This window comes from Rugamonas violacea (assembly GCF_016461825.1).
In the GTDB taxonomy this organism is placed as follows: domain Bacteria; phylum Pseudomonadota; class Gammaproteobacteria; order Burkholderiales; family Burkholderiaceae_D; genus Rugamonas.
Window position 1 is genome coordinate 1 of the sequence record NZ_JAEMNU010000147.1, and the last position, 48,233, is coordinate 48,233.

General features: G+C 67.5%; 37 protein-coding genes and 1 pseudogene. 11 read left to right on the forward strand and 27 right to left on the reverse strand.

Going from position 1 to position 48,233, the window contains the following annotated elements:
* A pseudogene (locus H7U20_RS27405) lies at positions 1 to 633 on the reverse strand (hypothetical protein); the annotation flags it as partial.
* 385 nt (positions 634 to 1,018) lie between these two features.
* A complete protein-coding gene (locus H7U20_RS27410; protein WP_199762307.1) occupies positions 1,019 to 2,383 on the reverse strand; it encodes a sigma-54 dependent transcriptional regulator in 1,365 nt (454 codons plus the stop codon).
* A 241-nt stretch (positions 2,384 to 2,624) separates the two neighbouring features.
* Between H7U20_RS27410 and H7U20_RS27415 the strand changes: the two genes are divergently transcribed.
* A complete protein-coding gene (locus tag H7U20_RS27415; RefSeq protein ID WP_199762308.1) occupies positions 2,625 to 3,245 on the forward strand; it encodes a 1-acyl-sn-glycerol-3-phosphate acyltransferase in 621 nt (206 codons plus the stop codon).
* A 24-nt stretch (positions 3,246 to 3,269) separates the two neighbouring features.
* Here H7U20_RS27415 and H7U20_RS27420 read toward each other — a convergent pair whose 3' ends face one another.
* From H7U20_RS27420 to H7U20_RS27455, 8 genes are all read right to left on the reverse strand, one after another.
* Positions 3,270 to 3,824: a HupE/UreJ family protein gene (locus tag H7U20_RS27420; protein WP_199762309.1), complete on the reverse strand. Its 555-nt coding sequence runs from the start codon at positions 3,822 to 3,824 to the stop codon at positions 3,270 to 3,272.
* A complete protein-coding gene (ureG, locus tag H7U20_RS27425) occupies positions 3,821 to 4,468 on the reverse strand; it encodes an urease accessory protein UreG (protein WP_199762310.1) in 648 nt (215 codons plus the stop codon). The genes H7U20_RS27420 and ureG overlap by 4 nt, the downstream gene beginning before the upstream one ends.
* 41 nt (positions 4,469 to 4,509) lie before the next feature.
* Positions 4,510 to 5,190, reverse strand: a complete 681-nt coding sequence (locus H7U20_RS27430) for an urease accessory protein UreF (protein ID WP_199762342.1) — start codon at positions 5,188 to 5,190, stop codon at positions 4,510 to 4,512.
* The gene (gene ureE, locus H7U20_RS27435) at positions 5,190 to 5,705 is read right to left on the reverse strand and encodes an urease accessory protein UreE (protein ID WP_199762311.1); all 516 of its coding nucleotides are present in this window, start codon (positions 5,703 to 5,705) and stop codon (positions 5,190 to 5,192) included. The genes H7U20_RS27430 and ureE overlap by 1 nt, the downstream gene beginning before the upstream one ends.
* A gap of 29 nt (positions 5,706 to 5,734) precedes the next feature.
* On the reverse strand, positions 5,735 to 7,435 hold the full coding sequence (gene ureC, locus H7U20_RS27440; protein ID WP_199762312.1) for an urease subunit alpha: 1,701 nt from the start codon (positions 7,433 to 7,435) through the stop codon (positions 5,735 to 5,737).
* 1 nt (position 7,436) lies between these two features.
* Positions 7,437 to 7,763 carry an urease subunit beta gene (locus H7U20_RS27445; RefSeq protein ID WP_199762313.1) on the reverse strand — a complete coding sequence of 109 codons (327 nt, stop codon included), beginning with the start codon at positions 7,761 to 7,763 and terminating at the stop codon, positions 7,437 to 7,439.
* Between the two features lie 143 nt (positions 7,764 to 7,906).
* Positions 7,907 to 8,209: an urease subunit gamma gene (locus tag H7U20_RS27450; RefSeq protein ID WP_199762314.1), complete on the reverse strand. Its 303-nt coding sequence runs from the start codon at positions 8,207 to 8,209 to the stop codon at positions 7,907 to 7,909.
* A gap of 12 nt (positions 8,210 to 8,221) precedes the next feature.
* Positions 8,222 to 9,082: an urease accessory protein UreD gene (locus tag H7U20_RS27455; RefSeq protein ID WP_199762315.1), complete on the reverse strand. Its 861-nt coding sequence runs from the start codon at positions 9,080 to 9,082 to the stop codon at positions 8,222 to 8,224.
* 279 nt (positions 9,083 to 9,361) lie between these two features.
* Between H7U20_RS27455 and H7U20_RS27460 the strand changes: the two genes are divergently transcribed.
* From H7U20_RS27460 to H7U20_RS27475, 4 genes are all read left to right on the forward strand, one after another.
* The gene (locus H7U20_RS27460) at positions 9,362 to 10,504 is read left to right on the forward strand and encodes a Kelch repeat-containing protein (protein WP_199762316.1); all 1,143 of its coding nucleotides are present in this window, start codon (positions 9,362 to 9,364) and stop codon (positions 10,502 to 10,504) included.
* A 93-nt stretch (positions 10,505 to 10,597) separates the two neighbouring features.
* Positions 10,598 to 11,044: a Fur family transcriptional regulator gene (locus tag H7U20_RS27465; RefSeq protein ID WP_199762317.1), complete on the forward strand. Its 447-nt coding sequence runs from the start codon at positions 10,598 to 10,600 to the stop codon at positions 11,042 to 11,044.
* A gap of 241 nt (positions 11,045 to 11,285) precedes the next feature.
* On the forward strand, positions 11,286 to 12,530 hold the full coding sequence (locus tag H7U20_RS27470; protein WP_199762318.1) for a GTP-binding protein: 1,245 nt from the start codon (positions 11,286 to 11,288) through the stop codon (positions 12,528 to 12,530).
* A gap of 112 nt (positions 12,531 to 12,642) precedes the next feature.
* Positions 12,643 to 13,596 (forward strand): N-acetylmuramoyl-L-alanine amidase-like domain-containing protein, encoded by a 954-nt coding sequence (locus tag H7U20_RS27475; protein ID WP_199762319.1) that lies wholly within the window; start codon positions 12,643 to 12,645, stop codon positions 13,594 to 13,596.
* A gap of 4 nt (positions 13,597 to 13,600) precedes the next feature.
* On the opposite strand, the gene H7U20_RS27480 is transcribed toward H7U20_RS27475, so the two are convergent.
* From H7U20_RS27480 to H7U20_RS27510, 7 genes are all read right to left on the reverse strand, one after another.
* Positions 13,601 to 14,488: a dienelactone hydrolase family protein gene (locus H7U20_RS27480; RefSeq protein ID WP_199762320.1), complete on the reverse strand. Its 888-nt coding sequence runs from the start codon at positions 14,486 to 14,488 to the stop codon at positions 13,601 to 13,603.
* A gap of 177 nt (positions 14,489 to 14,665) precedes the next feature.
* Positions 14,666 to 15,661, reverse strand: a complete 996-nt coding sequence (locus tag H7U20_RS27485) for a L,D-transpeptidase family protein (RefSeq protein WP_233411137.1) — start codon at positions 15,659 to 15,661, stop codon at positions 14,666 to 14,668.
* Between the two features lie 612 nt (positions 15,662 to 16,273).
* Positions 16,274 to 17,578, reverse strand: a complete 1,305-nt coding sequence (locus H7U20_RS27490; protein WP_199762321.1) for a DUF945 family protein — start codon at positions 17,576 to 17,578, stop codon at positions 16,274 to 16,276.
* A gap of 439 nt (positions 17,579 to 18,017) precedes the next feature.
* Positions 18,018 to 19,658 carry a DUF945 family protein gene (locus H7U20_RS27495; protein WP_199762322.1) on the reverse strand — a complete coding sequence of 547 codons (1,641 nt, stop codon included), beginning with the start codon at positions 19,656 to 19,658 and terminating at the stop codon, positions 18,018 to 18,020.
* 135 nt (positions 19,659 to 19,793) lie between these two features.
* Positions 19,794 to 21,569 (reverse strand): DUF885 domain-containing protein, encoded by a 1,776-nt coding sequence (locus tag H7U20_RS27500; RefSeq protein WP_199762323.1) that lies wholly within the window; start codon positions 21,567 to 21,569, stop codon positions 19,794 to 19,796.
* Positions 21,570 to 21,630: 61 nt separating this feature from the next.
* Entirely contained in the window at positions 21,631 to 23,841 is a 2,211-nt protein-coding gene (locus tag H7U20_RS27505) for a two-component system response regulator (RefSeq protein WP_199762324.1), read from the reverse strand.
* 102 nt (positions 23,842 to 23,943) lie between these two features.
* The gene (locus tag H7U20_RS27510; protein ID WP_199762325.1) at positions 23,944 to 26,550 is read right to left on the reverse strand and encodes an ATP-binding protein; all 2,607 of its coding nucleotides are present in this window, start codon (positions 26,548 to 26,550) and stop codon (positions 23,944 to 23,946) included.
* Between the two features lie 190 nt (positions 26,551 to 26,740).
* On the opposite strand from H7U20_RS27510, the gene H7U20_RS27515 reads away from it, so the two are divergent.
* Positions 26,741 to 27,379, forward strand: coding sequence for a CHRD domain-containing protein (locus tag H7U20_RS27515; protein ID WP_199762326.1), 639 nt, complete (start codon positions 26,741 to 26,743; stop codon positions 27,377 to 27,379).
* A 133-nt stretch (positions 27,380 to 27,512) separates the two neighbouring features.
* Here the strand turns inward: H7U20_RS27515 and H7U20_RS27520 are convergent, their stop codons facing one another.
* Complete coding sequence (locus tag H7U20_RS27520) at positions 27,513 to 29,174, reverse strand: SulP family inorganic anion transporter (RefSeq protein WP_199762327.1); 1,662 nt, start codon at positions 29,172 to 29,174, stop codon at positions 27,513 to 27,515.
* A 273-nt stretch (positions 29,175 to 29,447) separates the two neighbouring features.
* Positions 29,448 to 30,926 carry a GGDEF domain-containing protein gene (locus H7U20_RS27525; protein ID WP_199762328.1) on the reverse strand — a complete coding sequence of 493 codons (1,479 nt, stop codon included), beginning with the start codon at positions 30,924 to 30,926 and terminating at the stop codon, positions 29,448 to 29,450.
* A 189-nt stretch (positions 30,927 to 31,115) separates the two neighbouring features.
* Between H7U20_RS27525 and H7U20_RS27530 the strand changes: the two genes are divergently transcribed.
* Together H7U20_RS27530 and ku are read left to right on the forward strand one after the other, a co-directional pair.
* Complete coding sequence (locus tag H7U20_RS27530) at positions 31,116 to 32,093, forward strand: SDR family oxidoreductase (protein ID WP_199762329.1); 978 nt, start codon at positions 31,116 to 31,118, stop codon at positions 32,091 to 32,093.
* A gap of 14 nt (positions 32,094 to 32,107) precedes the next feature.
* A complete protein-coding gene (gene ku, locus H7U20_RS27535; protein WP_199762330.1) occupies positions 32,108 to 33,112 on the forward strand; it encodes a non-homologous end joining protein Ku in 1,005 nt (334 codons plus the stop codon).
* Between the two features lie 174 nt (positions 33,113 to 33,286).
* On the opposite strand, the gene ligD is transcribed toward ku, so the two are convergent.
* From ligD to H7U20_RS27570, 7 genes are all read right to left on the reverse strand, one after another.
* Positions 33,287 to 35,887 carry a DNA ligase D gene (gene ligD / locus H7U20_RS27540; protein ID WP_199762331.1) on the reverse strand — a complete coding sequence of 867 codons (2,601 nt, stop codon included), beginning with the start codon at positions 35,885 to 35,887 and terminating at the stop codon, positions 33,287 to 33,289.
* A gap of 76 nt (positions 35,888 to 35,963) precedes the next feature.
* The gene (locus H7U20_RS27545; protein ID WP_199762332.1) at positions 35,964 to 36,932 is read right to left on the reverse strand and encodes a PEP-CTERM sorting domain-containing protein; all 969 of its coding nucleotides are present in this window, start codon (positions 36,930 to 36,932) and stop codon (positions 35,964 to 35,966) included.
* A 184-nt stretch (positions 36,933 to 37,116) separates the two neighbouring features.
* On the reverse strand, positions 37,117 to 38,601 hold the full coding sequence (locus tag H7U20_RS27550; RefSeq protein ID WP_199762333.1) for an efflux transporter outer membrane subunit: 1,485 nt from the start codon (positions 38,599 to 38,601) through the stop codon (positions 37,117 to 37,119).
* A 1-nt stretch (position 38,602) separates the two neighbouring features.
* Positions 38,603 to 41,785: an efflux RND transporter permease subunit gene (locus H7U20_RS27555; RefSeq protein WP_199762334.1), complete on the reverse strand. Its 3,183-nt coding sequence runs from the start codon at positions 41,783 to 41,785 to the stop codon at positions 38,603 to 38,605.
* A 6-nt stretch (positions 41,786 to 41,791) separates the two neighbouring features.
* Entirely contained in the window at positions 41,792 to 43,054 is a 1,263-nt protein-coding gene (locus tag H7U20_RS27560; RefSeq protein ID WP_199762335.1) for an efflux RND transporter periplasmic adaptor subunit, read from the reverse strand.
* A 163-nt stretch (positions 43,055 to 43,217) separates the two neighbouring features.
* Positions 43,218 to 44,084 (reverse strand): alpha/beta hydrolase, encoded by an 867-nt coding sequence (locus H7U20_RS27565; protein WP_199762336.1) that lies wholly within the window; start codon positions 44,082 to 44,084, stop codon positions 43,218 to 43,220.
* Positions 44,084 to 44,308: a hypothetical protein gene (locus tag H7U20_RS27570; RefSeq protein WP_199762337.1), complete on the reverse strand. Its 225-nt coding sequence runs from the start codon at positions 44,306 to 44,308 to the stop codon at positions 44,084 to 44,086. Before H7U20_RS27570 ends, H7U20_RS27565 begins: the two co-directional genes overlap by 1 nt.
* Positions 44,309 to 44,466: 158 nt before the next feature.
* On the opposite strand from H7U20_RS27570, the gene H7U20_RS27575 reads away from it, so the two are divergent.
* Positions 44,467 to 45,417: a LysR family transcriptional regulator gene (locus tag H7U20_RS27575; RefSeq protein WP_199762338.1), complete on the forward strand. Its 951-nt coding sequence runs from the start codon at positions 44,467 to 44,469 to the stop codon at positions 45,415 to 45,417.
* The gene (locus H7U20_RS27580; protein WP_199762339.1) at positions 45,414 to 46,400 is read left to right on the forward strand and encodes a D-2-hydroxyacid dehydrogenase; all 987 of its coding nucleotides are present in this window, start codon (positions 45,414 to 45,416) and stop codon (positions 46,398 to 46,400) included. Before H7U20_RS27575 ends, H7U20_RS27580 begins: the two co-directional genes overlap by 4 nt.
* Before the next feature lie 369 nt (positions 46,401 to 46,769).
* Here the strand turns inward: H7U20_RS27580 and H7U20_RS27585 are convergent, their stop codons facing one another.
* Positions 46,770 to 47,249 carry a hypothetical protein gene (locus H7U20_RS27585; RefSeq protein ID WP_199762340.1) on the reverse strand — a complete coding sequence of 160 codons (480 nt, stop codon included), beginning with the start codon at positions 47,247 to 47,249 and terminating at the stop codon, positions 46,770 to 46,772.
* Between the two features lie 380 nt (positions 47,250 to 47,629).
* On the opposite strand from H7U20_RS27585, the gene H7U20_RS27590 reads away from it, so the two are divergent.
* On the forward strand, positions 47,630 to 48,178 hold the full coding sequence (locus H7U20_RS27590) for a YfbM family protein (RefSeq protein WP_199762341.1): 549 nt from the start codon (positions 47,630 to 47,632) through the stop codon (positions 48,176 to 48,178).
* Positions 48,179 to 48,233: the final 55 nt, after the last annotated feature.

Consider the following 48,233-nt stretch of genomic DNA (forward strand, 5'->3'; position numbering starts at 1 on the left):
GGCGATGCCGCTGCTGGCACCGGTGGCCGCGCCGCCGCTGCCGCCGTTGCCGCCGGTCGAGCCGCCAACCGTGGGCGCGCCGTTGCTGGCGCTGCCGTTGGTGGCGGTGCCACCCATGCCGCCGCCGGCGCCGGCGCCACCGCTGGCGCCCGCCCCGGCGCCGCCGCTGGCGCTAGTGTTGCCGCCGGTGCCGGCACCGCCGCTGCCGGCCGCCGCCGCGCCGCCGGTCAGGTTGCCGCTGTTGCTGGCGTTGTTGCCGATGTCATGCACGGTGTTGCCGCTGACGGTGCCCGTCAGCGAACTGGTCGCCGTCGCCGTCGATGTGTTGAAGGAATTGGCGATGCTCGATGTCGCCGTGGCGCCATTGTTGGCGCCCGCCGCACCCTGGGCACTGGCGGCGGCGTCGCCGCTGCTGTTGTTGTTATTGTTCTTGTTGCTGCTGTCGTTGTTGCGGTTGCTGCTGTTGTCGTTGTTACGGTTGGTGCTGCTGTCCTGCAACGAAAGGGAATTATCGCTGGCATGCGCGCCCATGCCCGACTGCGTCGTGGCGGTGGTCGGGGGCGTCGTGGTCTGCGCATAGGCGCCGGCACTGAACGCCAAGGCGATCGCCGTGGCTAACAAAGTTCTTTTCATAGCTGCTCCTGCTTGCGTGGGTTAAACAAAGAAATGGCTTGCGCCGGGGGGCCGAACTCCCGACCCACGCCTCCTCCGCAAAGTTGATGCCACCGTCCACAACAGAGCGCTAAGCCATTGATACTCAACGATATATCCGCGCCGGCGCGGGCCGCCACGGACGCCGGCCGGGCCGCGTCGACGCCTTTCGTCACGCTCCTGTGACACGCCGGCCGCTTGCGCCGCGCGCCGCAACCGCCGCCGCGCGCCGCGCCGCCCCCGCCAACGCCCGTGCCCGCCCCGCCGGCCGGCGCCGAATTCCACACACGCAAGCTGTCACTGAAATGAGATCGGCCGCGGGCAAGACCAAGCAAAGCCAGGCAAAGCCAGGCAAGCGCCGCCGCGCTCAGGACTGGCCGACGCGCGACGGCGCCACCATGCCGTGCTTGGCCAGCAGGCGATACAGCGTCATGCGCGAAATGCCCAGGTCGCGCGCCGCCACGGTGATGTTGCGCCCGGCGCGCAACAGGCTGGCGTCGATGGCGTCGCGCTCGGCGCGGATGCGGGCCTGGTCCAGCGCCGCGTTGTCGGCCGGCGCGCCGGCGCCGGCGTTGTCGAGGCCGAGGTCGCGCGGCGCGATCAAGCGGCCGTCGGCCATCACCATCGCCCGCCGCACCCGGTTGATCAGCTCGCGCACATTGCCCGGCCAGTCGTGCGCGCGGATCGCCTGCAGCGCCTTGGCGCTGAAGCCCTTGAGGCGCGGCGCCCGCTCGGCGGCGTAGGTGTGGAAGAAATGCTCGGCCAGCGCCTCCAGGTCGTCGCGCCGCTGGCGCAACGCCGGCACGTCCAGCGCCAGCACGTTGAGCCGGTAATACAAGTCCTCGCGAAAACTGCCGCGCTCGACCGCCCGTTGCAGGTTGACGTGGGAGGCGGCGATCACCCGCACGTCGACGCTGATGCTTTGCGTCGAGCCGAGCCGGTAGATGGTCTTCTCCTGTAGAAAGCGCAGCAGATTGGCCTGCAGCTCCAGCGGCAGGTCGCCTATTTCGTCGAGAAAGACCGAGCCGCCGGCCGCCGCCTCGATCAGGCCGCGCTTGTCGCGCGCCGCGCCGGTGAAGGCGCCGCGCTGGTGGCCGAACAGCTCGGACTGGATCAAGCCGGCCGGCATGGCGCCGCAGTTGATCGGCACGAAGGGACCGTCGGCGCGCGCCGACTGGGCGTGCACCGCCTGCGCCACCAGCTCCTTGCCGCTGCCGCTCTCGCCCCAAATCAGCACCGGCGCGCTGGCGCCCGCCACCTTGGCGATCTGCCGCCGCAGCGTGGCCACCGCCTCGCTGCGGCCGGTCAGCGGGCTGGCGCGCAAGGCCGCCGGCAGCGCCGCGCAGGCGGCCTCGACCCGCAGGCTGGCCAGGCCGTGGGCGTGCCCCAGCGTGTGGCGCAGGCGGGCGACGTCGAGCGGCCGGGTGTGGAAGTCGGCGCAGTGCTCGAACACCAGTTGCCGCCAGGCGGGCGTTTGCAAGGTCGACGCGTCGAGCACGGCGATCCAGTGTTGCCGCCAATGTTCGCGCAGAAACTGTTCGAGCTCGCCGTCGACCTGGCGCTGCGGCCCGACCAGCAGCAATCCCAAGGCATAGGGATGCGAGCGCAGCAGGCGACGCGCCTCCACCAAGCCGGCCGCCCTGCCCACCTCCCACCCCTCGACCACCGCCCCACCTTCCTCCCAAAAATTGTCACCACCCAAGGCCACGCACATTATTGTTCTTGCTGTCATGCAGATCCCGATCACGTTAGCCGCCGTACAGGCACAGGCGGCACAAATGCCATGAGCTGTTTGACAAGAAACACGCGAAATGGTTCCGTCCGCCGGCGCCGGCGCCGGCGGCGGCAGGTAAAGCTTGCTGGGTCTGGTAGCGCAATATAGAATGCCTGCGCGGAATTTTTTGACGAGGTAAATGCCGGCCTGTCAATCGTGACAATAAAACAATATCAAAGACCACAGGACTGGGGAAGCCATGAGCAAATACCAATTAAGAGCGCAAGACTTGCCGACCTGGGGCCAGCGCGCCGCGCTGCGCGTGCTGGGCCTGTTCGGCTGGCGCCTGCTGTACCGGCCCATGCCCGGTCCGCGCGGCATCTGCGTGATCTACCCGCACACCTCGAACTGGGACTTCATGATCGGCCTGTTCGGCAAGTTCGCGCTCAAGCTGCCCTTCCGCTGGCTGGCCAAGGACTCGCTGTTCAAGACCCCGCTGGGCGGCTGGTTCCGCAAGATGGGCGGCGAGCCGGTCGAACGCGGCACGCCGAGCGGCACCATCCGCACCCAGGCGGCGCGCATGAACGCGGCCGACTGGTACTGGGTCGGCATCACCCCCGAAGGCACGCGCGGCTACCGGCCGAACTGGAAGAGCGGCTTCTACCACCTGGCACTGGAGGCCAAGGTGCCGCTGGTGCTGGTGTATATCGACTACCCGAACAAGACGCTGGGACTGGTCGACCACGTCCATCTGACGGGCGACCAGGAGACCGACCTGGCCGCCATCCGCGCCGGCTTCGACGGCCACCTCGGCCTGTATCCGGCGAAGGCGGCGCCGATCATCCTGTCCGAGCGGCGCAGCGACGAGCGGCCCTCCTGAGCATGCCGCCGCGCGCCGACTAAGCTACACGTTCGCCACCAGCAGCAAGCCCAGGGCGGCGATCAGCGCGCCGGACAGCTTGGTCAGGCGCGCCGGGCCGACCCGGCCCAGCGCCCGCCCCGCCAGGATCAGCAGCGCGCTGGCCGCCAGCAGTCCCATCGCGGCCGCCGCCTGCGGCAGCTCGCGGCCGTGGGCGTTGCCATGCAAGAAGGCGAACAGCCCCACCAAGGCCGCGCCGGCCGCCGCCGGCAGCCGCACCGCCACCGCGATCAAGCCGCCCAGCAAGGCCACCGTCAAGGCGATGCCCAGTTCCAGGCCGGGAATCGCCAGCCCCGCCACCCCGCTCAACACGCCCAGCAGCATCGTGCCGAGGAAGATCGGCGGCAGCGCCTGCGCGTTCGGCTGGCGCACGCTCCAGATGCCCACCGCCAGCATCGCCAGCAGATGGTCGGCGCCGCTGAACGGATGGGCGAAACCGTCGACGAAGCCATGGCCGTGCGGCGCCGCCCCGGAATGGGCCAGCGCCGGCAGACAAAGCAGCGCCAGCGCGCCGGTCAACAGGATTTTTCGGTGTTTCATGCGGCCTCCTCGGCGTGCTGCGCGACCTGCTCCAGCAGGCCCTGTTCGCGGATGAATTCGATCACGCCGGCGACCCCGTCGCCGCTGCGCAGGTTGGTGAAGATGAAGGGGCGCTCGCCGCGCATGCGCTTGGCGTCGCGCGCCATGACGTCCAGGTTGGCGCCCACATACGGCGCCAGGTCGGTCTTGTTGATGATCAGCAGATCGGAGCGGGTGATGCCCGGCCCGCCCTTGCGCGGGATCTTCTCGCCGCCGGCCACGTCGATCACGTAGATGGTCAAATCGGACAGCTCCGGGCTGAAGGTGGCGGCCAGGTTGTCGCCGCCCGACTCGATCAGGATCAGGTCCAGACTCGGGAAGTCGGCCTGCATGCGGGCGATCGCCTCCAGGTTGATCGAGGCGTCCTCGCGGATCGCGGTGTGCGGACAGCCGCCCGTCTCGACGCCCATCAGCCGCTCGGCCGGCAAGGCGTCGGCGCGCAGCAGGATCTCCATGTCCTCCTTGGTGTAGATGTCGTTGGTGATCACCGCCATGTCGTACTGCCCGCGCATGCCCTTGCAGAGCATTTCACACAGCGCCGTCTTGCCGGAGCCGACCGGACCGCCGATGCCGACGCGCAGCGGGTTGGAAGTGGGGATAGTCATGGTGTTCTCGCAGTCTTCAAAAGTTGGAATCGAATGTGGACCTAGGACCGATACAAACGGCTGTATTGCACCTCGTGCTGCATCGACAACAGCGACAGACCCGGCGCCCAGCTGGACAGGTCGTCGTCGGCGACGTTCCGCGCGTAACGCGCCGCCGCCTCCAACTCGGGCCGCAGCGACAACAGCAAACGCTGCCCCGCCACCTGCCCCAGCGGCACCGACTTGACGCACACCAGCACCTGGTTCTCGGCCCAGGCGAACAGCATCGCCAGCAACGCCGCCTCGTGCGGGATGGCCAGCGCGTCGACCGCGCAGGCGAAGGCGGCCGGCAGCGACACCTCGGCCTCGCGCTGCAGCAGCGCCAGCGCCGCCGCGTCCACCACGCCCAGTTCGGCGATCAGGCGGCTCAGCGAAAAGCCCATCTGTATCGTCTCGGCGCGCAATTCGGCGCTGTCGCGCGAGGCGATGAAGCGCTCGCTCCACTCGGCCACGGCGGCGCCGTCGCGCGCCGCGAAGGCGCGCATCAGGCGCCAGCACAGCGGCGCCTCCCACTGCGCCACCACCTCGTGCAGATGGCGCACGATCCAGCGCCGCGCGCCGTCGGCGTCGCCGACCATGCCGTTCTCCAGCGCCGTCTCAAGTCCCTGCGAATAGCTGTAGGCGCCAATCGGCAAGGCCGGACTGGCCAACTGCAGCAGGTTCAGCAGCGCGGCGGCCTGCATCACGCCGCGTCGCCGGGACGGTGGATGCGCTGGCGCAGCGGGATCGGCGCCAGCGGATGGTGGCCGTCATGGTCGCCGTGGTGGCCGTGGCCGCCGCCGTAAGCGCCGGACTCCGGCTCGAAGGCGGCCGCCTCCTCCTCGACGCGCGCGCCCAGACCGAGCAGCATCTCCCTCAGCACCGCGTCGGCGCGGATGCGCAGGAAGCCGTCGCCCACCTGCGCCTGCGTGTGCCGGTTCCCCAGGTGGAAGGCGCAGCGCAGCAGCGTGTGCGGGTCGGCGCAACTGACCTTGTAGGTCGGTTCGGCCGCCGCCACCACCTGGACCACGACGCGTTTGTCCTCGCCGGCCAGCAGGTCGCCGTCGCGCAGCACCGTGCCGCGCACGGTGAACACCGCCACCTCCTCGCCGGTGGAAAGGGTGGCGCGTAGGCGGCACTTCTCGCGCAGCTCGTAGGGCAGTACCAGTTGGGCGGCGATGCTCTGCGCCTGCTCGATTTTGCTATGTAGGGTCAGCATGGTTTTCCTTGTGGTTGGGGTGGTCCGCGTCAGAACAGGAAGTAGCGCTGCGCCATCGGCAGCACGGCGGCCGCCTCGCAGACCAGCAGCTCGCCGTCGGCGCGCACCTCGTAGGTTTCAGGATCGACCTCCATCGTCGGCGTGGCACCGTTGTGGATCATGTCGCTCTTGCGCAGCGCGCGCATGTTCCGGGCCACGATCAGCGTCTTGTTCAGTTTCAGCTGCTCGCCGATGCCGCCGTCGTAGGCCGCCTGCGAAACGAAGGTGAAGGACTTTTTCAGCCCCCCGCCGAAGGCGCCGAACATCATCCGGTAGTGCACCGGCTGCGGCGTCGGGATCGAGGCGTTCGGGTCGCCCATCTGCGCCGCCGCGATCATCCCGCCCTTCAAGATCATCGACGGCTTGACGCCGAAAAAGGCCGGTTTCCACAGCACGATGTCGGCGATCTTGCCGACCTCCAGCGAGCCCACCGCATGGCCGATGCCGTGCGTGATGGCCGGGTTGATGGTGTACTTGGCGATGTAGCGCTTGACGCGGAAGTTGTCGTTGCGCACGCCGTCCGGCGCCAAGGCGCCGCGCTGCACCTTCATCTTGTGCGCGGTCTGCCAGGTGCGCATGACGACCTCGCCGACCCGGCCCATGGCTTGCGAATCGGACGACATCATCGAGATCGCGCCCAGGTCGTGCAGGATGTCCTCGGCGGCGATGGTCTCGCGGCGGATGCGCGACTCGGCGAAGGCCACGTCCTCGGCGATGGCCGAATCGAGGTGGTGGCAGACCATCAGCATGTCCAGGTGCTCGTCGAGCGTGTTGACGGTGAACGGCCGGGTCGGATTGGTCGACGACGGCAGTACATTGGCCTGGCCGACGGCGGCAATGATGTCCGGCGCGTGGCCGCCGCCCGCCCCCTCGGTGTGGAAGGTGTGGATGGTGCGGTCCTTGAAGGCGGCCAGCGTGTGCTCCAAAAAGCCGCCCTCGTTGAGCGTGTCGCTGTGGATCGCCACCTGCACGTCCATCCGTTCGGCCACCGACAGGCAGTTGTCGATGGCGGCCGGCGTGCTGCCCCAGTCCTCGTGCAGCTTGAGGCCGATGGCGCCGGCGCGCACCTGCTCCTCCAGCGGCGCCGGCAGGCTGACGTTGCCCTTGCCGAGAAAACCCAGGTTCATCGGGAAGGCGTCGGCCGCGCCCAGCATCGCGTGCAGATGCCACGGCCCCGGCGTGCAGGTGGTGGCCGAGGTGCCGGCCGCCGGCCCGGTGCCGCCGCCTATCATCGTCGTCACGCCGCTCATCAAGGCCTCCTCGATCTGCTGCGGGCAGATGAAGTGGATGTGCGTGTCGACCCCGCCGGCGGTGACGATCAACCCCTCGCCGGCGATGATCTCGGTGGCCGCGCCTATCGACATGGTGACGTTCGGTTGGATGTCCGGATTGCCGGCCTTGCCGATCGCCGCGATCAGGCCGTTCTTCAGGCCGATGTCGGCCTTGACGATGCCCCAATGGTCGACGATCACGGCGTTGGTGATCACCGTGTCCATCACCTCGGCGTGCACGCGCTGCGACTGGCCCATGCCATCGCGGATCACCTTGCCGCCGCCGAACTTGACCTCCTCGCCATAGGTGGCGAAGTCGCGCTCGATCTCGATGAACAATTCGGTGTCGGCCAGGCGGATGCGGTCGCCCGTGGTCGGGCCGAACATCTCGGCATAGGCGGAGCGGGCGATGGTTGCCATCTCAGTCCTTGGCTGGCGTCGCCCACAACGCGCCCATGACGGCGCCGTTGAAGCCGAAGATCTTCTGCTCGCCGGCCACCTTGACCAGCTCCACCGTGCGTTTCTGGCCCGGCTCGAAACGCACGGCGGTGCCGGCCGCGATGTTGAGCCGCATGCCATAGGCGCGCCAACGCTCGAAGGTCAGCGCCGGATTGACCTCGAAAAAATGGAAGTGCGAGCCGACCTGGATCGGCCGGTCGCCACGGTTCTCCACCGTGACGCTGCCGACCTCGCGGCCCGTGTTCAGGCCGATTTCGCCTTCTTCAAGAATGAATTCACCTGGGATCATGCTGGGCTCCGTATAAACAATGTTTGCTGCTAGTGCCGTTAAATTGAGAAGACCCACCAGCCGGAATCTGGGGTCAGACCCCCTGGCGGGTCTGACCCCGGCTCTTCGCCTTGGGGTGATTTTTACAGCCGCCGACACTCGCCTCAAGGAATGGGATGGTGGACGGTCACCAGCTTGCTGCCGTCCGGGAAGGTGGCCTCGACCTGGATGTCCGGGATCATCTCGGCGATGCCGTCCATGACATCGGCGCGGCTGAGGATCTTGGCGCCGGCCGACATCAACTCGGCCACCGTCTTGCCGTCGCGCGCGCCCTCCATGATGGCCGCGCTGATCAGCGCCACCGCCTCCGGATAATTCAGCTTCAGCCCGCGCGCCAGCCGGCGCTCGGCCAGCAAGCCGGCGGTGAAGATCAACAGCTTGTCTTTTTCTCTGGGTGTCAGGTCCATGGGGCGTCCAATTCAGGTGTGCCAGATGCGCGGCACCACGGCCACGCGCTCCAGCAGATGCGGGCGCAAACGGCGCCACACGGCGAGCATGATGTGGCGCGCCAGTTCGCTGTCGTCGCCCAGATGGCGCGCCACCAGCACGCCCTTGGCCTGGCTGACGCCGACGTTGACGGCGCCGGCGAGGGCGCCAAGGTCGTCGCGCAGCTCGCCCAGCAGCGCGGCGGGCAGCGGCTTGCCGGCGGCGATCAGGGTGGCGCACACCGACGCGCCCCGCATGCCCAGCGGACTATCCAGCCGGCCGCCCAGCAGCACGCCCTGCTCCCACCAGATCAATTTCCCGCCGCGGCGGATCTGGCTGCGCTGGCTGATCCGGCCGGCGCCGAACGCCTCGCCGGACGCGCGCCGTCCCATGCACAGGATCTCGCCGCCGATGTAGCTGGCGTCGGCCGCCAGCGCGACGTGCTGCTCCAACGCGACGTCGGCGTGGTCGAAGAAGATGGTTTCCTGCGGCAGCCATTCGAGCGACGCGGCGGCGCCGACAAGCAGCCGCACATCCTGCCGCGAGCGCTTGCCGTTGGCCTTGTACCACTTGGCCGCGCCCGGGGTGGTGAGCAGCGCGTGCGCCTGGGCGCCGACCTCGGCGCGGATCGCCAGCTGGTCGCCGCCGACCACGCCGCCGGGCGGATGGACCACGATGGCGTGGCACACCGCGCCGCCCTCCGGATACAGCGCCTTCTGCACACGCAGCGGGCCCAGATGGCGATTGTCGACCAGCCGCGTGGTGCCGCCATCGTCGGCGAAACGCAGCGCGAGGCTGGCCCGCCAAGCGCCGGGGCTGGCGGGATGTTCTTGGCTGGACAGGCAATCGGGCATGGTGGCTTTGCAATGGATAACGCTAAGCACCAGCACGAGCAAGTTGCGTGCCAGTCGTGGCGTTGAATTCATTGCTCGCCTTTCAAGGGATTTGCACCAATCCGAGTTGCACGCACTGAAATGGTGCAAATTCGGCCACCCGCCTATGGAACATGATCCTTAATACGGCACAAGGAAAGCGCTCGGCGGGGGGCTAGCATGAAAAACAATGCGCCAGCAATCCAAGGGCAGATTGAATCCTCAGCCAACCGCTAGAACACACCAGAAATGGAGCTGAACATGAAACCCGCCCACCTCCCGCTGATCGCCGCCTTCGCCCTGCCCGGCGCCTTCGCCGACAACAGCGACTGCCGCCAATCCTGGATGCCGACCGACGCCCCCGCCTTCTGCCCCTTCGACACCGAGCCGCCGCTGCCCGAGCCGCGCACCTACCTCGCCGTGGCGAAGGCCGGCAAACAAATCTACGTCGCCGGCGGCTACCAGTTCAACGGCGCCAGCGGACTGGTGACCTACTACGACAGCGTGCGCCGCTCCACCATCGACGCCAACGGCCGCCTGGGGGCGTGGAGCGCCGAACCGTCGTTCCAGAACGCGCGCGCCGGCAGCGCCCTCACCCGCGCCGGCAACTGCCTGTTCCTGGCCGGCGGCAGCTCGTCGACGCCGACCTCGCTCACCTATTACGACGACGTGCAGTACGCCCGCATCCAGAACGACGGCCACCTGTCCGCCTGGACCTCCAACGCCGGCCATTTGACAATCCCGCGCTCCAATCTCAGCCTGGTGGCCATCAACACCGAGCAAGGCAGCTTCCTCTACGCGGTCGCCGGCGTGACGCAGATCGGCACCGACACCGTCCACCTCGACACCGTCGAAATGGCCAAGCTGAACAACAACTGCCAGCTCGGCCCCTGGCAGATCGCCAACTTCCACCTCAAGGGCGGCCGCAGCAGCCCGCAGGCGCTGGCCGTGCACAAGAACATCGTGGTGCTCGGCGGCTGGGGCGATCTCGACCTGTACGACGTCTACAACGACATCCAGGTCGCCATGCCGCGCCCCGACGGCACGCTCAACCCTTGGCAAAGCGCGCCGGCCCGGCTCACCTCCGGCCTGTACGGCCACGCCACGGTGTTCGCGCCGTCGCCGTCGATGCCGAGCTCCTCGCTGATCTTCACCGTCGGCGGCCAGCCCGGCACCGGCGCCTACGCCAACTGGATCAACTTCAGCTACGTCCACCGCAACGAAGGCCTGCCGGACGCGCTGGGCCGCTGGCGCATCACGCCCACCGGCAAGCTGCCCAACGGCCGCGCCGGCCTGGTCGCGGTGGAGGAAGACGGCCGCCTGTACGTCATCGGCGGCAACGACGCGGCGGGCCAGTACTACCGCGACGCCATCTCCGCGCGCTTCGACGCCGGCAAACCCTGAGCCGCGCAAACGCAAGCAACTTGCGTTGACACTGGTCGAGCAGGCCGCCGTGGTAACATGGCGGTGCTTTCCACCCGATTCAACCGAGACACTATGCAGCCCACCATCGCCAGCCAGCCCTCCATCGCCAGCCATGCAGAAGAACAGATCCGCGCCACCGGCGCCCGCGTCACTCGGCAGCGCGTCATCGTGTTGTCCTTCCTGCTGGGCCGGGGCGGCTCGCTGACCCATCACGAGATCCTTGAGCAACTCGCCGAAGCGGCGCTCGACCCGGTGACCTTGTACCGCGTGCTGGAATGGCTGACCGAAAACGAGCTGGTGCACCGCATCGCCGGCGCCGACCAGGTCTGGCGCTTCAGCGCCGGCGCCGGCCACCACGCGCACGAACACGCCCACTTCCAATGCACCAAATGCGACGTGGTGACCTGCTTCACCGACGTGCCGCTGCCGCGCAAAATCAAGCTGCCGGCCGGTTTCCAGACGCAGGAAGTCGACTTCCTCATCAAGGGCACTTGCCCGAACTGCGCCAAGCCGGGCTAAACCCCGCGCGCGCTCCCCGCCCGTCGCCCGCCGCCTGTCCCCCTAGCCGCGATCGCGGCCGCCAGCGCCGCGCCACAGGCGCCTCACTGCCGCCTCACACCACCCCACAGCCGCCCCACAGCCGCCCGTCGAGCAAACATTCTTAATGCAACCGTATTGCGTTAACTATCGAGCGACGTTATGATGCAACTCTATTGCATTAACAACGCGCTTTGCCGCGCATCCACCTGTGAGCCCCAGCATGTCCAAACCCGATCACCGCCTGCCCGTCACCGTCCTTTCCGGCTTCCTTGGCGCCGGCAAGACCACCCTGCTCAACCACGTGCTGGCCAACCGCGAAGGCCTGCGCGTGGCCGTCATCGTCAACGACATGAGCGAGGTCAACATCGACGCCTCGCTGCTGCGCAAGGGCAGTGAGAACGCCGGCGCCGCCCTCTCGCGCACCGAGGAGAAGATGGTCGAGATGAGCAACGGCTGCATCTGCTGCACCCTGCGCGAGGATCTGCTGCAGGAGGTGCGCAAGCTGGCGGCGGAGCAGCGCTTCGACTATCTGCTGATCGAATCGACCGGCATCGGCGAACCGATGCCGGTGGCCGCCACCTTCGACTTCGCCGACGAACACGGCGACTCGCTCAACGACATCGCCCGCATCGACACCATGGTGACCGTGGTCGACGCGCTCAACCTGCTCAAGGACTACCACGGCGTCGACTTCCTGGCGCAACGCGGCGTCAGCGCCGGCGAAGGCGACGAGCGCAGCCTGGCCGCCCTGCTGTGCGAGCAGATCGAGTTCGCCGATGTCGTCGTGGTCAGCAAGGCCGACCTGGTGACGCCGGCCCAGCTGGCCGACGTGACGGCCGTCATCCGCGCGCTCAACCCGACGGCGGAACTGCTCCACGCCGAACGCGGCCAGGTGGCGCTGCAGAAAATCCTCGGCACCGGAAAATTCGACCTGGAGAAGGCCAGCGCCATGGCCGGCTGGGCGCGCGAGCTGGCCGGCGTCCACACGCCGGAAAGCGAGGAATACGGCATCGCCAACTTCGTGCTGCGCAGCCGCCTGCCGCTGCACCCGCAGCGCTTCGACGGCTTCCTCGACCAGCCCTTCCCCGGCCTGATCCGCGCCAAGGGCTACGTCTGGCTGGCCAGCCGGCCCGACTGGGCGGTGGCCTATTCGCGCGCCGGCAAGGTCGCCTCGGCCGAGCCGGTCGGCCACTGGTGGGCCGCCAGCGACCAGCGCAACTGGCCGGCCGAAGGCCACGCCGACCGCCGCGAGATCGAGGCGATCTGGCAGGAGCCGTACGGCGACCGCCTCAACGAACTGGTGTTCATCGGCCAGCAGATGGACCGCGCCGCCATCGAGCGCGCCTTCCACGCCTGCCTGCTGACCGAGCGCGAACTGGCCGCCGGCCCGGTCGCCTGGGCGAACCTGGCCGATCCCTTCCCGCAATGGGAGAGCGAGGACGCCGACGCGGCCGAAGTCAGCTAAGCGCCGCGCAACGCGGCGGCGCCGGCAGCGCGACGCCGGCCCGCGCGGCCTTGCCGCAATTCTTCCCACCTCGGCCGCGTCGCTTGTTGTACAGTCTTAGACTTTTGAATTGATGAAATTCCTACCCAAGATCACATCATTCGCGCTGGCGGCCCTGCTGGCCGCCGGCGTCGCCGCGCAGCCGACGACGACGACGACAACGACGACGACAACGACGACGCCGCCGCCAACACCGCCCGCGCCGCAGAAAAAACTGTTCCAGATGACGCCGACCGAAGCCGGCGCCTACATCGCCCTCATGCAGCAGTCCGAGCCCGACCTACGCAAGCGCATCGCCGCCATCGGCCGGCGCAACATCGGCCAGCCCTACGCCTTGAACCTGCTGGGCGAGTTCCCGTATCAAATCCATGACGCCCTGCCCATGTTCAGCCTGGTGCAAAGCGACTGCGTGGTGTTCGTCGAACACACTTATGCGATGGCGCTGTCGCGCAACTGGGAGGAATTTTTCTGGATGTTGCAGCGCATCCGCTACAAGGACGGCGTGGTCGGCGTCGCCAGCCGCAACCACTACACCGAGCAGGACTGGAACCCGAACAACGCCTGGCTGCTCACCGACGTCTCGCGCGAACTGGCCGGCGACTTCGCCGCCAGCTATCAACTGACGGTGGACCGCCAGCGCTTCCTGCGCACGCAGCACCACACCGACAGCAACCTGCCGGTGCAGCTCAGCACCGAATACTACGTGCCCAAGGAGCGCATCGATGGCGTGCTCGCCCGGCTCGAACCGGGCGACATGGTCAACGTCGTCTCGCTGCGCGACGGCGCCTACCTCACCACCCACGTCGGCCTGGTCGTCACCACGGCCGACGGCAAGCGCATGTTCCTCAACTCGGCCGAACCGCAGGTGCGCGAGGAGAGCTTCGAGCAGTTCGCCGCCCGCGCCGCCGAGCGCGAACAACAGAACGCGCGCCTGGGCAGGAATGGGCGCACGCTGGCCGGCTTCAAATTCCTCCGCCTGAACGACACCATCGTCGTCCCGCCCGCCCTGCCCCAGCCGCGCCCCTGAGGCCTCAGCCCAGCTTGGCGTGGAAGAAGTCCACCGTGCGCTGCCAGGCCAGCTTGGCGGCGGCGGCGTCGAAGCGCGGCGTGGTGTCGTTGTTGAAACCGTGCTCGACACCCGGATAGACGAAGTACTGGTAGGCCGCGCCGGCCTCCTTCAAGGCCTTCTCGTAGGCCGGCCAGCCGGCGCGGATGCGCTCGTCGTTGCCGGCGTCGTGGATCAGCAGCGGCGCCTTGATGCGCGCCGCGTCGGCCGCCGCCGGCTGGGCGCCATAGAACGGCACCGCCGCCGCCAGCCCCGGCAGCTGCGTGGCCAGATAGTTGGCGATGCCGCCGCCGTAGCAGAAACCGACCACGCCGACCTTGCCGTTGCCCTCGGGCAGCTTCTCCAGCAACTGCGCGGCGGCGACGAAATCGCCGCGCGTCTTGTTGTTGTCGAGCTTGCCGAACAGCGCGCGCGCCTTGTCCTCGTCGCCCGGATAGCCGCCCAACGGGAACAGCGCGTCCGGCGCGAAGGCGATGAAGCCGTCCAGCGCCAGCCGGCGCGCGATGTCCTCGATGTGCGGGTTGAGGCCGCGATTCTCGTGCGCCACCAGCACCAGCGGCAGCTTGCCCTTGGCCTTGGCCGGCTCGACCAGATAGCCGCGCGCCGTGCCGTTGCCCTGCGGCGAGGGATACTCGATGAAGCGCGCCTTGATGCGGCTGTCGGCCGCGTCGACGATGGGCGCGGCGAAGCTCGGGCTGAGCGCGCCGAGCAGGCCGGCCGCCGTCGCCCCACCCACCGCGTACTGCCCCGCCGAGGCGAGGAAACCGCGCCGCGACAGGCCGCCGTGCACATATTGGTCGAACAGTTTCAATACTTCGGGATCGAAATCGGCGGCGGTCTGGCGTGGGGGCATAAGGAAATCCTTTCGTCAATTGATCGATGAAACAGTGCGGCGCGTCCGCCAGTGTAGCGCAGCGCGGGCGCGCGCAAACAGCGCGACGATGGATTCTTTTCGCATATTCAAACGCGTTTCGGCGCAAGCAAAACAGCGCGGCGCGCCGCCCGGCGACACCTGCCGGGCGCGCCGCCCCTACTCCTGCAGCAACACCACCACTCCGGCGCTGATCGATTTGGCCACCGCCAGCGCGTCCCAGTTGGTCAGGCGGATGCAGCCATGCGACTGCGTCTTGCCGATATTGGCCGGCTCCGGCGTGCCGTGGATGCCGTAGTGGCGCTTGCTCAGCTCGATCCACACCGCGCCCACCGGATTGTTCGGTCCGGCCTCGATCTTGGCGGCCAGGTCGCCCGGCTTGGCGTCCCAGAACAGCTTGGGGTTGTACTGGTAGACCGGCCGCGTGGCCACCGCCCTCACCTGCCACTGGCCGAAAGGCAGCGGGTCGTGCGAGCTGCCGGTGCTGGCGGGGAACTGGGCGAACGGCGTGCCGCTGGCGTCGAGCAGGGTCAGCGTGCCCTCGACGCTGTCGACCAGAATCTTGGCCGCCTTCGGCAAGGGGCTCGACGCCACGTTGGGCACGAGGATTTCCTCGCCGACCCGGCTCAGCGTCTTGCCGGGATTCAGCCGCCGCAGCAGGGTCGGACTGCAATGGAAGCGCTCGCCCAGCGCCTCCAACAAGCTGGCGTAGCCGAGCGCGCTGAGCTTGCTCTTGCCCGCCATGCTGGCCGGCACCGGCACATACGGCCCGGCGATGTCCTGCGCGCTCAGCACGTAACTGGCCAAAATCGGCGCCTGGTCGGCCGCCAGCAGCGCCCAGGTGGCGGCGTCGACCACGCCGCTCAACGGCAATTGCCGGAGCTTCTGGAAGCCGATGATGGCCTGGCGCAGATTGCTGCCGAAAGCGCCGTCGATCTCGCCCGAGGCGTAGTGGGCACGGTCGAGCAGCACCTGGGCGCGCAGCACGTGGGCGCCCTTGGCCTTGGGCACGACGGGGGCGGACAGCTGGGCGGCGCTCAGGCCGTTCAACGTCAGCGGGGAATTGTCCGCCGCAGCGGGGGACGGGGCGGCCAGAACCTGGCCGGACCAAACGGCGGCGAACGCCAAGCCGCCTAACAGTGAAAAGGAATTCAAACAAATGCTCAAGTTGGTTTCGGGGGCAGAAACTGCAAGCGCATTCTAGCCCTTGGCACAGCAAACAGCGGGTTTTAATCGTGCGCGGGGGAAATGGTGTTGCAGCGCCGCCAAAACGCGCCGGCTGGCCGCTGGCCAGTCAAACCGTTCCTGGCTGAGTCGCGTCAATACCGTTGAAATTGAAAATCTTCACCATGCCATGCGGGAAGCGGGCGACAATCTCCAGCTCGCCGCCCAATCCGCCCTTTCTTTCTCAGCAACTGCAAATGCTCGTCATACAAACGATCCGCAATCGGCACGTTCGCGCCCGTCGTTCCCGCGCAGGCGGGAACCCATGCCCCGCATGAGTTCCCCCCATGCCCCGCATGAGTTCCCCCCATGCACCGCATGAGTTCCCCCACGCACCGCAGTCTATCTAGCGTGGCATGGATTCCCGCCTACGCGGGAACGACGAATTAGTGCTGATTCGACGTTCCATTAAGTATGCCGTCAAGGGAATATGCCATCAAGTACAAGCGCCCTATCTCGCATCGGCCGATACCGCGCCTGCACTTGCGGCGCGATGCGTTGCAGGAGGCCGCTCAGGCCAGCTTCAACTGCGGCTCAGTCCACCTAGCCGCTGAAGACGGCCAGCGACAAGGGCTTGCCGTTGGCGGTCAACTTGCCGCCCTTGAACTGGATCGCCATGCGCAGCTCCTTGCGGTCGACGCGGGCGAGTCCGCCGTCGACCAGCTTGCCGATGAGCTTGGCGGCGACCCCGTCGCTGCTGGCGCGCAGCTTGCTCTCGTCCATGTCGGCGCTGAAATGCGGGCGCGCCATGAAATAGGCCAGATCCTTCGTCAAATCGACCGGCACCCGCAGGTCGATCTCGGCGACCATTTTTTGCAGCAACACGCCCGGCGTTGCCACGTCCTCCTCGCGCAGTTGATCGAAGCTGACGCGCCCCTTCAGCGTCGCCTTGTTGCCGTTGTAGCGCGCGCTCAACTCGTCGACGATGAACACCACGCCCTGCGTCAGCGTGGTCTTGAGCAGGCGCTCCCACAAGGGTTGCATCAGGCCGGCCCGCTCGGCGGCCGACAGCTTGTCGAACAGCAGCGAGTGCAGGCCACGGCGGAAATCGCCCAGCGCCGCCGTGTTCACATTGAGGATGCGTAGTTTGAGATTGACATCCCGCACCGGCGGCGGCCCCGGCTTGACCACGACGGCCTGCGCCGCGAGCTGGTAGCGCAACTCGGTGACGGCGCCGCGCTGGCGCAGCTCCGAACGCAATTCCAGCCCCTGAATGGTGCCGCTATGGCCCTGCTCGGCCGCGCTGGCGGCGGCCGAGCCGCCCTCGACCTTGCCGGCGGCGGACTCGGCCGACGTGAGCGGCGCGTCCAGGCCGCCGAACATCAGCGTGCCGACGCGGTAGCGCTCGCTGCCGTACCAAAGCCCGCCGGGCGCACGGGTCTGCTTGCTGTCGTAGGACATGTTGACGCCGCTCACGGAGCTGCCCTCGTTCAGCACCGAGAACAATTTCCATTGTCCGCTGCCGCGCTGCCGGGTCTCAGCCTTGTTGCGCAGCAGTTCCACATTCAAGGCCGACCAGCTGTAATTGCTGCCGCTCGGCGACAGGTAGCCACGGCCGGGGAAACCGAAACGGAAACGGGTCTGGCCCTTGCCGGCGGCAACGCCGCTGAATTCGAAGGGATGCTGATTGTCGAACACCGCCTGCAGCTTGCCACGGGTGGCGGCGCCGTGCTCGAACTGCCGATAGTTCGCCGCCGCCTTGGCCAGCGTGTCGTCCGGCCCCGCCAGACCGCGCCATTCGTCGGCGACCAGGGCCACGGTGTCGAGCAACTCTTGATGGTCGAAGCGGCTGCGTTGAGAAGGCGCAGAGGCCGCCGCCGGGATCGGCGCCAGCACCAGCGACGGCATTGTGGCCGGTGTTGCGGCTGGTGTTATGGCTGGTGTTGCGGCTGGTGTTATGGCCGGTGCTGTGGCCGACGTTGTAGCCGGCGCTGCGGTCGGCGTCGACGTCGAAATTGGAGCCGGCGCGGCGGCTGGCGTGACGGTGCCCGCGCCGACGGCCTGGGCGCTCAGCAGGGTTGCGGCGGCGGCCGCGAATAGAAGGGAGTTGTTCAAGGCGATTTCCGATGTGTAATCAATGGACTGGTCCGGGAGGGACCCTCTGCCGGCCTTGCCGGCGGCAGCGGATTGTAGCCAGTTATTAACGCAAAGAAATACACACTTTGTCACACTGGACGAAATCACCAGATCATCCGGGCCGGCAGCGCGGCCCGGATGATCTGCACTGCAGCTTGCTTATCGCCGACTGCTCAACGTCGACTGCTCAGCGCTGACCGCCAAGCGCCGCCTACTGGGCGCGTTCGACCGACACGCCCGGCGGCAGCGCCGGATAGCTGCGGCGGAAGTTGTGCGTCATCGGCGAGCCGATCGCCTTACCGGCCTTGTTGGCCGGCGTCCACTGGCAAGCCTTGACGCCGGCGATGGCCGCCGCGTCGAAGTCGGCCACGCCACTGCCCTGCACCACGACGATCTTGCCGGCGCGACCATCGGCGCCGATGTCGTATTGCAGCGTCAGGTTTTTGGCGGCCGCCTCGGCCGGGAATTCAGGCCAATGGCACTTGCCGGGCAACTCGCTGGCCGGCGTGATCGGACCGTCCATCAGGGCGTCCAGCAGCGGCAGCGTGATCGGCTTGCCGTTGACCACCAGCTTGCCGTCCTTGAAGACGACGACCGACCGCAGCTCACCCTTTTCGATGCGGGCATAGCCCTCGCCGACCAGCTTGCCGATGACCACGTTGGCGATGTTCTTGGCGGCGTCGCTCACCTCGGCTTCAAAGCTCGGCTCGGCGCTGCGCGTCGCCAGCTGCTTGCGGGCGAGCTGGGCGGAGACGTCGTTGAGCAGCGCCAGCGGCAGGCGGACCTCGGCGCGCGCCACCAGCTTCTTCAGCAGGCGGATCGGTGCATCGAAGTCGGCGTCGACCACCTGTTTGAAGGTGAAACTACCCTTGAGGGCGAACTTGTTGCCCTTGTAGCCGGCGCTCAGGTCGTCGATCTCCAGCGTGGCGCCCTGCTTGATCAACGTCTTGCCGAAGCGTTTCATCACTTCCAGCATGGCCAGTTGCTTCTCGGTGGCCGGCAACTTGCGCTTGTTCAGCTCTTTGAGCTCGCGGTTGAACTCGGCCAGCGAGGCCGTGTTCATGTTCAGCACGCGGGTGGCCATGTTGATGCGGTCGATCTGCTGCTCGGCGACGCTGAGCGACTCGATGCCAAAACGGTAGGCCATATTGCTGACCTTGCCGCGCTGCACCATGTCAAAATCAAAATCGATGCCGCGCATCCAGAACGGGCCGACGTTGGCGCCGCCGGCGCCAGCCATGCTGTCGAACATCACACCGCCAACGCGGCCATGCTGCTTGCCGTACCACAGGTCGCCGGGACCGCGGGTCAGCGTGCCGGCATAGCTCATGTCGCGCACCGTCACCGTCAGCTCCTGGCCGACGGCGATCAGCGACGACCATTCGCCGGCGACGCTGCGTTTCTTGTCGCCCTTGTCGCGCACCGCGCTGATGTTCAGGGTGCTCCACTCGACATTGCTGCCGCCCGGCGACTGGTAGGTGTGGGCCGGCAGCGTCATGACGGTGCGGTCGCCGCCCTTCGGCAGCGGCGTGTTGCTCAGCTCGAAGGGATGCTCGCTACCGAACACGGCCAGCAGCTTCTTCTTGGTCGCCGGCGTGAACTCGAAGCGCCGGTAGCGCTCGGCCGCCTTGGCCATGTCGTCGTCGGCGCCGAATTCGGCCTGCAACTCCATGCCGGCGGCCGTCATGGCGTCGATGAATTCGGATTGCGGCGGAGTCGCCGGCGCCGGCGGCGCCGCCGTGGCGGCAGTGGCGGCCGGCGCGGCCGGCGCGGTGACTGGAGCGGCGCCGACGGCGGAATAACTGGCCAGCGCGGCGCTCAGGGCGCCCGCCAACAGGAATGATTTTTTCAAAAAAATGCCCTTCGAATGGAAAAGTAGAAGCTGCCGCCGGTAAAGCGGCGGCAGCGGATTCTAGCTACTTATTCAGGGGAAGAAATACGCGCATTGTCACATCCGCGTTAAATACAGCCCATCTAGAGCGCCGACTCAGTCCTGCTTGGGATACGGACTCTTGCCGCCCTCGGCGATGAAGGTGTCGATGCGCGCCTCCAGCACCGGCAACGGCACCGAACCCAGTTGCAGCACGGTGTCGTGGAAGTGGCGGATGTCGAACTTGGCGCCCAGCGCCGCCTCGGCCTTGCGGCGCGCCTTGAAGATGGCCATCTCGCCCAGGTAGTAGGACAGCGCCTGGCCCGGCCAGGAGATGTAGCGGTCCACTTCCGTCTCGATCTCGTGCTCGGACAGCGCCGTGTTGTCGTGCAAATAGGCCTGCGCCTGGGCCCGCGTCCAACCCTTGGCGTGGATGCCGGTGTCGACCACCAGGCGCGAGGCGCGCCAGGCCTGGTAGCTGAGCATGCCGAAGGTTTCATACGGCGTCTCGTAGATCCCCATCTCGCTGCCCAGCCGCTCCGAATACAGCGCCCAGCCCTCGCCGTAGGCCGAGATGTAGGCGCGGCGGAACAGCGGCCGGCCCTTCTGCTCCAGCGCCACCGGCATCTGGAAGGCGTGGCCGGGGGCCGACTCGTGCAAGGTCAGCGCCGGCAGGCTGTACAAGGCGCGCGCCGGCAGGTTGTAGGTGTTGACCAGGTAGACGCCCGGCCCGCCCCGGCCCGAGGTGTAGAACGGCGCCAGGTCGGCCGGCACCGGCGTGATGGCGAAGCGGCGCCGTGGCAGATAGCCGAAGTACTGCTCGGCCTTGGCGTCGAACTTCTTGGCGATGTGGGCGGCGCGCATCATCAGCTCCTCCGGCGTGCGCGCGTAGAAGCGCGGGTCGGTGCGCAGGAACTGCAGGAAGGCCGGCAGCTCGCCGTCGAAGCCGGTCTGGCGGATGGTGTCCTGCATCTCGGCGCGGATCTTGGCCATCTCGTCGAGGCCGATCTGGTGGATCTGCTCGGCGCTCAGCGCCGTGGTGGTGTACTCGACGATCTTGGCCTGGTAGTAGGCCTTGCCGTCGGGCAGGGTCTCGGCGGCCAGCGCCTCCTTCGCCTGCGGCACGTACTCCTCGCGCATGAAGCGCAGCAGCGCGCCATAGGCCGGCAGCACCGACTCGCCGATCGCCTTGACGGCGGCGGCGCGCAGCGCCTCCTGCTCGGCCGCCGGAATGGTCGCCGGCATCTGCTTGAACGGCGTGTAGAACACCGTCTCCTGCGCCGTCTTGGCCTCCGTCACCGAGGTGATCGAGGCGTCGCGCCCGGTCAGCGTCACCTTCGGCGGCGTGAAGCCGCGCTTCAGGCCGGCGCGCATATTCGCCGTCTCCTCGCCGAAGTAGCGCGGCACGTCGGCCAACTGCTTGATGTAATCGCGGTACTCGGCGGCCTTGCTGAAGTGCTTGCGCGCCTCGTCGGCCATGTTCGACCAGAAGGCCGAGTCGGCGTTGAGCGGCTTCTCGAACTCGCGGAAGCGTTGGTCGGCGACGAACACGGCGATCTGCGCGCGGTAGACGGCGTAGTTGACGCGCTCGGCGGCCGACAGGCTGGCCGGCTTGATGCCGTCGAGCCGCTTCAACACGCCCTGCCAGTAGACCAGGCGGGCCTGCTGGGTGGCCGGGTCGACGTGCGGCAGGTCGGGCCGGATGCCGTTGTCGTCGTCCTCCTCGTCCTCAAGGTGCTGGCTCAGCCGCCATTTCCATTCCTGCGTGTAGATCGCCTTGAACTGGGCGTCGGCCCGGCCGGCGCCCTGGGTGGTGGCGGCCGACCGCGCCGGGGCGCTGGCGGCGAACAACATGCATGCGCCGGCAAGGGCGACGGCTAACTTCTTTTCCATAGTTCTCCTGTGGGTGACAACGAACGACGACGGCGGGCGCTGCGGTGGCACGCGCCGCCGTCTACGGGGCGAGCAGGTTGCGCGGTTGGCGCAGCAGCGCGGTGAAGGCCGGCGCGGCGAGCGGGCGGCTGAAGTAATAGCCCTGCATCTCGTCGCAGCCGCGCTCGGCCAGGAAGTCGACCTGCGCGCGCGTCTCGACGCCCTCGGCGATCACGCGCAGGTTCAGGTTGTGCGCCAGCGAGATCACCGACAGCGCGATGGCGGCGTCGTTGGCGTTGGTGGTGACGTCGTCGACGAAGGACTTGTCGATCTTCAGCACATCGATCGGGAAGCGCTTCAGGTAGCCCAGGCTGGAGTAGCCGGTGCCGAAGTCGTCCAGCGAGATCGACACGCCGATGTCCTTGAGCCGCTTGAGCGCGGCCACCGCCTTGTCCGGGTCGCCCATCACCGTGCCTTCGGTGATCTCCAGGCCCAGGTTGGCCGGCGCGATGCCGAAGTGGCGCAGCGTGGCCTCGACGAAGGCCACCGTGTTGTCGTGGCCGAACTGGCCGGCCGACAGGTTGACGGCCACCTTGATGTCGCCCAGGCCCTCGTCGTGCCACAGCTTGATCTGCGCGCAGACGCTCTCCAGCACCCACTCGCCGATGGCGTTGACCATGCCGTACTCCTCGGCCAGCGGGATGAAGCGGTTGGGCGGCACCTTGCCCAGCACCGCGTTGTCCCAGCGCAGCAGCGCCTCGGCGCCCAGCATGACGCCGGTGCGCAGGCACATCTGCGGCTGGTAGTGCACCTCGAATTCGTCGCGCGCGATGGCGCCGCGCAGCTGCGCCTGGATCGCCAGCTTGTCGCGGATCTCGGCGTCCATCCGCTCGGTGAAGAAGGCGTAGTTGTCGCGCCCGGTCTCCTTGGCGCGGAACAGCGCCGTGTCGGCGTTGCGCACCAACTCGTCGAGGTCGACCCCGTCGCTCGGGCTGACGGCGATGCCGATGCTCGACGTCAGCGCGATCTGCTGGCCGTCGATGGCCAGCTCGGTGCGCAGGCCGGCCAGCACCCGCTGCGCCAGCGCCAGGGTGCGGCCCAGCTGGACGTCGTCCTGCAGGATGATCTGGAACTCGTCGCCGCCCTGGCGGGTGACGGTGTCGCCCTCGCCCACCGTCTGGCTGAGGAAGCGCGCCACCACCTGCAGCGCGCGGTCGCCGACCTGCGGGCCGAAGGAGTCGTTGATGCTCTTGAAGCGGTCCAGGTCGAGGCACATCACCGCCACGCACTGGCCCTCGCGGCGCGCCGCCGCCATGGTGTGCTCGAAGCGCTGGCGCGCCAGCAGGCGGTTGGGCAGGCCGGTCAGGGCGTCGTGGTTGGAGAGGAAATCGATCAGGTGCTGCTCGGCCTTGCGCTCGGTGATGTCCATGAACACGGCGACGTAGTTGACCACCGCGCCGGCGGCGTCCTTGACGCAGGAGACGCTGAGCAGGCCGGGGTAGGTGTCGCCGTTCTTGCGCCGCGCCAGGATCTCGCCCGACCAGTGCGCCGTGCTCCACAGCGCCTGCTGCAGCAGTTGCAGCGCCGCCGCGTTCTGTTCGCCGGCGTGCAACTGACGCACGCTCTGCCCCACCACCTCGGCCGCGCTGTAGCCGGAGATGCGGGTGAAGGCCGGGTTGCTGGCGGCGATGACGCCGGCCGTGTCGGTGATGACGATGGCATCCTGGGTCGCCTCGAACACCTGGCTGGCCAGGCGCAGGAACTCCTCGTTGGCGCGACGCCGCTCGACCTCCTGCGCCAGCGAGGCGGCCAGCTCGGCCAGCTCGGCGGTGCGCTCGGCGACGCGCTGTTCGAGCAGCTCGCGCTCGGCCGCCAGCGCCTTCTGCGCCCGGCCCAGGCGCACGTGGGCGTCGGTGCGGGCCAGGATCTCCTCGGTCTGGAAAGGCTTGGGGATGAAGTCGACGGCACCCAGCGCGAAGCCGCGCACCTTGTCGTCGGTGTCGTGCTGGGCCGACAGGAAGATCACCGGCACCTGGCGCAGCTCGGCCGAGTCGGACTCCTTGAGGCGGCGGCACACCTCGAAGCCGTCGATGCCGGGCATGCGGATGTCGAGCAGGATCAGCTCGGGCGGGCGCGATTGCGCCGTCCACAGCGCCAGCTCGCCGTTCGGCGCCTGCCGCACGTAGTAGCCCACCTCGGTCAGCAGATCGCTCAACAGCTTGAGCGAGGCCGGCGTGTCCTCGACGATCAGCACTTCGCCCTTGGTGTGTTGTTCCGACAAATCCCGATGCATGTAGCGCTCTTTCTGCCTAAATTCGATTCAAACTGCCGATTTCAATCCCGCTTAGCCGCATATCATATACCCAGCCGCGCCCGGCGGCCCGCCCTCAAGCGCTCAAGCGCTCAGCCGCGCGGCCGGCGCCGGCCCGGCGTCCTCCAGCAACGCGCACAACTGCGGGTACTGGTGCAGCCGCACCATGTGCTCGATGCGGCCGACCAGCCCGGCCAGCTCCGGCGGCAGCGGTTCGAGCAGCAGCGCGACGCGGGCCAGGTTCAGCTCCTGCACGGCGCCGCGCAGGCTGGCGCGCAGGGCCGCCGGCAGCGGCTCCAGGTCGGCGCGCGACAGCGGCCCGCCGGGCAGCGCGACGGCGTGGCTGGGGCGGCGCAGGAAATGCAGGCCGAGCTGCTGTTCCAGCAGCAGGTACAAGGCCTCCTGCTCGACCGGCTTGCGCATGAAATCGTCGGCGCCGGCCTGCAACGCCTCCTCGCGCTCCTCGGCGAAGGCCGAGGCGGTCAGCATGACGATGCGCGGCTGGACGATGGCCTGGTTGGCGCGCACCCGCCGGGTCGCCGCCAGGCCGTCCAGCTCGGGCATGCGCCAATCCATGAACACCAACTCGGGCTGCCATTGCTCGATCTGGGCCAGCGCCTGCAGGCCGTCGGCGGCGCTGCGCAGCTCGAAGCCGAGCGGGCCGAGCAGGCTGGTCAACAGGGCGCAGCCGTCGGCGTTGTCGTCGACCACCAGGATGCGCCGGCCGCGCTGCTCCGGCACCAACGCCGCCACCTCGCTGCCCGCTTCGAGCGGCAGGCTGCTGGCCACCTCGACCGGAATGGAAAACTGGAAGCAGGCGCCGCAGCCGAGCGTGGACTGCACCGTCAACTGGCCGCCCATCAGCGCGACGAACTCGCGCGAGATGGTCAGGCCCAGGCCGGTGCCCTCGCGCGCGCCGCCGCTGCCGGCCTGGATGAAGGGGTCGAAGATGCGCTGCTGGTCCTCGGCGGCGATGCCGGGACCGGTGTCGAGCACGGCGCAACTGAGCTCGCAATGGGCGCCGCGCTTGGCGCCGCGCACCCGCAGCGTGACGCTGCCCCGCTCGGTGAACTTGACCGCGTTCGACATCAGGTTGAGCAGCACCTGGCGCAGCTTGGTGCCGTCGACGCGGGCGCCGGCCGGCATGCCGGCGCAGTCGAGCACCAGCTCGACGCCGCTCTGGCCGGCGCGCATGCTGACCATGTCCATCACCTCCTGCATCATCTCGGCCAGGCTGACCACCTCGGTCTGCAGCACGGCGCGCCCGGCCTCGACCTTGGACAGTTCGAGGATGTCGTTGATCAGCGTCAGCAGGTGGTGGCCCGAGCGGTGGATGATGGCCAGGTTGCGCTTCTCGTCGGGCAGCATGTTCTTCGAGTCGGCCATCAGGCGCGAAAAGCCGATCACCGAATTGAGCGGGGTGCGCAGCTCATGGCTCATATTCGCCAGGAAGATGCTCTTGGCCTGGTTGGCCGCCTGCGCCTGCAGCACCGCCACCGACAGCGCCGCGGTGCGCTCGGCCACCAGTTCCTCGAGGTGGATGCGGTGGCGCCGCAGCTCCTGCTCGGCCACCTTGTGCGCGGTGATGTCGTAGTTGACGCCGACCATGCGCACCGGCCGCCCCTCGCCGTCGCGGAAGGTCATCGCGTCGGCCTTGATGAAGTGGACGCTGGCGTCGTCCCAGATGATGCGGAACTCGATGTCGAACTCGCCGTCGCCGGCCAGCGCCTGCTCCAGCTGGGCGCGCGAGGGAATCATGTCGTCCGGGTGGACCATCTGCACGAACACCTCGAACGGCTTGTCGACCCGCTGGCCCTCGCGGCCGTAGAGGCGGTACATCTGCTCGTCCCACACCACCTCGCCGCTGAGGATGTTCCAGTCCCAGATGCCGATCGCCGCCGCGCTGCTGGCGATCTGCAGCCGCTCCTCGCTGGCGTGCATGGCGACGTAGCGGCTGTCGAGCAGCGCCACCATCTCGTGGATCGAGGCGTTCAAGGTCTTCAGCTCGCCGAAGAACCAGTCGCGCGGCGGCGGCGCGCCCGGGTTCAGGCCGACCTTGACGTTGGCGGCGTAGCGGCCGATGGTGGTCAGCGGCTTGAGGATCAACTGCCACAGCAGCAGGTACAGGCTGAGCACCAGTGTCAGGTCGAGCACCAGGATCATGCCGCCGATGGCGTACAGGCGCTGGCGCAGCTGCTCGAGCAGCACCGCCGGCGAGGCGTAGACGCTGATGCTGCCGATGTTCTGGCCGCCGGCGTTGATCGGCCGCGTCTCGACCAGCAGCTCGTCGCCGGCCGGCAGGGTCTCGGTGGCCAGCAGCTGGCCGGCGGGGTTGCGGGCCAGGATATAGGGATGCTTGCTGGAGGTCGGCTGCACCACGCTGGCGTGCAGGTCGCGGTTGCTCAAGCCGCTCTTCATGATGGTGACGATCTGCGTCTCGTCGAAGTTCCAGGCCGGCAGCGCCACCGCCACGGCCAGCTCGTCGGCGCTGGTCGACAGCGTCTTGTGCAGCTGCTGCCAGCGCTGCGCCTTCTCCAGATCGTAGAAATACAGGGCGAACGTGGTCAGCACCACCGTCACCACGGCGGTCAAGGCGACGCTGACGAACAGCGCGATGGAAATGCGGCCGGAACGGCTAGCGGGCGGGTTCAATATGGTGGGCCGTTTCAGGTGGGTTGCCGGATGATCCATGTTCTTGCCCAAATCATAGGTTCTATTGCCGGGCAAGTCCAATTAATTGTTGCCCGGGAGGATTATCCGGCGACAACCCTGTCGGCGCCCTTGACAAACGGCGGCCAGCGCCGCCCGCCGCCCGGGCTTGGCGGCGCTGGCGCGCTTTTCGCTTGCGGCAGGCTCAGCCACAACCCACCAGGAGACCGCCATGAACCGCCCCGCCCACCCCGCCCGCCCGTTCCGCCCACTCGGAGCCGGCCTCGCCCTGGCCTGCGCCGCCTTGCTGTGCGCCGCGCCGGCCGGCGCCAACCTGCTGACCTATAGCGCCGTGCTGGCCGGCGCCAACGAAGTGCCGGCCAACGCCTCGCCGGGCAGCGGCAATGTGCTGCTGGTGATCGACGACCTGACCGACAACATGTACCTCGAAGTGAGCTTCGCCGGCCTGCTGGGGACCACCGGCGCCGCCCACATCCACTGCTGCACGGCGGCCCCGCTGGCCGGCAACGCCGGCGTCGCCACGCCGCTGCCCAGCTTCCCCGGCTTCCCCGGCGGCGTCACGCTGGGCAGCTACGCCGCCGATTTCGACCTCGACCTGGCGCACAACTACAACCCGGCCTTCGTCACCGCCCAGGGCGGCGTCGGCAACGCCCGCCACGCCCTGCTGGCCGGCTTGGCCGACCACAGCGCCTACTTCAACATCCACACCAGCCTGTTCCCGGCCGGCGAGATCCGCGGCTTCCTCGTGCCGCAACAGATCCCCGAACCGGGCGTGCCGGCCCTGTTCGGCATCGGCCTGGCCGCGCTGGGCTGGAGCCGGCGGCGCGCCGTCACCGCCGCAAGCGGCTAAACGGCGCGCACGGTGGAAAAAAACACCGATTCAGTCGAGAAACCCACAGGCGCAATCTGGGGTCAGACCCGCGGGGTCTGACCCCGGCTCTGCGCCGTTGGGTGGTTTTGATGGCCGCTCGTCAGCCGAGCAATCACTCCGCCACCAAGCGCTGCAACTCGTCGCAAGCCATCGCCGTGCTGAGGAACAGCCGGCCGTTCAGCCGCGCCAGCAGCTCGCTGTGGCGCAGCCGGTCCAGCACCGGCCCCTTCACCTCGGCCAGATGCAGGCCGATGCCGCGCCGCTTCAAATTCTCGTTCAGCTCGCCCAGCGCGAACAGCGCCGTGGTGTCGATCGAGCTGACCGCCGACATCACCAACACCAAATGGCGCGCGCCGGGATGGCCGCGCAACTCCTCCTCGACCCGCTCGCTGACCGCCTCGGCGTTGCCGAAGAACAGGTTGGCGTCGACCCGCAGCACCAGCAGCCCGGGCTGGGTCTCGGCCGGATAGCGCTCGATGTTGCGGAAGTGCTCGCTGCCGGCGATGCGGCCCAGCACCGCGATGTGCGGCCGGCTGGCGCGCCAGATCAAGGTGCCCATCGACAGCGCCACGCCGATCACCACGCCGGCCTCGACGCCCAGCGCCAGCACGCCGACGCCGCTGGCCAGCCAGGCGGCGGCGTCGCCGCGGTCGTAACGCCAGGCCAGGCGCAGGGTGTCGAATTCCAGCATGCCGAGCACGGCGACGATGATGGTGGCCGCCAGCGTCGGCAGCGGCAACAGCGCCAGCCAGCCGGTCGGCGCCACCAGCGCGCCGGCCAGCAGCAGCGAGGTGAGCACGCTGGCCAGCGGCGTGTTGGCGCCGGCGGCGAAGTTGACGGCCGAGCGCGAGATGCTGCCGGTGACGGGGAAGCCGCCGCTCAGCGCGCTGGCGACGTTGGCCGCGCCCAGGCCGACCAGCTCGTGGTTGCTGAGCAGCTTTTCGTTGCGCTTGAGCGCCAGCGTCTGCGCCGCCGACATGCTCATCAGGAAAACGATGAAGCCGATCAGCAGGCCGGGCTGCAACAACGGCTTCCAGTGCGCCGACGAGATCGCCAGATTCAAGCCCGGCAGGCCGGCCGGCACGCCGCCGGTCAGGCGCACGCCGCGCGCCGGCAGGTCGGACCAGGCCATCAGCGCGGTGGCGGCCAGCACCACCAGCATCGGCGCCAGCCGCGCGGCGATCTCGGCGGCCGTCGCCGGCATGCCGCAGCGGCGCAGCAGCGCCGCCATGTAACGCTTGGCCAGCACCAGCGCCAGCAGCGAGGCGCCGCCCAGCAGCGCGCTGGGCAGGTGGACTTGCGGATGCGGCCAAGCATGCAGCACGTCGGCGCCGAGCAGCGCGTGCAACTGGCCGAGGGCGATGACGATGGCCGAGCCGAAGGTGAAGCCGCTCATCACCGGACGCGAAAAGAAGTTGGCCAGGAAGCCCATGCGCAGCGCGCCGCACAGCAGCAGCACGGCGCCGGCCACCAGCGCCAGCTGGGCCGCCAGCACCGTGTACAGGCCGGAGCCGGCCGCCGCCAGCGGCGCGATCACCGCCGCCGTCATCAAGGAGACGATGGCCATCGGCCCGACCGACTGCGTCATGCTGCTGCCGAACAGCGCGTAGACCAGCGGCGGCAGGATGCTGGCGTAGATGCCGGCCACCGGCGGCAGGCCGGCGACGATGGCGTAGGCCATGCCCTGCGGGATCATCATCATCGCCACCACCACGCCGGCGCTGATGTCGCCGGGCAGCTGGGCGCGCCGGTATTGCCTTAACCATTGCAACATTTTGAATCCATGACGCTAAAAATACCGCCAGCCTACGCCATCGGAGCGAACTGGTCTAGACATGACGATGTTGCGCCGCGGGGCGGTCCCGGGCAAGGCCCAAGTCGATGTGGGGGGCGCGCTGGCTTGGAGCGCGATGCCTCGCGTGGCGGCGTGCTAAACCCCGAGGCGACACCTGGGGTCAGACCCGGCGGGTCTGACCCCGGCTCTTTGCCGCTGGGCTTGGCCAGCGTCACCGGCGCCTTGACGACACCAACCGACGCCGGTGCGCCGCTAGGGCATCGCCAGCTCGACGCAGTTGCGGCCGGAGCGCTTGGCGCGGTGCAGCGCGGCGTCGAGCCGCTCCAGCACGGCGCTGACGCCCTCCTCCGGCGCCACCTGCGCCACCGCCAGGCTGATGGTGACGGTGTCGCAGCCGGGCAGCTCGGTGTCGGCGATGGTGGCGCGCAGCTTCTCGGCCAGCTTCAGCGCGTCGACCGCGCTGGTGTGGGTGGCGACGATCATGAACTCCTCGCCGCGCATGCGCGCCAGGGTGTCCGAGGTGCGCAGCCGGGCCGAGACGGTGCCGGCCACCACGCGCAGCGCCTGGTCGCCGATCGGATAACCGTACAGGTCGTTGACGGAGCGGAAGTTGTCGATGTCGAAGGAGATCGCCGCCAGCGACAGGCCGTAGCGGCGGGCGCGGCGGATCTCGCCGTCGAGGATCTCCTCGCCCTTGCGCCGGTTGGCCGCGCCGGTCAGCGCGTCGACCGTGCTCATCTGCGTCAACTTGCCGGCCAGCGCGTCGTTCTGATGCTTCAGCTCGCTCATGCCCAGCGCGAAGCTGACGAACTGCGCCAGGCTGGCGAAGCAGGCGAACTGCTCGCGCGAAAACTGCAGGTGGCGGTCGAACATGAAGCTGATGGCGCCCAGCACCGGGCCGCCGGGCTCGTTGCGCAGCGGCAACGCCAACACCATCTGCACATCGCGGTCGTGCAGGCTGAGCGCCAGTTCCGGGTCGCCGGCCTTCTCCGGCGCGTCCAGCAGCACCATCTCGCCCGTCGCCACGGCCAGCAGCGGCGGGAAGATCTCGCGCAGCGGCGACTGCAGCAGGCGGTCGCGCCGCTCCATCAGGCGGCCGATGTCGAGGTGGTTGCGCGACTCCTGCGCCATCAGTTGCAGGTCGCCGCGCTCCTTCATGTGCAGCAGCGCCGTGTGGCGCACCCCGGGGAAGCTGCACAGCGCCAGGCAGACCTGCGAGGCCATGACGCCGATCTCGTCGACGCTGCCCAGCGCGCGTTGCAGGCTGCGCTGGATGGTCAACAGGTCGCGCAGCTCCTTCTCCTTGTCGAGCAGCACCTGCTGGGCCGAGGCGACGACGTCGAGCGGCGCCGCCAGCGCCTGGCGCACCGCCTGCTGCGTCTCGGCGGCCAGCACCGGCGTGATGCGGTACTGCAGCGGACCGCAGGCCATCAGCTCTGGCAGCCAGGAGCTGCTCACGTAGGGGCACAGCACCAGGGTCGGCGCGCCGTTGCGGCCACGGATCAGCGTGCCCACGGCGGCCAGCTCGAGCGGCCCCTCGAAGCCGCTCAGATCGACCACCATCAGGTCGATCTTCTGCCGCCCCAGGGCGGCCACGGCCGTGTCGACGGTGTCGGCCAGCAGCAGGCGCGAGAACATCTCGCCGCAGTCCGACTGGAACGCCGTGCGGCGCTCGCCGGCCAGGTTGAGGAACAAGCCAACGTAGTCGCGTCGGCTATCGGGATCGACCATGTCTCATCTCCGGCAATTAGCATTTTTGTTAGCATAGCATTGCCGCTAGTGTGCCATAAAGTTCATAGCTGGCAATTATTTTTGTGTTGCCCGCCGCCCCCTTGCGTGCCTGCGCTTTGTGTGCGTGCGCGCACCGTCACGCCACAGCGCCAAGCCGATACTTTCGCTCTTCTGGACCAGGAGACTGTGATGGCGAATTCGACACAACAAGCGAACGAGACGGCGGGCAACCTGCAGCGCGCCGTCCAGCGGGAGCAGGACCAGCGCGACCAACAGAAACAACATGCGCGGCCAGGCGGCCAGGACGAACCGGACGGCGCACCCGGCGCCGGCCAGACCGCCCAGCACCTCGACAAGCCCGGCCTGGAGGCGGACCTGCGGCAGCGGCCACAATTTCTCGCGCTGAACTACCACGGCAGCGGCAAACTGCTGGGCAAGACCGCCCTGATCACCGGCGGCGACTCGGGCATCGGCCGCGCCGTCGCCGTGCTGTACGCCCGCGAGGGCGCCGACGTCGCCATCGTCTACCTCAACGAGCACGAGGACGCCGAGGAGACCAAACGCTACGTCGAGGCCGAGGGCCAGAGCTGCCTGCTGCTGCCCGGCGACGTCTGCGACCCGGCGTTCTGCCGCCAGGCGGTCGAGCAGACGGTGGCCAGCTTCGGCCGGCTCGACATCCTGGTCAACAACGCCGCCTTCCAGGAGCACGCCGACTCGATCGCCGAGCTGTCCGAGGAGCGCTTCGACCTGACCATGAAAACCAATGTCTACGGCTACTTCCACATGGCCAAGGCCGCCCTGCCGCATATGCAGCGCGGCGCCGCCATCATCAACACCGGCTCGGTCACCGGGCTGCGCGGCTCGCGCCACCTGCTCGACTACGCCACCACCAAGGGCGCCATCCACGCGCTGACCATGTCGCTGGCCGCCAACCTGCTCGACCAGGGCATCCGCGTCAACGCCATCGCGCCCGGCCCCGTGTGGACCCCGCTCAACCCGGCCGACCAGTCGGCCGAGCAGCTCGCCCACTTCGGCCAGGACACCGACATGGGCCGGCCGGCCCAGCCGGAGGAGCTGTCGCCGGCCTACGTCTTCCTCGCCTCGGCGGTGTGCTCCGGCTACATCACCGGCGTGGTGCTGCCGATCACCGGCAGCGTCGGCGACTAGGCCGGGGCCGCAGCATGGCGCGGGCCTTGTGGAAGGGGGCGATCAGCTTCGGCCTGGTGTACATCCCGGTCGAGCTGCACGCCGCCGTGCAGGAACACGAGCTGGACCTGACCATGCTCGACCGGCGCGACTTCTCGCCGGTCGGCTACAAGCGCTACAACAAGGGCAGCGGCGCCGACGTCAGCTGGGACAACATCGTCAAGGGCTACGAGTACCAGGACGGCGACTACGTCGTGCTGAGCGACGAGGATCTGCGCCGGGCCAACGTCAAGGCCACCCAGACCATCGACATCCTGGCCTTCGTCGACGCCGCCGAGGTGGCGCTGACCTACTACGTCCAGCCCTACTACCTGGCGCCGGCGCGCGGCGGCGAGAAGGTCTACGCGCTGCTGCGCGAGGCGCTGCGGCGGACCGGCAAGCTGGCCGTCGCCACGGTGGTCATCCGCAGCAAGCAGCACCTGTGCGCGCTGCTGTGCCAGGACGACGGCCTGGTGCTCAACACGCTGCGCTACGCCAACGAGATCCGCCCGGGCGACGAGCTGAAGCTGCCGCCGGCCAGCCTGAAGGCGGCCGGCATCAGCGACAAGGAGCTGAAGATGGCGCTGTCGCTGGTCGAGGGCATGAGCGAACCATGGCGGCCGGAGCAGTATCACGACAGCTACCGCGATGACGTCATGGCGCTGGTCGACAAGAAGATCAAGGCCGGCCAGACCAAGACCATCACCAGCGCCGAGCCGGAGCGCAAGGCCGCCAGCGGCGGCAACGTGGTCGACCTGGTGGCGCTGCTGCAGAAAAGCCTGGGCGGCAAGCCGGCCAAGGGGCGCCCGGCGGCCAAGGCCGACGCCCCGGCGAAGGCCGCCAAGGCGAGCGGCGACGACGCGGCGAGCGGCGCCAAGAAGCCGGCCAAGCCGCGCGCCCGCCGCGCCGGCGGCGGCGGCAGCGCCCGCGACAGCAACAGCGACGCCGATTCCGACAGCCACAGCGCCCGCCGCCAAGCCAGCCGCAGCAAATCCGCCTGATCGCGCCGATGCGGCGGCGCCCGGCGCCCGACGCGGGAATATGCGGCAGACGCCAAGCGCCAAGCCCTCACTACGTCGAGTCCAGCGATCGCACCCAGCGCACCACCTCGCTTTTTACCTCGCTTTTTACCTCGCTTTCTACCCGGTTTTATACCCGGCTTGCTACTCGGCTTGCTACTCGGCGTCCTGCCCGGCCGGCGGCGTAAAACCGAGCCGCCGCATCGCCTGGGCCAGCCCGCGTGCGCCCTTGGCATAGCCGTCCCAGGGCGCGTTGCCGACGTCGAGCCGCTGATGGACCGTGGCCACCGTCCAGTGATCGCCGCCGTCGACCCGCGCCAGCTCGTCCCAGTCCAGCGGCACCGAGATCGGCAAGCCCGGCCGCGCCCGCGCCGACCAGGCGCACACCGTGGTCGAGCCGCGCCCGTTGCGCAAATAATCGATATAGATCTTGCCGACCCGGTTGGACGGCCCGCTCTTGAGCACGAAGCGCTGCGGTATCGTCGCCGCCATGTGCGCCACCACGGCCTGTGAGAACGCCTTCACCGTATCCCAGTCGTAGTGCGGGCGGATTGGCAGCACCAGATGCAGGCCCTTGCCGCCGCTGGTTTTGAGCCAGGGTTCCAGCCCCAGCTCCTGCAAGAAGGCCCGCGTCAACAGCGCCGCCTCGCGCACCTGCGGCCACGTCACGCCCTTGCCGGGATCGAGGTCGAAGACGATGCGGTTGGGCTTGTCGTAGGACGTGGCGTAGGCGTTCTGGGTGTGGAACTCGACCGCGTTCCACTGCGCCGCCGCCAGCAGGCCGGCGACATCGGCCACCGCCAGCATCGGCGGATGCTCGGGATCGAGCCGCCGGTCGAGCTGGCGCACGCCGACCAGTCGCTGGTTGTCGGCGTGCTTTTGGAAGAACAGCTCGCCGCCGACGCCGGACGGCGCCCGCACCAGCGACAGCGGCCGTCCCTTCAAATGCGCCAGCATCAACTCGCCGACCAACGCGTAGTAGCGCACCAGGCCGATCTTGCTGGTGCCGCTGGCCTGGTCGATCACGCGTTCCGGATTGCTCACCTTCAGAGTGGCCGGTAGTTTTCCCGCCGCCACCGGCATGCTGGATGTGCGCTGCATAACGTCCTCCTTGCTGTCTTTGTGTGGTCGCTTGTCGTCGGCCAGCCGCGCCGGCACTTCGCGCACCACCCCGGCGGCCGGCAGGTCGGCGCGCAGCCCCTGGAACACGGCGTGGCGCAGCGCGCCGGCGCTGGTCCAGGCAGCAAAACTGACCTCGGCCACCAGTTCCGGCCGGACCCAGTGCGCGCGCCGCTCGATCTGCTGGCCGGGAGCGAAGGGACAGTCGGCCGCCGCCAGCGCCAGCAAGCGCCGCTTCACACTGTCGAGCAGCTCGGCGTCGAAACCGCTGCCGACCTTGCCGACATACCGCAAGCGCCCGTCGCCGTCGTAGGCGCCCAGCAGCAGCGCGCCGAAGCCGCTGCGCGAACCCTGCGGATCGGTGTAGCCGCCGACCACGAACTCCTGCCGCCGGCCGCATTTGAGCTTGATCCAGTCGCGCGTGCGGCCCGACACATAGGCCGCGTCGCGGCGCTTGCCGATGATGCCTTCCAGACCCATGCGGCAGGCGGCCGCCATCATTTCGCCCGGCGCCGCGTCGAACTCTTCGCTGAAGCGCACGCGCGCAGCCGGGCCATGCGCCAGGACCTCGCGCAGCATGCGGCGACGCTGCCACAGCGGCAGTTGGCGCAGATCGGCACCGTCGAAATAGGGCATGTCGAAAACGAAGTAAACGATATCGCCGGTTTCATCACCATCGCCGTCGCCGTCGCCGGCCGGCGCCTCGAAGGCCCGTTGCAGCAGGCCGAAATCGGGCCGGCCCTCGGCGTTGTGGACGACGATCTCGCCGTCGTACCAGCCCGGCGGCAGGCGCATGGCAGCCAAGGCGGCGCGCAGCGTCTCCAGCCGGCCGGTCCAATCGTTGCCGTTGCGGGTGAACAGGCGGATGTCGCCGCCGTCGACGCGCGCCAGCAGACGGTAGCCGTCGAACTTGATCTCGAACAGCCAGTCCTGCGCTGTGGCCGGCGGCTGCTCGACCAGCGTCGCCAGTTGCGGTGACAGCGTGGCCGGCAAGGCGGCGCGCACGGCGGTGCGGGCGCCATCGTCGGCGCGCGCGACGGCCAGCGTGGCGGTGGCGGGGCCACCCGCCGCCTTGCCGCCGGCCGGCGCCGCACATTCCGGCGCGGCCAGGCCGCTGACGCTGTCCGGCATCTCGTCGACCACGCTGAACTCGCTGGCCGGCCGCGCCAGCGCATCTTTTTCCTTGATCAGCAGCCAGGCCTTGCCGTCCTTCATCCGCACCAGCACCCAGCGGCCGCGCAGTTTGTGGCCGTACAGCTCGAACTTCAATTCGCCGTCGGCGTAGTCGCGGCTTGGCTCGCCCAGCGGCCGCCAGTAGCCCTTGTCCCAGATGATGACCTTGCCGGCGCCGTACTGCCCGGCCGGAATCTGCCCCTCGAAGCGGTTGTAGGCGATCGGATGGTCCTCGACCTGCACCGCCATGCGCTTATCGCGCGGGTCGAAGCTGGGTCCCTTGGGCACGGCCCAGCTCTTCATCGCGCCGTCCAGCTCCAGCCGCAGGTCGTAGTGCAGCCGGCCGGCCCAGTGTTTTTGGATGACGAAGGCGCGCACGGCGCCGCCCTCCTCGCCGCCTTCGGCCGGCTCGGGAGTGACCGAAAAGTCGCGCTTGGCGCGGTAGCTTGTCAAGGTGTCCGTCATGCCGCCATTCTAGCCAACGGCGACAGGCCGGACGGTACGCCAACTCACAGTGGCGCCGCTGTGCCCAGCGCCGCGCTCAGGCCGGCACCTTCGCGCCACGCCGGCTGACGCCGAGCAGCGCGATTGCGCCTGCCGCCAGCAACAGCACGGAGCTCGGTTCCGGCACCGCCTGCAAGATCGGCAGCCCATTCGGACCGAGCACCGGCGTCACCAACGTTGTGCCGTCGCTATTGAGATCGAACACCGCAGAGCCGACCACGATGGTCGGCCGCCCCTGCCCGCCCACCGAACCGGACCAGAATGCCGGGGCAGGATCATACAGTCCGTCCGGCGCCGGCGGCGCCAACGACGAGCCGACGCCGCTGGTGTCGACGCTGAGGTCGAATTCAATGATCAGGTGGGAGTCGGCGTAGTTCGGGCTGGCGCCGAAGCTGGCGCCGGCGTGGAACTTGGCCAGCGCCAGGTCGGCCGCATCGAGCGGATGCCAGATCGGCGAACTAAGATCGAAACCGCCCGCCGCATCGACCGGCGACATCACGCCATTGCTCTTTTCAAACGCCTTGATGTCGTTGGCGGTGTTGCCGGTGATATGCACGACGTAATCGGTTTTGCCGTTCTGGAAAAACACGTCCGTGAACAGCCCGGGCGACCCGCTCGCCGCGCCCGACTTGAAGCTGCCCAGGTCGTACATCAGGTTGAGGGTCTTGCCCAAGGTTGTGGCGGGCACGCCGTTGCTCGACTGCTCCACATAGAAGCGGGTGCCGTTCGGCGCGCCGACGTTGAAGCTGGCGCCGTTGACGGTGGGCCGGGCCGGCGTGCCGTCGCTCGGCGAGAGCGTCCACTCCTCCGCGCCGAACAGGCCGTTGCTCAAATGCACGGGTTGCGCCGACGCCGCGCCGGCAAAGCCAAAGCCGGCGAACGCCAGCAGGAAGGCGGCACAGGCCGTCGTGCCCTGCCGTTTGGCAAACACATCTGTTTTGGAATTTTTCATGACTGTCTCCTGGTTGTGGGTACTGCCCAGCAGACGAAGCAATTTCGGGTCCAACAGTCGTGGCCACTGCAACGGCGGGCCGCCGACAGCCACATCACGGCCGCCACCGCCGCCACAGCGCAAAACTGTAAGCAAGGCCGACAGCCGTTGAAGCCCGCGCCCAGCCGCCGCCACATCGGACGAAAAAAAGCGGTGGAACGCTCGCGCGTCCACCGCTTTTTCTTGCCACCGATAATGCTTACTGCGCGGCGCTATCCCAGCCGCCACCCAGCGAGCGGATCAGCGCCACCGTGGTGACGGCGCGGTTGCCGCGCAGCTGCACGGCGTTGCGCTCGACGCTGGCCAGGTTGCGCTGCGCGTCGAGCAGGTCCAGATAGCTGGAACGGCCGGCGGCGTACAGCTTCTGCGCCAGGTCGGCCGAGCGGCGCGCCGACACCACGGCGTCGTCGATCTGCGCCGTCTGGCCGGCCAGGATGCGCAGGCCGGCCAAGTTGTCCTCGACCTCGGCGAAGGCCGTCAGCACGCTCTGCCGATAAGTGCCGACCGACTCCTCCAACGCCGCCTCGCTGCGCGTGACGTTGGCCTTGTTGCGGCCGCCGTCGATCAGCGGCATCGACATCAGCGCGCCCAACAACCAGGAGCGGCTGCTCCACTTGAACACGTCCGAGAAGGTGTCGGCGACACCGCCGCCGTTGGCGTTCAGGGTCAGCGCCGGGAACATCGCGGCGCGGGCCAGGCCGATGCGGGCGTTGGCCGCCTCCATCGTGCGCTGGGCGGCGGCGATGTCGGGCCGGCGCTCCAGCAGGGTCGACGGCATGCCCTGCGGGATCTGCGGCAGCAGCGCCGAGTCCAGCAGCGGGCTGACGCCGGCCGTGAAGGCGGCCGCCGGTTTGCCCAGCAAGACCGCCAGCGCGTGCTCGGTGGTGACGCGTTGACGCTGCAGTCCGATCGCCTCGGCGCGGCTGGTGGCCAGCTCGGTCTTGGCGCGGGCCAGGTCGAATTCGCCGATGTCGCCCAGGTCGAAGCGACGCTGGTTGACCTTGACGTTCTCCTGGCGCAGGTCGACGGTGCGGTTCAGCGTCTCCAGCTCGGCGTCGGTGGCGCGCAGACGGAAATAGGTCTGCGCCACGTCGGCCTGCACCGCCAGCAGCACCGAGCGGTAGGTCGCCTCGACCGAGGCGGCGTCGCTGCGGGCGGCGCTGACGTTGGAGCTGACGCGGCCGAACAGGTCGATCTCGTAGCTGGCCGTCAGGTTGGCCTGGTAGCTGGTGACCGGGGCCACCGCGCTGCCCTGCGGCAGGCCGAGCGACTGCGCCGAGGCGCGGCTGCGCTGGGCGCCGACGCCGACGCCGATCTGCGGCACGCGGTCGGCCTCGGCCACGCCGGCGATGGCGCGGGCCTGCTTGACGCGGGCGGCCGCCACGGCCAGGTTGGCGTTGGCCTTGGTGGCTTCGCCGATCAGCTCATTCAGGGCCGGATCGTTGAAGGCCAACCACCACTCGCCGCGCGGCTGGGCTTCGGCCGTCTTGGCCTGCTTCCACTTGCTGCCGTCGGCGGCGGTTTGCACCAGCGGCGTGGCCGGCGCCTGGTTTTCCTTGTAGGCGGCCGGTACGTCCATCTGCGGCTGCTTGAATTCCGGCGCGGCGCAAGCGCTCAGCAGCAGCGCCGCCGTCAGCGCCGACAGGGCCGGCGCCAGGCCTTGCGGTAATGTCATGCGTTTCATATCAATGAGTCCCTTCCAGTTTCGCCGCGACCGCATCGGTGGCGACGGTTTTTTTCTCCAGGCGCTTGGCCAGGGTACGCAGCAGCACGTAGAACACCGGCGTCAAGAACAGGCCGAAGAAGGTCACGCCCAGCATGCCGGCGAACACCGCCACACCCATCGCGTGGCGCATCTCGGAACCGGCGCCGTGCGAGAACACCAGCGGCAGCACACCCATGATGAAGGCGATCGACGTCATCAGGATCGGCCGCAGACGCAGGCGGCAGGCTTCCAGCGCGGCTTGCACGATGGTGCGGCCGTGGTCTTCCAGTTCGCGGGCGAATTCGACGATCAGAATCGCGTTCTTCGACGCCAGCCCGACCAGCACGAACAGCGCGATCTGGGTGAAGACGTTGTTGTCGCCGTGGGTCAGCTTGACGCCGATCAGGGCGCACAGGATGGACATCGGCACGATCAGGATCACCGCCAGCGGCAGGGTCCAGCTCTCGTATTGGGCGGCCAGCACCAGGAACACCAGCAGCACGCACAGCGGGAACACATAGATCATCGTGTTACCGGACAGGATGTCCTGGTAGACCAACTCGGTCCACTCGTAGGCGATACCCTTCGGCAGCACCTCGGCGGCGATCTTGGCCAGCTCGGCCTGCGCCTCGCCGGACGACACGCCGGGGGCCGGCGCGCCGTTCATCTCGGCCGAAACGTAGGCGTTATAGCGCTGCACGCGGTCCGGGCCATAGCTGTCCTTGACGCGCATCAGCGACGACAGCGGGATCATCTCGCCCTTGTCGCTGCGCACCTTGAGTTGGGCGATGTCCTCGGCGTGCGAACGGAACTTGGCGTCGGCTTGGACGCGCACCTGGTAGGTGCGGCCAAACTGGTTGAAGTCGTTCACGTACAGCGAACCCAGGTTGATCTGCAAGGTCTGGTAGATGGTCTGCAGCGGCACGCCCAGTTGCTTGGCCTTGGCGCGGTCGACGTCGGCGAACAGTTGCGGCACGTTGATCTGGTAGCTGGAGAAGACGCCGGCCAGCTTGGGATTCTGCCAGGCCTTCATCTGCACCGCCTGCACCGCCTTGTACAACTCGTCGTAACCCAGGTTGGCGCGGTCCTCGATCATCATCTTGAAGCCGCCCGTGGTGCCCAGGCCGTTGACCGGCGGTGGCGGGAAGACCATGATGAAGGCGTCCTGCACGGCGCCCATCCGCTTGTTCACCTCGGCCGCGATGGCGTCGCCGCTCTCGCTGGCCTTGGTACGCTCGTGGAACGGCTTGAGCGTGATGAAGACGATACCGGCGTTGGGCGCGTTGGTGAAGCCGTTGATCGACAGGCCGGGGAAGGCCACCGACGAATCGACGCCGGGGATCTGCATGGCGATGTCGGACATGCGGCGGATCACGCTGTCGGTACGCTCCAGCGAGGCGGCGTCCGGCAGCTGGGCGAAGCCGACCAGGTACTGCTTGTCCTGCGCCGGCACGAAGCCCGGCGGCACGGCCTTGAACATGAAGGCGGCGGCGACGGCCAGCAGCGCATACACCGCCACCGAGGCGCCCTTGCGGCGCAACACGCCCTTGACGCCGGTCTCGTAGTTGTTCGAGGCGCGGTTGAAGAAGCGGTTGAACCAGTTGAAGAAGCGGCCGAACAGCTTGTCCATCAAACGGGTCAGCGCGTCTTTCGGCGCGTCGTGCGGTTTCAGCAGCGCGGCGGCCAGGGCCGGCGCCAGGGTCAGCGAGCTGAAGGCCGAGATCACCGTCGAAATCGCGATGGTCAGGGCGAACTGCTTGTAGAACTGGCCGGACAGGCCGGAGACGAAGGCGATCGGCACGAACACGGCGCACAGCACCAGGGCGATGGCGACGATCGGACCACTCACCTCTTTCATCGCCTGCAAGGTGGCGTCGCGCGGCGTCAGGCCGTTGGCGATATTGCGCTCGACGTTCTCCACCACCACGATGGCGTCATCGACCACGATACCGATCGCCAGCACCAGTCCGAACAACGACAGGGTGTTGATCGAGAAGCCGAAACCGAGCATCACCGCGAAGGTGCCGATGATCGACACCGGCACCGCCAGCAGCGGGATGATCGAGGCGCGCCAGGTTTGCAGGAAGATGATCACCACCAGCACCACCAGGGCCACCGCTTCGAGCAGGGTATGGATGACGGCCTTGATCGATTCGCGCACGAACTGGGTCGGGTCGTACACCACGTCGTAGTCTACGCCTTGGGGGAAGTCTTTTTTCAACTCCGCCATTTTGGCGCGCACGTCGGCCGACAGCTGCAAGGCGTTGGCGTTCGGTGCTTCAAAGATGCCTATCGCCACCGCCGATTTGTTGTTCAGCAGTGAGCGAAGGGCGTAAGAGTTCGAACCCAGCTCGACCCGCGCCACATCCTTCAGGCGCGTCAGGGCGCCGTCCGCATTGGTGCGCACGATGATGTCGCCAAACTCCTCGACCGATTGCAAACGGCCCTGGGTGTTGACGGTCAGCTGGAACTCGCTGTTTTTGTTGGGCGCCGCGCCGATGACGCCGGCGGCGACCTGCACGTTCTGCTCGCGGATGGCGCCGACCACGTCGGCCGCCGTCATATTGCGCGCGGCGACCTTCTGTGGATCGAGCCAGACCCGCATGGCGTAATCGCCCGAGCCGAACAGATTGGTTTCGCCCATGCCGGGGATGCGCGCCAGCTGGTCCTTGACGTTCAGGATCGCGTAGTTGCGCAGGTACAGGTCGTCGTAACGGCCGTCCGGCGAGACCAGGTGGACCACCATGGTCAGGTTGGGCGAGGACTTCACGGTGGTCACACCGATCTGGCGCACCTCTTCCGGCAGCCGTGGCAGGGCGCGCTGGACGCGGTTTTGCACCTGCGTTTCAGCCTGCTCGACGTTGGTGCCGATCTTGAAGGTGACGGTCAGCATCAGCGAGCCGTCCGAGGTGTTTTGCGAGTCCATGTAGAGCATGTTCTCGACGCCGTTGATCTGCTCTTCCAGTGGCGCGGCCACGGTTTCGGCGATGATCTTCGGGTTGGCGCCCGGGTACTGGGCGCGCACCACCACCGAGGGCGGCACCACGTCCGGGTACTCCGAGATCGGCAGCTTGAAAATCGCAAGCAGGCCGGCCACGAAAATGATGATCGACAGTACAGCCGCGAAAATCGGCTTGTCGACAAAGAAGCGGGAAAAGTTCATGGTCTATTATTCCTTGGAGGTCGAAGCCGCCTTGGCCGCGACCTTGGCGTCTTTCGCCTCCGGTTTGGCGGCGGGTTTGCTATCGGGCTTGATGGCGGGGGCGGCCGGATCGAAATCCATCGCCACGGTTTGCGCCGTGACGGGGGCGCCCGGACGCACGCGCTGCAGGCCGTTGACGACGATCTTCTCGCCGGCTTTCAGGCCCTCGCGCACCACGCGCATGCCGTCGATGGTCTGGCCCAGCTTGACCGGACGGTATTCGGCCTTGCCGTCGGCGCCGACGACGAAGACGAACTTGCGGTTCTGGTCGGTGCCGACGGCGCGTTCGTTGATCATCAGCGCGCTGGTGATCTCCTTGCCGCCGTGGCCGGCGCCCAGCTGGACGCGGGCGAACAAGCCCGGCACCAGCGCGTTGTCGGCGTTGACGAAGGTGGCGCGCATGCGCACGCTGCCGGTCTGCGGGTCGAGCTGGTTGTCGACGAATTCGAGCTTGCCCTCGTGCGGGTAGCCGCTCTCGTTGGCCAGGCCGACCTTGACGATCACCGCCTCGCCCTTGTGGGCCTGGGCGCCGACGCGCAGGAAGGTGTCCTCGTCGCCCTCGAAGCTGGCGTAGATGCGGTCGGTCGAGACCACCGAGGTGAGGATGGCGGCGCCGTCGATCAGGTTGCCGACGGTGATCTCGGCCTTGCTGACGCGGCCGTTGATGGGCGACTGCACCTGGGTGTAGTTCAGGTTCAGCTTGGCCGCTTCGAACTGGGCGCCGGCGGCGCGGGCGTTGGCGTCGAGTTCCTTCAGGCCGGAGGCCTTCTCATCGTACTCGCGCTGGGCGATGGCCTTGTCGGCCAACAGCTTCTCGGCGCGCGACAGTTCCAACTTGGCCAGGTCGGCCTTGGCGCGGGCCGACGAGGCGGCCGCTTCGGCGCGGTTCATCTCGGCCTGGTAGGGACGCGGATCGATGACGAACAGGACGTCGCCCTTTTTGACTTCGCTGCCCGGCTTGAAGTTGACGGCGGTGATGAAGCCGCTGACGCGCGAACGGATCTCGACCCGTTCGACGGCTTCGATACGGCCGGAGAACTCCTGCGTCTCGGTGATTTGCTGTTCCACCACGACGGCGGCGGAGATCGGCGGGCCGCCGGCGGCCGGCGCTTCCGCCGTTTTGCCGGTGGCGGAGTCGCAACCCGAAAGGCCGAGTGCGGCCAGTCCCGCCAGCGCCATGGCGGCGGCCAAAGGCCTTGCCGCGACGGTCAATTGTTTAATGTTTTTCATGTTATTTCCTTTTTGTATGAAAATATTTAATAAATATGGCGAGCCCGGCCCACCCGGTGAAAATGTCGAGAAAGCACGGTCCTGCGGCGCCCCGATGGCTGGGGGCGTCGTTCTACTGTCTACTGATTACTGCGGGGTACTGCTGAAGGGGTGGGAAACCCTGTCAGACCGGTGACTCCGGCCGGTCCAGGCTAGCCATGAAATTGGCGATTTCCCCAAGCGCGATGACTTTGCAGGCGCATTCGTTACGGGCCCCCGGCTCTTGCAGGGGGGCGGGCGGCAAGCGGCTGACGGTGGTCTTGACGCCACAGGCGATCAGCTTGGTGCCATATTGTTCGGCTTCGTCCCGCAAGGGATCGTCCTCCGCCGACAGGATCAGGGCCGGCGGCAAATTCTTCAATCGGCTCGACTGCAGCGGCGAGGCGTACGGATGGGTCCGGTCGGCGGCGTTCGGCAGGTAGCCGCGATAGCCGGCGGCGCAGGCGTCGGCCACTTCGACCATCTCGCGCGCCGACGGCAGCTCGCGCATCGAACAGCTGGTCAGGCCGGGATCGAGCATCGGCATGATCAGGATCTGGCCGGCCAGCGCCGGACCGCCACGGTCGCGCGCCATCAGCGTGCACACGGCCGCCAGGTTGGCGCCGGCCTCGATGCCGGCGACGATCAGCTGCTTGCCGCTCCAACCCAGCTTGCCCTTGTTCTTCTTGGCCCACAGCAGGATCGCGTGGGCGTCCTCCACTGCGGCGGGAAACGGGCTGACCCCAGCCAATGTGTAGCTGGTGGCCAGCACCAACTGTTCCGCATTGCAGTTCACCAGATGGCGCAGGAACATGTCGGCGTCTTCCAGATTGCCGCCGACGAAACCGCCGGCGTGGAAAAAGACGATCAAGGAATCGCGCTTGGCGGCCTCGCCGCGCGAATACAGCCGCGCCGGCAATGCCGTCTGTGCGCCGTTGACCGACAGGTTGCGGATCTTCAGGTCGTCGGCCAGCGGCCACGGCTCGACCGGCAGCGCCAGCGCCTCGCTCATCAGCGCACCGCCGTCTGGTTGACGGCGGGCAGGCCGGCGCTCGACTCGAACTCGTCGGCACAGGCCACGCTGCTGTCGCTGCTCACCTGGAGGGCCAGGGCACGGTAACCGCTCGCCTCGGCTTGCGCCGCGTGCGAATACTCGTCCGTGTATACGATGCTGGCCAAGGCGACCGAACTCAGCGCAAGCGCGATCGTCGCAAAGAATCCATCTCGATATGCCATGATATTTCCCTCCCAGTGAACGGCCAACTACTGCCGGTGCTGCGTGGATTCCTGTTGAATCCATGGTGCAGTACAGCAATCATAGACTTGATCTACAATCTGATAAAGAGTGTAAAATCGAATTGATTGTTCAGGAATCCGAACAATGAGGATGAAAGATGAATAAACTACAAGCGATGGAAGTCTTTGTGCAGGTGGTCGACTCCGGCGGCTTCACCCGCGCGGCCGAGAACATGCAACTGCCCAAGGCCACCGTGTCGACCCTGATCCAGGCGCTGGAGGCGGCGCTGGCGGTCAAGCTGCTGCATCGGACCACCCGCATGGTCAGCGTGACGGCCGACGGCGCCGCCTATTATGAGCGCTGCCTGCGCATCCTGTCGGACGTGCGCGAGGCCGAGGAGTCGCTGTCGCGCACCCGCCTCAGCCCGAGCGGCCGGCTGCGCGTCGACGCCCCCACCGGCCTGGCCGGCGACATCCTGATCCCCGCCCTGCCCGACTTTTTCGCCCGCTATCCGGACATCACGCTGGAACTCGGCTGCAGCGACCGCACGGTCGACCTGATCGAGGAAGGCGTCGACTGCGCCGTGCGCGGCGGCGCGCTGATCGACACCAGCCTGATCGCGCGGCGGGTCGGCATCATCCACTTCGTCACCTGCGCCGCGCCGGCCTACCTGGCGCGCTTCGGCCGGCCGACCCACCCGACCGATCTGGAACGCCACCAGTGCATCAACTACTTCTCCGCCCGCACCGGCAAGATCTTCGACTGGGACTTCGCCCGCGACGGCGAGCAGTACCGCATCCCCCTGCCCGGCCGCATCGCGCTGAACGACTCCAACGCCTACCTGGCGGCCGGCCTGGCCGGACTGGGGATTCTGCAGATGACCAACTTCCTGCTCGAACCGATGCTGGCCGACGGCCGCCTGGAGCTGCTGCTGCCCGACTGGACCTCCGACCCGTTGCCGGTGCACGTGGTGTATCCGCAGAACCGCCACCTGTCGGCCAAGGTGCGGGTGTTCGTCGAATGGGTCGCCGAACTGTTTTCCAACCATCCCGGCATGCGCCTGCCCAAGGCCAGCGCGCGCGCCCCCACCTTCGAGGTCGCCATATGAACCCAGCGCTTGCCCACAATATCGTCTTCCTCGACCGCGACAGCGTCGTCGCCAGCGTGCGCGCGCCGGCCTTCGCCCACCGCTGGAGCGAGTATCCGAGCACCGCCGCTGCGGCCGAGCCGAGCGACCCGGCCGGCGTCGTCGCGCGCCTGCGCGGCGCCAGCATCGCCATCACCAACAAGGTGCCGCTGCGCGAGGCCGCGCTGGCCCAGCTGCCGGACCTGAAGCTGATCGCCGTCGCCGCCACCGGCACCGACGTGGTCGACCTGGCGGCCTGCCGGGCGCGCGGCATCGCCGTCTGCAATATCCGCAACTACGCGGTGCACACGCTGCCCGAGCACACCTTCGCGCTGATCCTGGCGCTGCGGCGCAATCTGCTGGCCTACCGCGCCGACGTCGAGGCGGGCCTGTGGCAGCGCTCGACGCGCTTCTGCCTGCTCGACCATCCGATCGCCGACCTGGCCGGCAGCACCTTGGGCCTGGTCGGCTATGGCGCGCTGGGCCAGGCGACGGCGCGGCTGGCGCGCGCCTTCGGCATGAAGGTGATCGTGCACACGCGCTCGCCGATCGACGACGCCGAGGCGCGCCAGGTGGACTGGGACGAGCTGCTGGCAAGCTCCGACGTGATCAGTCTGCACCTGCCGCTCAACGACAAGACCCGCAACATGATCGCCGCGCCCGAGCTGGCGCGCATGAAGCGCAGCGCGCTGCTGATCAACACGGCGCGCGGCGGCCTGGTCGACGAGGCCGCGCTGGCCGAGGCGCTGCGGGCCGGCGTGATCGGCGGCGCCGGCTTCGACGTGCTGACACAGGAGCCGCCGCCGGCCGACAACCCGCTGCTCAATCTGCGCCTGCCCAACTTCATCCTGACGCCGCACAACGCCTGGGCCAGCGGCCAGTCCATGCAGGCGCTGGCCGACCAGCTGATCGACAACGTCGAGGCGTGGGCGGCGGGACGGCCGCGCAACGTGGTGGGGGCTTGAATGCGGACAGATGCGTTCGGTATGCGCCAAAACGGCTGAACGTATGGATTGGCGAGCATAAGGCCACCTCGAAAAACCGTCATTCCGCATCGGCGGACCGCCGCGCAGGCGGGAATCCATACCCCGCATGCCCATTGGCTCAGTATGGGTTCCCGCCTGCGCGGGAACGACAATTTGGTAGTTTTTCGAAGTGGCCATGACCCGACGCCCGGGGCGGGGTATTCTTTCCGGGCAATCAGTCTAATTCGGTTGAAACCGCTCGACTTCGGTCTAAAAGAGTCGAGAATCGCCGAGGCGCCAAATTTTATAGACTGAATTCGCCTTCGCGAAGAAATCTTGGGACCGGATTAGACTTTCCGCCTTTCTGAATTAGACCGAGTTGTACATCTTGGTTATTTTTTTAGACCGCATTCGCAGTTGATCATCAATGCGGGACCTGCAATTGGCGGCGCGAACCCAGTAGCCGTCGCCAGGAAAGCGCAGCCAGACGAAGCGCCACGCGTTGCGTCCGTTTGTGTGGCGGTTGGCGAACAGTGACGGAGTCAACGCTGTGCCATCGTCGGAAACGATGTGGTCGCCAACCACCTTGGCGAATTCGATGGTATCGCGATAGCTGGTTCGTAGGCTGGTTCCGTCGGGCAGGAAGACTTTCTTCCATTGAAAACCGCGCATAGCCGTGCCATTCTTGCGCAGCGCGAGTCGCTCCATTTCAACCGCCAGCCAACGTTGCACGAGTTCTGTCACAAAGGCTTCAGGCTTCACACCGGGACGTGTATCCATCAAATGGAGTTCCAGATCCACGAAATCGCATGTGGGCAGGTAGACAGCTTGCCTCGGTTCGTATTCCATGATTCAATCCTTCCGATATGGGTCTAAAAATTAGACTGAGCAATGGGAATTTAGTTCGTTTTAGATTTTCGCCTCGGAGAACGGGACCATATTAGACTTGCACTGTGATTTTATAGACCGTTTTCGACAAACGCCTAAGAATTTTGGACTGGATTCGCCTGGAACAGCTTCAAATAGACTGAAATAGACCAATTCCTGATTTGAAGTACCCCGCCCAAGAAGGGGCCGTGAGTACTCGCGAATTTCTGCGAAGAGGCGGTTTCCGTTTGAGGTGAAAATGCGTAGATTTTGCAGAAGAGCAAACTACTATACTGAACGCTGTTGGCCGGCTTCGGCCATAAACGGACGTCCAAGCCGCGAGCTAATTTTTGGGAAATTTTATGAAACGACTACTTGCTTCAATGGCGTTGTTGTTTGCAATCTCTTCCGCGCACGCCAGCATGATTTGGAGGGCGGTTGCAGTTGACTCTGCTCAACTTGACGGACTTACTAAGAACGAAGAGTTGCTGGCCCGTACGCTGTTGGCGACAAAAGGCGATCAAGCGATAAATCTCGACAAGGCGTGGCATGGTATTCACTTCCTGCTCAATGGAACAGCGTGGAAGGTGACCAGCACAGCTGGCCAAGCTGTACTTGGGGGGCGCGAATTTGGTGCGGATATGGGCTACGGCCCACCTCGGGTTGTATCGAAGGAGGATGTGGTGAAAGTAGCAAAAGCACTCTCCATGATCACATCAAAGGAATTGTCTGCCCGCTACAGCCCGAAAATAATGGAGGAAGAAGATATTTATCCTTCAAGCACTTGGCAACAAGAAGGGCCGCAAGCGCTCAAGTTTCTTTTGGATGGCTATGCCGAGCTACTTGCGTTCTATCAGCGTGCGGCGAAAAATGGCTCAATGCCGTTCCGTGTGGAATTTGACATCAGGTAACATGTCGGCTACCGCCATTTTTTGAGTTCACGAGTCCCTGATGAGTATTGCCGTC

Coding starts and splice junctions, on each gene's coding strand:
- H7U20_RS27505 (WP_199762324.1), bottom strand. CDS start 23,841: ATGCATCGGGATTTGTCGGAACAACACACCAAGGGCGAAGTGCTGATC.
- H7U20_RS27580 (WP_199762339.1), top strand. CDS start 45,414: ATGAACCCAGCGCTTGCCCACAATATCGTCTTCCTCGACCGCGACAGC.
- H7U20_RS27470 (WP_199762318.1), top strand. CDS start 11,286: ATGTCCAAACCCGATCACCGCCTGCCCGTCACCGTCCTTTCCGGCTTC.
- H7U20_RS27475 (WP_199762319.1), top strand. CDS start 12,643: ATGAAATTCCTACCCAAGATCACATCATTCGCGCTGGCGGCCCTGCTG.
- H7U20_RS27465 (WP_199762317.1), top strand. CDS start 10,598: ATGCAGCCCACCATCGCCAGCCAGCCCTCCATCGCCAGCCATGCAGAA.
- H7U20_RS27590 (WP_199762341.1), top strand. CDS start 47,630: ATGAAACGACTACTTGCTTCAATGGCGTTGTTGTTTGCAATCTCTTCC.
- ligD (WP_199762331.1), bottom strand. CDS start 35,887: ATGACGGACACCTTGACAAGCTACCGCGCCAAGCGCGACTTTTCGGTC.
- H7U20_RS27480 (WP_199762320.1), bottom strand. CDS start 14,488: ATGCCCCCACGCCAGACCGCCGCCGATTTCGATCCCGAAGTATTGAAA.
- H7U20_RS27510 (WP_199762325.1), bottom strand. CDS start 26,550: ATGGATCATCCGGCAACCCACCTGAAACGGCCCACCATATTGAACCCG.
- H7U20_RS27555 (WP_199762334.1), bottom strand. CDS start 41,785: ATGAACTTTTCCCGCTTCTTTGTCGACAAGCCGATTTTCGCGGCTGTA.
- H7U20_RS27460 (WP_199762316.1), top strand. CDS start 9,362: ATGAAACCCGCCCACCTCCCGCTGATCGCCGCCTTCGCCCTGCCCGGC.
- H7U20_RS27445 (WP_199762313.1), bottom strand. CDS start 7,763: ATGATCCCAGGTGAATTCATTCTTGAAGAAGGCGAAATCGGCCTGAAC.
- H7U20_RS27515 (WP_199762326.1), top strand. CDS start 26,741: ATGAACCGCCCCGCCCACCCCGCCCGCCCGTTCCGCCCACTCGGAGCC.
- H7U20_RS27550 (WP_199762333.1), bottom strand. CDS start 38,601: ATGAAACGCATGACATTACCGCAAGGCCTGGCGCCGGCCCTGTCGGCG.
- H7U20_RS27570 (WP_199762337.1), bottom strand. CDS start 44,308: ATGGCATATCGAGATGGATTCTTTGCGACGATCGCGCTTGCGCTGAGT.
- H7U20_RS27585 (WP_199762340.1), bottom strand. CDS start 47,249: ATGGAATACGAACCGAGGCAAGCTGTCTACCTGCCCACATGCGATTTC.
- H7U20_RS27565 (WP_199762336.1), bottom strand. CDS start 44,084: ATGAGCGAGGCGCTGGCGCTGCCGGTCGAGCCGTGGCCGCTGGCCGAC.
- H7U20_RS27420 (WP_199762309.1), bottom strand. CDS start 3,824: ATGAAACACCGAAAAATCCTGTTGACCGGCGCGCTGGCGCTGCTTTGT.
- ureE (WP_199762311.1), bottom strand. CDS start 5,705: ATGCTGACCCTACATAGCAAAATCGAGCAGGCGCAGAGCATCGCCGCC.
- H7U20_RS27500 (WP_199762323.1), bottom strand. CDS start 21,569: ATGGAAAAGAAGTTAGCCGTCGCCCTTGCCGGCGCATGCATGTTGTTC.
- ureG (WP_199762310.1), bottom strand. CDS start 4,468: ATGACTATCCCCACTTCCAACCCGCTGCGCGTCGGCATCGGCGGTCCG.
- H7U20_RS27560 (WP_199762335.1), bottom strand. CDS start 43,054: ATGAAAAACATTAAACAATTGACCGTCGCGGCAAGGCCTTTGGCCGCC.
- H7U20_RS27575 (WP_199762338.1), top strand. CDS start 44,467: ATGAATAAACTACAAGCGATGGAAGTCTTTGTGCAGGTGGTCGACTCC.
- ku (WP_199762330.1), top strand. CDS start 32,108: ATGGCGCGGGCCTTGTGGAAGGGGGCGATCAGCTTCGGCCTGGTGTAC.
- H7U20_RS27530 (WP_199762329.1), top strand. CDS start 31,116: ATGGCGAATTCGACACAACAAGCGAACGAGACGGCGGGCAACCTGCAG.
- H7U20_RS27455 (WP_199762315.1), bottom strand. CDS start 9,082: ATGCCCGATTGCCTGTCCAGCCAAGAACATCCCGCCAGCCCCGGCGCT.
- H7U20_RS27490 (WP_199762321.1), bottom strand. CDS start 17,578: ATGCCGTCGCTGGTGCTGGCGCCGATCCCGGCGGCGGCCTCTGCGCCT.
- H7U20_RS27520 (WP_199762327.1), bottom strand. CDS start 29,174: ATGTTGCAATGGTTAAGGCAATACCGGCGCGCCCAGCTGCCCGGCGAC.
- H7U20_RS27525 (WP_199762328.1), bottom strand. CDS start 30,926: ATGGTCGATCCCGATAGCCGACGCGACTACGTTGGCTTGTTCCTCAAC.
- H7U20_RS27415 (WP_199762308.1), top strand. CDS start 2,625: ATGAGCAAATACCAATTAAGAGCGCAAGACTTGCCGACCTGGGGCCAG.
- H7U20_RS27410 (WP_199762307.1), bottom strand. CDS start 2,383: ATGACAGCAAGAACAATAATGTGCGTGGCCTTGGGTGGTGACAATTTT.
- H7U20_RS27450 (WP_199762314.1), bottom strand. CDS start 8,209: ATGGACCTGACACCCAGAGAAAAAGACAAGCTGTTGATCTTCACCGCC.
- ureC (WP_199762312.1), bottom strand. CDS start 7,435: ATGGCAACCATCGCCCGCTCCGCCTATGCCGAGATGTTCGGCCCGACC.
- H7U20_RS27430 (WP_199762342.1), bottom strand. CDS start 5,190: ATGCAGGCCGCCGCGCTGCTGAACCTGCTGCAGTTGGCCAGTCCGGCC.